The sequence below is a fragment of the Rhizobium laguerreae genome, assembly GCF_019778565.1.
Taxonomy (GTDB): Bacteria; Pseudomonadota; Alphaproteobacteria; order Rhizobiales; family Rhizobiaceae; genus Rhizobium; species Rhizobium laguerreae.
In genome coordinates, this window is sequence record NZ_JAAXQT010000011.1 from 216748 (window position 1) to 274418 (window position 57671).

At 59.4% G+C, this 57671-nt stretch carries 44 protein-coding genes and 3 pseudogenes (1 of these 47 running past the window's edge); 15 read left to right on the forward strand and 32 right to left on the reverse strand.

The window, feature by feature from the left end; all coding sequences use genetic code 11:
- Positions 1-3454, reverse strand: a 3454-nt coding sequence (locus HFO71_RS29505) for a DUF4082 domain-containing protein (protein WP_221988787.1), incomplete at its 3' end; no start/stop codon positions are given.
- Positions 3455-4118: 664 nt separating this feature from the next.
- Here HFO71_RS29505 and HFO71_RS29510 point away from each other — a divergent pair.
- Positions 4119-5432 carry a polysaccharide biosynthesis/export family protein gene (locus HFO71_RS29510; RefSeq protein WP_017957529.1) on the forward strand — a complete coding sequence of 438 codons (1314 nt, stop codon included), beginning with the start codon at positions 4119-4121 and terminating at the stop codon, positions 5430-5432.
- Positions 5433-5678: 246 nt separating this feature from the next.
- Complete coding sequence (locus HFO71_RS29515; RefSeq protein ID WP_221988788.1) at positions 5679-7187, forward strand: O-antigen translocase; 1509 nt, start codon at positions 5679-5681, stop codon at positions 7185-7187.
- Between the two features lie 73 nt (positions 7188-7260).
- Here HFO71_RS29515 and HFO71_RS29520 read toward each other — a convergent pair whose 3' ends face one another.
- From HFO71_RS29520 to HFO71_RS29545, 6 genes are read right to left on the reverse strand one after another with little or no spacing between them, the layout of a single operon-like run.
- Complete coding sequence (locus HFO71_RS29520) at positions 7261-8478, reverse strand: DegT/DnrJ/EryC1/StrS family aminotransferase (protein WP_168259925.1); 1218 nt, start codon at positions 8476-8478, stop codon at positions 7261-7263.
- Entirely contained in the window at positions 8475-9449 is a 975-nt protein-coding gene (locus HFO71_RS29525; RefSeq protein ID WP_131641732.1) for an NAD-dependent epimerase/dehydratase family protein, read from the reverse strand. Before HFO71_RS29525 ends, HFO71_RS29520 begins: the two co-directional genes overlap by 4 nt.
- A complete protein-coding gene (locus HFO71_RS29530; RefSeq protein ID WP_077979674.1) occupies positions 9446-10165 on the reverse strand; it encodes an acyltransferase in 720 nt (239 codons plus the stop codon). Before HFO71_RS29530 ends, HFO71_RS29525 begins: the two co-directional genes overlap by 4 nt.
- Positions 10155-11258 (reverse strand): DegT/DnrJ/EryC1/StrS family aminotransferase, encoded by a 1104-nt coding sequence (locus tag HFO71_RS29535; RefSeq protein ID WP_077979675.1) that lies wholly within the window; start codon positions 11256-11258, stop codon positions 10155-10157. Before HFO71_RS29535 ends, HFO71_RS29530 begins: the two co-directional genes overlap by 11 nt.
- Positions 11255-12292 (reverse strand): Gfo/Idh/MocA family protein, encoded by a 1038-nt coding sequence (locus HFO71_RS29540; protein WP_017957535.1) that lies wholly within the window; start codon positions 12290-12292, stop codon positions 11255-11257. Before HFO71_RS29540 ends, HFO71_RS29535 begins: the two co-directional genes overlap by 4 nt.
- On the reverse strand, positions 12292-12795 hold the full coding sequence (locus HFO71_RS29545) for an acyltransferase (RefSeq protein WP_025398417.1): 504 nt from the start codon (positions 12793-12795) through the stop codon (positions 12292-12294). The genes HFO71_RS29540 and HFO71_RS29545 overlap by 1 nt, the downstream gene beginning before the upstream one ends.
- 549 nt (positions 12796-13344) lie before the next feature.
- Here HFO71_RS29545 and HFO71_RS29550 point away from each other — a divergent pair.
- Positions 13345-14121: a response regulator transcription factor gene (locus HFO71_RS29550; RefSeq protein WP_025398418.1), complete on the forward strand. Its 777-nt coding sequence runs from the start codon at positions 13345-13347 to the stop codon at positions 14119-14121.
- Positions 14122-14294: 173 nt separating this feature from the next.
- Here HFO71_RS29550 and HFO71_RS29555 read toward each other — a convergent pair whose 3' ends face one another.
- The 4 genes from HFO71_RS29555 to HFO71_RS29570 are packed head-to-tail and all read right to left on the reverse strand — an operon-like array spanning position 14295 to position 19597.
- Complete coding sequence (locus HFO71_RS29555) at positions 14295-16136, reverse strand: glycosyltransferase family protein (RefSeq protein WP_221988789.1); 1842 nt, start codon at positions 16134-16136, stop codon at positions 14295-14297.
- A 4-nt stretch (positions 16137-16140) separates the two neighbouring features.
- On the reverse strand, positions 16141-17184 hold the full coding sequence (locus tag HFO71_RS29560; protein WP_221988790.1) for a UDP-glucuronic acid decarboxylase family protein: 1044 nt from the start codon (positions 17182-17184) through the stop codon (positions 16141-16143).
- Positions 17185-17229: 45 nt separating this feature from the next.
- A complete protein-coding gene (locus HFO71_RS29565) occupies positions 17230-18723 on the reverse strand; it encodes a sugar transferase (RefSeq protein WP_221988791.1) in 1494 nt (497 codons plus the stop codon).
- 7 nt (positions 18724-18730) lie between these two features.
- Complete coding sequence (locus HFO71_RS29570; protein ID WP_221988792.1) at positions 18731-19597, reverse strand: WecB/TagA/CpsF family glycosyltransferase; 867 nt, start codon at positions 19595-19597, stop codon at positions 18731-18733.
- A 226-nt stretch (positions 19598-19823) separates the two neighbouring features.
- Between HFO71_RS29570 and HFO71_RS36505 the strand changes: the two are divergent.
- Positions 19824-20020: pseudogene (locus HFO71_RS36505) on the forward strand (transposase); the annotation flags it as partial.
- 247 nt (positions 20021-20267) lie between these two features.
- On the opposite strand, the pseudogene HFO71_RS36005 reads toward HFO71_RS36505, so the two are convergent.
- Positions 20268-20425 (reverse strand): annotated as a pseudogene (locus HFO71_RS36005) (IS6 family transposase); the annotation flags it as partial.
- 429 nt (positions 20426-20854) lie between these two features.
- On the opposite strand from HFO71_RS36005, the gene HFO71_RS29580 reads away from it, so the two are divergent.
- Entirely contained in the window at positions 20855-22924 is a 2070-nt protein-coding gene (locus tag HFO71_RS29580) for a choice-of-anchor Q domain-containing protein (protein ID WP_131641735.1), read from the forward strand.
- 164 nt (positions 22925-23088) lie between these two features.
- Here HFO71_RS29580 and HFO71_RS29585 read toward each other — a convergent pair whose 3' ends face one another.
- Positions 23089-25218, reverse strand: a complete 2130-nt coding sequence (locus tag HFO71_RS29585; RefSeq protein ID WP_221988793.1) for a right-handed parallel beta-helix repeat-containing protein — start codon at positions 25216-25218, stop codon at positions 23089-23091.
- The gene (locus HFO71_RS29590) at positions 25215-26540 is read right to left on the reverse strand and encodes an O-antigen ligase family protein (RefSeq protein WP_077979681.1); all 1326 of its coding nucleotides are present in this window, start codon (positions 26538-26540) and stop codon (positions 25215-25217) included. The genes HFO71_RS29585 and HFO71_RS29590 overlap by 4 nt, the downstream gene beginning before the upstream one ends.
- A gap of 608 nt (positions 26541-27148) precedes the next feature.
- Between HFO71_RS29590 and HFO71_RS29595 the strand changes: the two genes are divergently transcribed.
- From HFO71_RS29595 to fcl, 6 genes are read left to right on the forward strand one after another with little or no spacing between them, the layout of a single operon-like run.
- Positions 27149-28099: a glycosyltransferase family 2 protein gene (locus HFO71_RS29595; RefSeq protein WP_221988794.1), complete on the forward strand. Its 951-nt coding sequence runs from the start codon at positions 27149-27151 to the stop codon at positions 28097-28099.
- Positions 28096-29196: a glycosyltransferase family 4 protein gene (locus HFO71_RS29600; protein ID WP_168336175.1), complete on the forward strand. Its 1101-nt coding sequence runs from the start codon at positions 28096-28098 to the stop codon at positions 29194-29196. The genes HFO71_RS29595 and HFO71_RS29600 overlap by 4 nt, the downstream gene beginning before the upstream one ends.
- The gene (locus HFO71_RS29605; RefSeq protein ID WP_221988795.1) at positions 29190-30335 is read left to right on the forward strand and encodes a glycosyltransferase family 4 protein; all 1146 of its coding nucleotides are present in this window, start codon (positions 29190-29192) and stop codon (positions 30333-30335) included. The genes HFO71_RS29600 and HFO71_RS29605 overlap by 7 nt, the downstream gene beginning before the upstream one ends.
- A complete protein-coding gene (locus HFO71_RS29610; RefSeq protein ID WP_131641739.1) occupies positions 30332-32539 on the forward strand; it encodes a GumC family protein in 2208 nt (735 codons plus the stop codon). Before HFO71_RS29605 ends, HFO71_RS29610 begins: the two co-directional genes overlap by 4 nt.
- Before the next feature lie 52 nt (positions 32540-32591).
- Entirely contained in the window at positions 32592-33683 is a 1092-nt protein-coding gene (gene gmd, locus HFO71_RS29615; protein ID WP_131641740.1) for a GDP-mannose 4,6-dehydratase, read from the forward strand.
- Complete coding sequence (gene fcl / locus HFO71_RS29620; RefSeq protein ID WP_131641741.1) at positions 33676-34746, forward strand: GDP-L-fucose synthase; 1071 nt, start codon at positions 33676-33678, stop codon at positions 34744-34746. Before gmd ends, fcl begins: the two co-directional genes overlap by 8 nt.
- Here fcl and HFO71_RS29625 read toward each other — a convergent pair.
- The 9 genes from HFO71_RS29625 to HFO71_RS29665 form a co-directional block, all read right to left on the reverse strand.
- Entirely contained in the window at positions 34731-34949 is a 219-nt protein-coding gene (locus HFO71_RS29625; RefSeq protein WP_165503806.1) for a hypothetical protein, read from the reverse strand. The genes fcl and HFO71_RS29625 overlap by 16 nt on opposite strands.
- A 99-nt stretch (positions 34950-35048) precedes the next feature.
- Positions 35049-35393: a YkgJ family cysteine cluster protein gene (locus HFO71_RS29630; RefSeq protein ID WP_077979688.1), complete on the reverse strand. Its 345-nt coding sequence runs from the start codon at positions 35391-35393 to the stop codon at positions 35049-35051.
- 169 nt (positions 35394-35562) lie between these two features.
- Positions 35563-36612: a class I SAM-dependent methyltransferase gene (locus HFO71_RS29635; protein WP_131641742.1), complete on the reverse strand. Its 1050-nt coding sequence runs from the start codon at positions 36610-36612 to the stop codon at positions 35563-35565.
- A gap of 174 nt (positions 36613-36786) precedes the next feature.
- On the reverse strand, positions 36787-37845 hold the full coding sequence (locus HFO71_RS29640) for an alpha/beta fold hydrolase (RefSeq protein WP_131641743.1): 1059 nt from the start codon (positions 37843-37845) through the stop codon (positions 36787-36789).
- A gap of 213 nt (positions 37846-38058) precedes the next feature.
- A complete protein-coding gene (locus HFO71_RS29645) occupies positions 38059-40824 on the reverse strand; it encodes a glycoside hydrolase family 2 protein (RefSeq protein ID WP_131641744.1) in 2766 nt (921 codons plus the stop codon).
- Between the two features lie 102 nt (positions 40825-40926).
- Positions 40927-42255, reverse strand: a complete 1329-nt coding sequence (locus HFO71_RS29650; protein ID WP_131641745.1) for an extracellular solute-binding protein — start codon at positions 42253-42255, stop codon at positions 40927-40929.
- A 62-nt stretch (positions 42256-42317) separates the two neighbouring features.
- Entirely contained in the window at positions 42318-43166 is an 849-nt protein-coding gene (locus HFO71_RS29655; protein ID WP_131641746.1) for a carbohydrate ABC transporter permease, read from the reverse strand.
- Positions 43163-44053 carry a carbohydrate ABC transporter permease gene (locus HFO71_RS29660; protein WP_077979693.1) on the reverse strand — a complete coding sequence of 297 codons (891 nt, stop codon included), beginning with the start codon at positions 44051-44053 and terminating at the stop codon, positions 43163-43165. The genes HFO71_RS29655 and HFO71_RS29660 overlap by 4 nt, the downstream gene beginning before the upstream one ends.
- Positions 44050-45147 carry an ABC transporter ATP-binding protein gene (locus HFO71_RS29665; protein WP_131641747.1) on the reverse strand — a complete coding sequence of 366 codons (1098 nt, stop codon included), beginning with the start codon at positions 45145-45147 and terminating at the stop codon, positions 44050-44052. Before HFO71_RS29665 ends, HFO71_RS29660 begins: the two co-directional genes overlap by 4 nt.
- Positions 45148-45294: 147 nt before the next feature.
- Between HFO71_RS29665 and HFO71_RS29670 the strand changes: the two genes are divergently transcribed.
- Positions 45295-46293, forward strand: coding sequence for a LacI family DNA-binding transcriptional regulator (locus HFO71_RS29670; protein ID WP_206118428.1), 999 nt, complete (start codon positions 45295-45297; stop codon positions 46291-46293).
- A gap of 291 nt (positions 46294-46584) precedes the next feature.
- The gene (locus HFO71_RS29675; protein ID WP_131641749.1) at positions 46585-47196 is read left to right on the forward strand and encodes a L,D-transpeptidase; all 612 of its coding nucleotides are present in this window, start codon (positions 46585-46587) and stop codon (positions 47194-47196) included.
- Positions 47197-47230: 34 nt separating this feature from the next.
- Here the strand turns inward: HFO71_RS29675 and HFO71_RS29680 are convergent, their stop codons facing one another.
- Together HFO71_RS29680 and HFO71_RS29685 are read right to left on the reverse strand one after the other, a co-directional pair.
- Positions 47231-48868: an FGGY-family carbohydrate kinase gene (locus tag HFO71_RS29680; RefSeq protein ID WP_131641750.1), complete on the reverse strand. Its 1638-nt coding sequence runs from the start codon at positions 48866-48868 to the stop codon at positions 47231-47233.
- 54 nt (positions 48869-48922) lie between these two features.
- A pseudogene (locus HFO71_RS29685) lies at positions 48923-49086 on the reverse strand (glucose dehydrogenase); the annotation flags it as partial.
- Positions 49087-49198: 112 nt separating this feature from the next.
- On the opposite strand from HFO71_RS29685, the gene HFO71_RS29690 reads away from it, so the two are divergent.
- Positions 49199-50431, forward strand: a complete 1233-nt coding sequence (locus HFO71_RS29690; RefSeq protein WP_131641751.1) for a protein-L-isoaspartate(D-aspartate) O-methyltransferase — start codon at positions 49199-49201, stop codon at positions 50429-50431.
- A 10-nt stretch (positions 50432-50441) separates the two neighbouring features.
- Positions 50442-50894 (forward strand): DUF421 domain-containing protein, encoded by a 453-nt coding sequence (locus HFO71_RS29695; protein WP_018484111.1) that lies wholly within the window; start codon positions 50442-50444, stop codon positions 50892-50894.
- A gap of 81 nt (positions 50895-50975) precedes the next feature.
- Here the strand turns inward: HFO71_RS29695 and HFO71_RS29700 are convergent, their stop codons facing one another.
- The 7 genes from HFO71_RS29700 to HFO71_RS29730 all read right to left on the reverse strand — a co-directional run.
- Positions 50976-51740, reverse strand: coding sequence for a FadR/GntR family transcriptional regulator (locus tag HFO71_RS29700; RefSeq protein ID WP_003549481.1), 765 nt, complete (start codon positions 51738-51740; stop codon positions 50976-50978).
- 24 nt (positions 51741-51764) lie between these two features.
- Complete coding sequence (locus HFO71_RS29705) at positions 51765-52829, reverse strand: four-carbon acid sugar kinase family protein (protein WP_131641752.1); 1065 nt, start codon at positions 52827-52829, stop codon at positions 51765-51767.
- Positions 52826-53818 (reverse strand): ABC transporter ATP-binding protein, encoded by a 993-nt coding sequence (locus HFO71_RS29710; RefSeq protein WP_131641753.1) that lies wholly within the window; start codon positions 53816-53818, stop codon positions 52826-52828. Before HFO71_RS29710 ends, HFO71_RS29705 begins: the two co-directional genes overlap by 4 nt.
- Positions 53818-54825 (reverse strand): ABC transporter ATP-binding protein, encoded by a 1008-nt coding sequence (locus HFO71_RS29715; RefSeq protein WP_077979708.1) that lies wholly within the window; start codon positions 54823-54825, stop codon positions 53818-53820. Before HFO71_RS29715 ends, HFO71_RS29710 begins: the two co-directional genes overlap by 1 nt.
- Positions 54822-55778: an ABC transporter permease gene (locus HFO71_RS29720; RefSeq protein ID WP_131641754.1), complete on the reverse strand. Its 957-nt coding sequence runs from the start codon at positions 55776-55778 to the stop codon at positions 54822-54824. Before HFO71_RS29720 ends, HFO71_RS29715 begins: the two co-directional genes overlap by 4 nt.
- Before the next feature lie 2 nt (positions 55779-55780).
- Entirely contained in the window at positions 55781-56737 is a 957-nt protein-coding gene (locus tag HFO71_RS29725; protein WP_131641755.1) for an ABC transporter permease, read from the reverse strand.
- A 129-nt stretch (positions 56738-56866) separates the two neighbouring features.
- Positions 56867-57671 carry the end of an ABC transporter substrate-binding protein gene (locus tag HFO71_RS29730; RefSeq protein ID WP_168259920.1) on the reverse strand. The gene runs 830 nt beyond the window's last position, so only the last 805 of its 1635 coding nucleotides appear in the window; its start codon lies off the right edge, out of view; the stop codon is at positions 56867-56869.

Here is a 57671-nt window from a genome sequence, read left to right on the forward strand (position 1 = left end):
CACCGGCATCCGCATCGGTGTCGTTGGTCAGCACGTTGCCGCTGGCAACCACACCGCCCGAACCATTGGCCACGCCACCCTTCTCGGTCGCATTCCCCGCATCGGCAACTGCCGTCGGCGTCGTGTTGGAGGTCGACGGATTGAACATCACATCGACCCAGTAGTTCGTCGACCGGAAGGTGCTTGTGGGGTACAGGCTGGCGCTGCCATAAGTGTACACGCCGTTGCCGGTGGCCGGCGCCGTTAGCGGCCCGCTCGTCACATTGGAGATGAAATAGTCGGCGGTTGTCGAATAGTGACCGGTATTCGTGTGGTAAGACGCAGTGTAGGTTTGTCCGGCCGTCAATGCCACCGGGCTGGTGAAATAGGCGGTCTGCCAGCCGCTGGCGGTCTCGTTGGTGAAGGTGAGGGTCGCAAGCCGTGTACCGGTGCTCGACCATAATGAACCGGTATGCGTGCCCGTATCCTGACTGCCCTTGTAGAAACGAATGCCGGTGATGGTGCCAGCCGCAGAGGTCTGGAATTTGACCCCGAGTTCAACAGCCGAGGTATCGTCGGTGTTGACGACCGCTGGCGTTGCCGAACCGAAGAGAGATGTGTAACTCGGTCCGCTCACGGTGACCGTGCGCCCGGACGAGGGCGTTTCGAGGTTGATATTATCGTCAACGGCGCGGGAGCGGATGGTGTAGCTACCGGCGACCTGCGGCGACCAGGAATAAGTCCAATTCTCATCACCCGTCGCCGGATGCCAGCTCGCCCCGTTGTCGGTGGAAACCTCGACACCGGCGACGACTCCGCCGCCCGTGTCGGCAGCGGTGCCTGTAATCGTCACGGTGGATCCAACGGCCGCCGTCGCGGGTACGGTGATGATGGAGGTCGGTGCAACATTGTCCGTGGAACCGGTTGCGGCAACGAGTCCGGATTGTAGTGTTCCCGGCTGAATGCCCATGTCGGCAAGCAGATTGACCATTGCCTGCTGCACGCGGGGATCAGTGGGGGTCGCCTGATTATCGTGATTGTCGCTCAAGCCCCATGTCCAGTAGACGGTACCGGCGCCGAACACCAATGCACCGCTCGGCGCACGATAGAGCGTCAGATTGTGGGTCGAGGTCGCATTGCCGGTCGTGTTTCCGTAGTCGAGCAAGTAGGTGCTGACCGGAAGCGTCGTCGACGATAGCTTGACAAGACCGGCTGGATCGAAGCCGTTATCGACCGCTTCGTCCCATTCGTAACCAAGATAGTTCTTGGTGAGCGTTGCCGTCTGGCCAGGCTGAAGATTGGCAACGCTGGTATTGCGCCAGAAGCGCAGGTTGGCGTCGTCATAGGGAATAGTGATCGCCTGGAGATTGCTGCCGACATCGTCGACCTTGAACAACTGTCCGGTCAGTGAGTTTTCCGGGTTTCCGCCGCCGACGGCGGGTGGGCTGAGGCGCGGATCACGGAATGTGCCTGTCCATTCGTTGGAAGGGTCGATGCTCGCGGTGGGCGAAAATGTCTCCTTGTAGGAGATCAGCGTGCGATAAGGCGTACCGTCGGCGCTATAGGCATTGCCCCAACGGGTGCGCCAATAGACCTCGTTACCGCTCCAGAACATCAGGTTGACGCCCGCATCGCGCGCGGCTTCGACGTTCGTCCTCTGCTGTCCAGACCAGTATTCGTCGTGCCCGGCATCAATATAGGTCTTGTGATTGAGCAACAGGCTGCCATAGCGGTCGGCGTCGACACCCGACAGGTAGGAGACGTCATAGCCGTTCTGTTCCAGCCAATAGATGCCCGCATATTCGGCGCCGAACAGATAATCCTGCGGACCGGCAAAAGTGCCAACCCCGCCACGGGTCGCGATCGGTCTGTTGTAGCTGACCGCATAGGCGCGACCCGCACCCTGCCCCGTCGCCGGGCCGTTGCCGCCATAGAGGTTTGCCCCACCCCAACCGTTGTAAGCTTGCCAGGTCTGGTCTGCCGTCTGGAAGACGATGTCGCTTTGGCTGTCGTCGTCGCGCACGATGAACGGGATATGATTTTGCCCGGAGGTGCCATCCTGACGCACGAGCTTGGCGATATAGACGCCCGATACGGCGTCCTCCGGTGCGGTCCATGAGGCCGACACAGCCCAGTTGCCGGCATCCACCGTGCCGGTCGAGGCGTTGCGCAACGGATTTGGCTGAGTCTGCAATCCGGTATGCTGAATGGTGTCGACCTTGCGGGCGCCCATGCCGCCATAATAGCCGAGCCGGTAGATATCGATCCGGTAGTTGGTGGAATTGGTATTGATCTTGAAGCTGATGGTCTTGCCGTTGTCGACGCTGATGTCGGTCGCAAACCCTTCGATGTTGGAGCTGCCGGCGCCGTCGATGCCCCACTCGCTCTCCGGGTTACCCTGCTTCTGGTTTTCCAGCACGATCAGGTTGTTGGCCGCAGCCGCGGCCGCCAGATTTTGCGTCGTCAACGATCGCTGCGTAGAAGGTGGCGTCGTCACCGAGCCGGAAAGAGTGCCGATACCCTTGGTGGCGGTGCCCGTTCCGATTTCTCCGCCTCCTGGCAACGATCCGTTCAAGATCGTCGAATCCGCCGTCCACGTTGCGGTCCCGCGCCAGCCCGAGAGAGGGGACAGGTTACGATCGAGAAGCGGGTCGCTGGTCGAGGCGCCGATGGCCCGCTTGATCGTCGATACAAAGTCCGGCCCCTCGGTCAGCCTGGTTCCCGGCAATTGACCGTCCTGTTGAAGCACGGCGCCGCCGTGGGCCCAATCGAGAATCCGCGTGGGGGAGGTAAAGTAACCGCATCCGCACACACCAAAGGGCATGCCAAACGCCAGTGAATCCGCGCCAGTCTGATGCGCAGTCGCCTGCGCTGACGGGCTCGATTCGAGAATGACGACATTGCCCGAGTGAGCACGCTCGCCCGTCACCGCGGCAGATCCTTCTCCCGAAACTCTCGGTGCAGGGCTTTGCGGCAAATACGGAGTCAAAGGATCGTCGCCTATGAGGCTCATTCCAGCGTAGCTGCGATAAAGGGACGATTGCGCCCCGAATGCAACGCCGTGCGCATCCCGCTCGAAACCTGCAAAACCAGGCGTGTGGGCGAACAACCGAGACGCGGCAGTGTTCCCGCTTTGAACCCCGGTCTCGCGATTTGCTGCGAAAGCGTCAGGCAGGGCAGGCAAGGACGGCGCTGGGTGGCTGATATCCACCCCACTGTCCGCGTCGCCGATCACGCCCGCACTCTGTCCAACATCATGCTCATTGAGCGCCGCGTTGTTGTGGGGATTGTCGACAAGCGTACCATCATGCTTGTTTCCATCCGCCGTTTGCACGGATGTCGCAAGTTGAGCACTATCCTCGCGCTTATCGGCAGGCTTGCGAGGCCTTCCCTTTCCGCCGACGGTCAACCATCGGGGAACCAACGAATCCAGCAGGAGTGAGCGTGATGTCCACCGGCGAGCGTTGCGATACATGGCGTGGCCTTCTCTCGCGAGATTGTCGGAATCGAATCTACGGGGATCGTTTGCTACGAAGCCCTGAATGATAGCCCAAAAATAAGCGAGTAGGTCCTACGCCTTTTGCTCTACAGGCGGCATCCTTTGGGCAAACCGCAGTGTTGGCATGGACGACGTGATGGGCGAGACACGCAAGGTGTTCGTTTGGAGGCCTTTTTCTTTGCGCCGACTGATAAGGCGACGACGCCGGTCAATATCATCGACTTGCAAAATCAACGATCCAAACACGACGGCTCTGCGGCGAGGGATCGCTGTCCTTCGCGGCTAAAGCGCGTCGCGCTTTAGAACTTTACTTTTACGCATGTCGTTAGCGCAAAACCGTTGCACACTTTTGCGCGACATGCTTTAGCGCGCCTCTTCCTGCGCGCATGACCTCGTGGTTTCTCGGGCCGATGCCACTGTACCGCGCCGAAGGTATATGTTCCTACTCGGTTTAGGCTAAGCCCCCTCCCCCACCTCATCAATAATGATAGGGCGATGCAAACAACCGCCACCTTCCTCAAGGCTTCGCCAGATTGCACACTGGCATTGCGGCTTCGGACCTGGCGCCCGATGCCCGCGTAGCGCCTAAGGCATTGAACCGGTGTCCGTTTGAGGACGCTTTTGCAGGCTGGACATGTAAATGAAGCTATCGTATCGCGTTCTTAACGTGTTCTTTCCGGCGACGCTTGTCATCAGTACACTCGTCTTTCTTGCCGGAGCTGTGCCGCCGGCTCTCGCCGATGACACTGCTTTTGCTCCGCAGACGAAAATCCGTCTGACGATTGTCCAATGGATGCAGTCCAAAGGCCAATATGAAAGATGGGATGCGCTTGGCGGTGAATATACCGTCTCGGATGAAGGCGCTGTCTTTTTGCCCTTTCTTGGATCCGTTTCCGTCGGCAATCGCGATAACACCAGCCTCACGAACGAGATTGCCAAGCGTCTGCAAGAAAAAATCGGATTGGTTCAGCCACCCGCAGTCACGATCGAAATTCTCGAATACCCGCCAATCTATGTCGTCGGAGACGTAACCACGCCTGGGCAGTACAAATTCCGCTCAGGACTTACCGTCCTGCAATCCCTGGCAATGAGCGGCGGCCCGTTCCGCGCCACAAGTCTGCAGCAATCGCAGACGATCAAACTCGCGGGCGAGCTGCGGGAAATCGACCACTCCCTGCTGCGCAGCACTGCCAAATTAGCACGGCTCCAAGCAGAGATGACAGGGGCAAAGGAGATAATTTTCGATCAGACGCTCGGCGTCAATCAGCAATACGCCGCGGGAATATACAACGAGGAACGGGTCATTTTTCAGGCTCGCGCAAATGCGCTGGACAGGCAGTCGAAGGCGCTCACGGAATTGCGTGATCTTTTGAATAGTGAAGTCGGCATGCTGGGCGAGAAGGTGCAGGGCTCGGAGGACAATATCAAATCGATCGAGGACCAGCTGACCAGCGTCAAAACACTGGTTTCGAAAGGCCTCACCGTTTCGTCGCGTCAATTGGATCTGGAACGGTTGCTCACCACCTACCGCTCCGATCGGCTCGACCTTGTCACCGCCATCATGCGGGGCCGTCAGGCGATCAGTGAGACAACGCGAAATCTTGAGGGGCTTTATGATACGCGGCGAAGCGAAGTCGCTTCCGAATTGCAGTCGGAACAGGCAAGTCTCGACCAGCTCAAATTGAAGCGCGAGATGACGCAAAAACTGCTTCTCGATGACCTCGCGGCAGGGGGAAGCTCGAATATCACCGACGAGGCGCTCCCGCTGACGTTTACGGTGAGCCGGCGAAGCGAAGGCCAAATCAGGCAGTTCCAGGCCTCGGAGACAACGGCACTGATCCCAGGTGATGTTGTGAGGGTCGTTCGACCCCCCATTGCGGATCGCGTGTCTCAGGCCGCGCCCGCCGACCTGCCGCGTGAAACTGAAACACGCGCCAGTCAGGCAAGCCAGTGACCCGCGAAAAGCATGTATTGCAAACGAACTCGCAGCGGACGATTGACCAGCGCCAAGGCGCTCCGACTACCTGCGCGAGAGAAATTGCTCTTGATACTAGCTGCCATAAACCCGACCAGGTCTTGAATTCGCTTCCTGCCTCAACAGCAATGCCTGTGCCGCGTATCTCCGAAGCGGCGTTGGGCAACATGTCGGCGACATTGCGCCGGAGATCCCGCCCCACAGCATAGCGGCCAAGGACAATTGATGACTTTGCGCATGATCCCAGCCAGTGGGCAGACTTATACCCAGATCCTCAAGTCGACGATGCTGATGGGCGGTTCCTCGCTCGTGAACGTCGCTCTAAGCGTCATTCGTAACAAGGCCCTGGCCGTTCTGCTTGGGCCAGAAGGCGTGGGGCTCATGGGCCTCTACCAGTCAATCGTCGATATCGCGCAAACGGCCGCTGGTCTGGGACTGGGCGGCAGCGGGGTGCGCCAGGCCGCCGAGGCCGCCGGTACCGGTGACGAAGCGAGGATCGCACAGTCGGCGAAAGCGCTAAGACGCATATCGATAATACTCGGCCTGCTTGGCGCGCTCCTTCTTGCAGCGCTGGCATTTCCGGTCTCGAATTTCACCTTCGGCGACTACCAGCACGCCGGTGGCATCGCGCTGCTCTCGCTCGCTGTATTTTTCCGGATAGTGTCGTCCGGGCAGACGGCGTTGATCCAGGGCTTACGTGGCATTGCAAATCTTGCCCGCATCAATGTGCTCGTAGGTTTTTTCAGCACAGTGAGCACTGTCCCGCTGATTTACCTGTTCGGCGCGCAGGCGATCGCACCGTCGGTCGTAGCGATTGCGGCCGTCACAACACTCTCCACCTGGTGGTACAGCAGACGGATAGGCGCACACTCGCCGCGAATGTCGGCTCGCCAATTTAGTCAAGAGTGGGCACCTCTGCTGAGATTCGGCGCCGTGTTCACGGCGAGCGGACTTCTGACCTTCGGCGCGGCCTATGCGATCCGCATCATCGTATTAAAGGACGGGGGCGTGATGGCCGCAGGATTGTATCAGGCGGCCTGGGGGTTGGGCGGTCTCTATGCCGGCTTCATTTTGCAGGCGATGGGAACGGACTTCTATCCGCGCCTGACCACAACTGCGGACAATCACGCCGAATGCAACCGCCTCGTCAATGAACAGATGGAAATCAGCATCCTTCTTGCCGGCCCTGGTCTGCTCGCCACGTTGACGCTGGCGCCGCTCATGATGAGCCTGTTCTATTCTTCGGAGTTTCATGGGGCGGTGGATCTCTTGCGCTGGATCTGCCTTGGCATGATGCTCAGGATCATCGCCTGGCCGATGGGTTTCATCATCTTGGCGAAGCGTGCCCAAGCCATTTTCTTCTGGACGGAGGTGGCGGCCACGCTCGTGCATGTAGGGCTGGCATGGCACTTCGTATCGAAGTTCGGTACGCCAGGAGCCGGCATGGCGTTTTTCGGCCTCTACGTCTGGCATAGCATCCTCATTTACGTGATCGTGCGGCGGCTTACCGGCTTCCGCGGATCCGCAGCCAACCGCAGGCACGTGCTGCTTTTCCTGCCTGCATCGGTGTTGGTATTCTTGGCGTTTTGGGTCTTGCCGTTATGGCCGGCGATCGGGATCGGCGCCTTGGCCGTAGCTCTGACGGGGATCTACTCGCTTCGCATGCTGATCCAGCTTCTTCCGCCCGAGGTGATGCCCGCAGTGATCAGAGGATGGATCGCGAAATTCGCCTAACAAGAAATGCGCATCGAGGCGATGCGCATTAGGCCCTGCGGCACAACGAGGATTGCATCACGCAATCAGGAAATCATACAAGCGCGATGTCCCGATCGTGCTGTACGGCGGCGGGTATGCTGGCCGCCTCAGCCAATGAGCTTCGAAGTGCTTCGACAACCCTGACGATGTCGAGATCCGTCATCTGAGCATAAAGCGGTAGGATTATCGTTTGCCGCTGCGCTGCCACGCTTCGCTTCAGACTTGTGGCAGCACGATGGGAACTTTGGCCCGAATAGGCCCCCTCCAGATGGATGTTCATCACACCGCGCCGGGTGGATATCCCCTGATCGAGCATCGCTTGCATGACCGCCCTTTGGTCGACAGCATCAGGCAATCTCACACAAAAGCTCTGCCAGTTGCTGCGAGCCCAGTCGGGCTCGATTGGCAGCGTTAGCCCAGGGATCGTGGACAGGCGCTCTATATACTGCTCGGCAAGCCGCCGGCGCTGCGCAATCAGCTCCGGCAGCCGCCGCAGTTGCACCCGTCCGACCGCCGCCTGAAGGTCGGTCATGCGGTAGTTGTAGCCTAGTTCATCATAGCCTTCAAAGATCACCTGCCTCGAGCCGTGACGGACGGCGTCGGTGACGCTCATGCCATGTTGGCGCCAGAGGCGAAATTTTCGGTCATACTCGGGATTGGCCGTAGTCAACATGCCACCATCACCAGTCGTGACGACCTTACGGGGGTGGAAGGAGAAGCAGGCAATGTCGCCATGCGACTTGCCAATTTTTTCCCAATTTCCATCCCAAAGGATTTCGCTTCCCGTTGCGCACGCCGCATCCTCGATGACCGGTATCGAGAGGCGCTTCCCGATCTCAACGACAGGGCGAAGATCGCAAGGCATGCCGAGCTGATGAACGCACAGGATTGCCTTGGTCCGGGACGTGATTGCCCTTTCAATCAGGCTAGGGTCGATGTTGTAACCGTCCGCCTCGATGTCGATAAAGACAGGCACGCCATCGCAGTATCTGATGGCGTTCGCGGTTGCGATGAACGAGTGACTGACCGTAATGACTTCATCACCGGCACCGATACCTACCGCCATCAAGGCGAGATGCAGTGCGGTCGTGCAGTTTGAAACGGCGCAGGCATGTGCAGCGCCGACAAAGGCAGCGAATTCACTCTCGAAAGCGGCAACTTCCGGCCCCTGCGTCACCCATCCTGATAGAATAACGCGACGGACAGCCTCCGCCTCCTCCTCTCCGAGAACGGGCTTGGCAACTGGAACTACAGGTAGCGACGGGCTCATGCAGCTTGGCCTCCTGCCGCATCGGTCTTCATCTTCCACCAGGCGACAAGGTCGCGAAGCCCTTGTTCCATCGATATTTCCGCTTTGAAGCCCAGGAGTTTCTCGGCCTTGCTGATATCGGCAAGACGACGGGTTACGCCGTTTACCGTGCGGGCTTCTTTGTGCTGCGGTTCGAGTGAGACCCCCATGATGCTGCTCAGCATCTGCGCGAGTTCCAGGAGGCTTATTTCCCTGCCGCTCGCGACGTTGAACACTTCATCGGTGACATCGCTCTTCGCAGCCAGCAGGTTGGCCCGGGCGATGTCACGTGCATCGACGAAGTCCATCGTCTGGCTGCCGTCTCCATAGATGAGGGGTGGCATTCCGGTCGCCAGACGCTCCATCCAGCGGATCAGCACTTCGGTATAGGCGCCGTAAACGTCCATTCGCGGCCCGTATACGTTGAAATAGCGCAGCGCCACATAGCGCAGGCCGTACATCTCCGCAAAGCTGCGAAGCAGCCCCTCGTTAAACGTCTTGGCCGCCCCGTAGATCGTCCTGTTATTATAGGGATGATGCGCTTCGGTGGTCGGAAAGCTCTCGGCCAAACCCAGCACAGAGGCAGAAGAGGCAGCGACGACTTTCGACACGCCTGCCTTTACGGCAGCTTCGAGAACATTGAACGTGCCTTCGGCCAGCACATCGAAAGCAAGGCGTGGGTCTTCCGCGCATTGCGTGATGCGGATGGCCGCCTGGTGAAAGACGATGTCCACGCCCTCGAAGGTTCTCGCCAACAAGGCTCTGTCACGGATATCTCCTTCAATGATGTTGACGGACCCGCCACCTATTGCCGTGCTGAGATTGTCCCGGCGTCCGCGCACGAAGTTGTCGAGGATGATAATCTCCCGCGGCTTCTCCAATGCGACGAGATCGGCGATATGCGACCCGATCAGGCCGGCTCCGCCGGTAATGAGTACCCGTTGATTTCTCACGATCTTCCTCCATGCGATAAATCCAGCACAGGATCGGCTTCCGTGCGCCAGCGTATGAACTTCGCCGGCACACCCGCCACGACTGAAAACGGTTCGACATCGGAGACAACGACTGCACCCGCTCCGACGATCGCCCCTTTTCCGATGCTCACGCCGGGAAGAATCGTTGCGTTCGTTCCAATATCGGCCCATGCGCCGATGCGGACCGGCTTGATTTCGAGATCGGTGCGAATGATCGGCACATCCACCGGCTGTGCTGTGTGGGTCGAGCCAAGCACCTTGGCGCCAGGGCCCCAGCCGACACAATCCTCGATAACCAGGTCGCGTGCGTCGAAATAAGCCATCGGGCCGATCCAGACATTGTCGCCGATCACGCAAGTGCCGTCGAAGCGGCCCTGGATATAGGCCTGAGCGCCGATGAACACGCCATTGCCGATTTCAAACGTTTCCGGATGTTTGAAACCGGCGCCGCCCGCAACCTGCAGTCCCGTGCCGCAGCTCCGCGCGATCGCTTGCCAAATGGCTTTCCGCATCAGAGTGTCGACGACCCCGTCGCCTGTGGCGAAACGACCATAGAGGTCTATCAGGCCAGCGCGCCCGTATGATTGTCTGAGTTCTTCGACCAACCCAGTTTGGTAGCCAGGATCTGCCGGCCTTTCATGGCGACCATGGACCGCCTGCACCAGTCGAGCCTCGCCGGCGCGGTTAACTGACATAGGCGTACTCCAGCGCGGCGACCACCAGGTCAACGTGACGTACAGGCATCTCTGGATAGATCGGCAGCGAGAGGACCTCCCGTGCCGCGGCTTCCGAGAGTGGGAAATCCCCGGCCTGGTAACCAAGGTCGGCATGGGCTTTCTGCAGATGAACAGGGATGGGATAATGGAGCCCGGACGGAATGCCTTCCGCGCTGAGCAGCCGTTGAAGCCCATCGCGATCACGGCTTCTTATGGCATAGACATGATAGACGTGACGCCGGTCGGATGCTTCGACAGGGGTCGTCAAAACCGTCGACCCGGCAAGCAGCGAAGAGTAGCGGCGCGCATGCGTGCGACGCGCCTCGGTCCAGGCTTCAAGGTGCCGGAGCTTGACACGCAGGATCGCGCCTTGAATGGCGTCCATGCGATAGTTAAAGCCCTTCAGCAGATGGTGATAGCGCTGCTCCTGACCCCAGTCTCGCAGCATGCGCATCGTCTTGGCCTGATCATCGTCATTGGTAACGACCATACCCCCCTCGCCGCAGGCGCCGAGGTTTTTGCCCGGATAGAAGCTGAAGCAGCCGGATAGGCCGATACTGCCGGCGCGGTGGCCTTTGTATTGCGCGCCATGGGCCTGGCAGGCGTCTTCGATGACGGGTATCCCGTGGCGCTCGGCAATTGCCTTGATCGCGTCCATATCGGCCATTTGACCGTAGAGATGGACGGGAACAATGGCCTTGGTCCGGGGAGTAATCTTTGCCTCGACTTCCGCCGGATCCATCGTGAGTGTCACGGGCTCAACATCGACGAACACGGGCCGTGCGCCCGTGTAGCAGATAGCCGACACGGTTGCGACGAACGTGAATGGCACGGTAATGACCTCATCGCCGGGACCAACGCCCGCCGCAAGCAGGGCAAGATGCAAGGCACTCGTTCCGGTGTTGACGGCTATCGCATGCTTGACGTTGCAATAATCTGCGAATTCCTGCTCGAAATGCGCGACCTCGTCGCCCAATACGTACTGCCCCGAGGCGAGGACGCCGAGCACGGCGGCGTCGATCTCACCCTTGATTGATTGATATTGTGCCTTAATGTCCAGGAACGGGATCATGCGATGCGCCTTGCCTCTTCGAGCTCGATGATGCGACCGCGCTGGGCCAACGACCGGCTTGCTGCCTCCAGAATCCGAACGACGCGCAGGCCGGCATGGCCGTCCGTAATGGGCCGCGAATTCTGCTCGATGCACTCGACGAACTGATCCAGTTCGCGTTTCAGTGCTTCGGTCATATCGAGCTTGGGCGCCCACATGTCGCCGCTGCGGTAGCCGACCATCATCTGATGCACCTTCTCACCGTAAGCCTGAGAATTGGGGTTCAACGTGATGCCCTTGTCGTAGACCTTGATTTTTTCGCTGGGCTCCAGATCGTCGTAAACGATCATCTTGTTGCTGCCACCGATCAGCGTGCGGCGCACCTTGACCGGCGCCAGCCAATTGACGTGGATGTGTGCGATGAGCTTGCTTTCGAAGAAGAGCGTCAGGTAGGCGATGTTTTCCGGCTCGCCGAGTACATGGCTCATGCCTGTCGCTGAAACAGCCACCGGCCTTTCCTGCACGACATGGTCCAGGATGGAGAGATCATGGACCGCGAGGTCCCAGATGACGCTGACATCATGCTGAAAGAGCCCCAGATTGACCCGAACCGAGTCATAATAATACATGTCCCCCAAGCCGTTCTCGACCAGTTCACGCATCTTGCGAACGGCGCCGGTATGGACGAAGGTGTGATCCACCGCCAGCACGAGGCGTCGACGTGTGGCCTCTTCGACCATCCGCGAAGCTTCCTCCGTCGTCGATGCCATCGGCTTTTCGACGAAGACATGCTTTCCGGCCATCATAGCCTGCATTGCAAGCTTGAAATGGGTGAAGACCGGGGTCGCGATAGCGATGGCATCCACTCTTGGATCACGCAGCACTTCCTCGAAATCATCGGTGATCGTCACGGCGGGGTAGCGGCTTTTGACAGCCGCCAACCGGTCAACATTGAGATCACAGACAGAAACGAGGTGCGCTCCGGCTGCCTCCGAGATGTTGCGAACCAGGTTCGGCCCCCAATATCCATACCCAACAACAGCGATGCCGATCATCACATTCCCTCCAACGCGTGCATGTCGACTGGCCCGTCATTGACACGGCCGATAACCCTGGCTGGAACGCCCGCGACGATGGCGCCATCCGGCACATCCTTTGTTACAACCGCTCCCGCTCCGACCTGGGCAGCCTCTCCGATCGTCACGCCGGGCAGAATTGTGGCGTTGCTGCCGATCGATGCGAGGCGCTTGACAAGCGTGGGGATGAGAATCCAGTCGGCCTCCGTCTGCAGGCTGCCATCCCGATTGACGGCGCGCGGGTAGGTGTCGTTCGTAAACATGACCCCGTGGCCTATGAACACGCCATCTTCCAGGGTCACGCCCTCACAGAGGAAGGAATGGCTGGAGATCTTACAGTCTTCTCCGACGATGACGTTCTTCTGAATCTCGACGAAGGTGCCGATGCGGGTTCCTGCTCCGATCGTGCAGCCGTAGAGATTCACAAGATCTCGATGGTGGATGACGCTGCCTTCACCCAGCTTGACGTTTGATGCAATCATCCCTGCAAACTCCCTACTCCTAACAGGCCCGATTTTCAGTCAAACAAATAGTCGTTCGATTGCGTCCAAGGCTTCACACCAACATGAGAAATACTTCTCTCCATTCCAAAGAGAATTGTTTTCTTCATCTGAGTAAAGAAACAAAACGTTTAAGCTTATCCGCCGAAAGGCGTATCTACTTAAGACGACTTACGCCCCGGTTTATGCCCCTGACCATCATTGGTGGTGGGGTTACCCCCCGCACTCGTCGGCTGCTTACGTCGGAGACAGCGATGGTTTCCATGCATTTAGGGGTTCATCGCCAAACGGCGACGCAACAACAGAGACTATCCCGCAAGCTCTCCAGTAAGACCTAGGTCTATACTCAGGCTTATCTTCAACATCTTATCCATTTATGGAATCTGTGTAGTACTTAGCCTATATTAGCTACTGTAACGCTCGGCGAATTGTGGTATTCGATTCCTACTTTAGAGTTTCCTAAACCCCCGTATTGAGAGGGGTTGGTACTCGGGTCTTAGTTGAGCGTAACGTGTTAGGGGAGGGTAAGCTGTGAATTCAGCACTTATACCGAATTTGGACCTCAGGCAGGAGAACGTAGCTCTTCCCCTCAGGATAGATAATCCGAACACATCTGCCGCGCCGGGAAGACACACGCATTCGCTTGTCATTCTCGATAATCGTGAGCTCGATCGTCAATGCCTGGCGCAATGCATGGCTGCCCAAAAAGCGGATTTGCAGATTTTGGCTTTTGGGTCAATTGAGGAGTGGAAGCAGAAGCGCGACGAATATCCTCCGCTTTCGGCAATCCTCTTGAACGTCGGCGGCAAAAAGATCGATGAACCGACGGTTTCGGAGCAAATCCGGAAGCTTTCGTCGGAATTCGCATCAACGCCACTCATCGTATTGGCCGATAGCGACGATTTCGGTCAAATCGTCAGGGCACTTGAGTACGGAGCCAAAGGGTTCATACCCGCCTCGGTCAGCGTCAGTGTCTGTATGGAGCTGATCGCGCTGTCAGTGGCAGGAGGAATTTTTGTGCCTGCAAGCGCCCTGTTCGCCATGCGTCACTTGCTGGACTCGAGCAATTCGACCGCACGCCCGCTTTCCGGCATATTCACGGATCGTCAGGTCGAAGTCGTGGAGGCGCTCCGACGCGGAAAGGCAAACAAAATTATCGCTTATGAGCTCAACCTGCGAGAAAGCACTGTAAAGGTGCATGTCCGCAATATTATGAAAAAGGTCAAAGCGACGAACAGAACGGAAGTCGTGTTCAAGCTCAACGATCTTTTTCTTTCGGGCGGCTCTGCGACAAACAGCCTGTGCTGACGGGGTCGACCGATCAGATCTTGCATCGCATCACGAGCGCATTCTCGCTCTAAACATGCTCGGTGGCTGCGCGACAAATACGCCACCGAGTCCCCGATTGCATCTTCAGCCTCACCGGAGAAGTTTGTCATGCACGCCTCTCCAGGTGAGGCTGTTTGCATGTGCGCTCACAGCTAATTGCCGGTGCCTATTGGAAGCCTGGAAAGCGCCGTTCGGATCCTGCGCAACGGGCCTCTCCGCGAATGGGGGACCAGACGCCGCGCAAGATGCCAGAAGTATCGGAACTCAGGCAGCGGCGGTACATTCGGCCTCAGGCCATTCAGGCGCAGTCTGACCATCAGGCCATCGGCGCCTGAATATAGTCGCAGACGCCAACCAGCATCACGTTTGAAGTGTAGAAATGTTACTTTCTCGCCGGCGCCGCTTCGGCCGACGGGAGCGTGACGAAGAACATTTGCAAGATCTGGCTGCTGACACCGCTCAAGAATATCGGAGAACCATGCAAGCCAATCGGAATCGCTCCGATCGGGAAGCTGATGAATGCTTTTTCGATCGCTGCCATACCGTCCCGAGACGACCCCATCGCCTGAGCGACCGAGTTGCGCGATGACGAGGCGCGCGCGCCTGAATTCGTCGTGGGATAGAGATGGATAGAAATCTTGCAGCCTCCGCGCCCGCTCAAACTGGCCTCTGCAGATCAAAGCGAGAAGGAAGTACGCCCACTCGACCGGATCCGGGTTGAGTGCCCCATATTCGGTCATGGTCACCTTGACTAGGTCCACCAGAAGGTCATAGGCGCGCTCGGCGTCGCCCTCCTGCAACGCACAAATGGCAAGGCGGAATTTAGCTTCGGGGAGGTACGATACATAATCCAGGCAGCGTGCGTAGCAGTGCTTCGCCTCCTCCACCCTGCCCTGCTCGAGAAGCAGGTCGCCCTGCTTCAGTAAAGCGCGATCGCTCGCTTCCCCCACGATATGGATGCTCTCTTGCTTGGAGATCCGCGGGACCTTTGTAAGATCGCCGAACGGGCCGGACTGGATGATCTTTTCGCCGAACTGCAGGCCCTTGTTCAGCATGAACCACTGATATATTTGCGGCCTGTGGATCAGTGTATGACGCGCATGGATCAAACTGTAACCTGCTGTCGTGATACGCCGTATTTCGTCGGGATGGGCAAAAAGGTAATCCAGTCGCTCGACGACGTTGCGCCCGTCAACAAAGACACAGTTCTCCATGTCGACAAAGCCGGCTGCCTCCACGGCTGCCGTGCGTTCCGTCACGAGACAGGCCTTTGCCCCGGGAATCTCAAAATGCTTGCGCACGACCTCGCCGCCCATAGTGCCGCATGTGGGGACGATGAGGCTCGCGTTGAGCGCGCGCGCATAAGCCTCTCCAGACAGGAGCTGGGAAGCTAGCTTGCTCTCATAGGCGTGTTGCGGCGAGACCAGGCAGGGGTAACGGTCGCGGATTATCGGAAAGACCGTCTGTCGCCAGGGATAAAGGCCGTAGGCCTGACCTGTGAGCATGGCCGGGATGACCTTTTGCTGGCCATAGTCGTGGTAGACTTCGGGATCGATGAAATTTGGCCAGACGAACAGATTCTCCTTCACCGCCGGCATATATTCCGGAGCCATCGTTGCGATCGCGAAATACGCCTCGATGCCCCACTGCTCCATATCGGAAAGGAAGCCCGCGCGTCGATCGCACCATGCGTCGGCGTTATGAAGGCCAAGCTTCGGAATAGCGATATGGGTATTGGTGTTTGTGATTTTTATCCGACGCGAGCCATGCGACCGATAACCACTTTCAAACAGCGTCAGATCCGGCTCGTACCTGACGCATATCTCTGCATAATCGCAGTCGCGGTTAATGACGACGACATCGAAATGTGTTGCGAGGCATTTGACCTGCTGCTGCATGTGCAGCAGCAGGTAACCGGCCGCGTTCGCATTGGGCTGATGGTCCCATTGAAAAAAAACGAGCCGCGGTTTTCGATCATCAACGGTGCTATTCATGTCCCTATCGAATGGCTTCAGGAGCAGTGAGTTCGACGTTCGCAGCCGCCAGATGCGGATAAGCCTCTTGCGAGGACTCGGTGCCAAGCCTGTTCCTTACACCGCCGGAAAGCTTCCACTCGAAATAAGCGATCGTTCTCTCAAGCCCCTCACGAAGGTTCACCTTCGGCTGCCAGCCGAGTTGTTGCGTTGCGCGGCTGATATCGGGCTTGCGCTGTGTCGGATCGTCAACTGGCAGATCCTTGAAGACGATGCCGGACTTCGATCCGGTCATTTCGACCACCATTTCTGCCAATTCACGGACCTGGAATTCTCCGGGGTTGCCGAGATTGATGGGGCCTGTAATCCCAGCGGGCGCCGCCATCAGACGGATAAAGCCGTCGATCAGGTCGTCCACATAGCAGAACGATCGTGTTTGCCTGCCGTTGCCAAAGATGGTGATCGGCTCGTTTCGAAGCGCCTGAACGATGAAATTGGAGACGACGCGGCCGTCATTGGTCTGCATGCGCGGACCGTAGGTATTGAAGATCCGCGCCACCCGAATTTCCACGCCATATTGACGATGATAGTCGAAGAACAGCGTCTCTGCGCACCGCTTGCCTTCGTCATAACATGCCCGCGGGCCTATGGGATTGACGCTGCCCCGATACTCCTCCGGCTGCGGGTGGACTGCCGGATCGCCATAAACTTCGCTCGTGGATGCCTGGAAGATCTTCGCCTTGGTGCGTTTGGCCAGGCCGAGCATATTGATGGCCCCGTGCACATTGGTCTTCACGGTCTGCACGGGATCGAATTGATAGTGGACCGGAGATGCCGGGCAGGCGAGGTTGTAAATCTCGTCGACCTCCACATAAAGCGGGAAGGTGATGTCGTGACGAAGAATCTCAAAGCGAGGATCGTCAAGAAGATGCAGCACATTGTCGCGCGAACCGGTGTAATAATTGTCCACGCAGAGGACGTCATTGCCCTCTCGCAAAAGCCTTTCGCACAGGAATGATCCCAGAAACCCGGTGCCGCCGGTTACCATAATTCGCTTTTGTCCGTGCATTGGTATGCTCCGTTGTTGATGGTTGCCTCGCGGAAGCGAGGATGGTCAGTAGGCTCCCCCGCGCTTGAACACCGCGGGGATTGTGCTGAGAAGAATTTGGCAGTCGAGCCACAGGGACCGGTTGTCGATGTAGAACTCGTCAAGTTGCTGCTGCAGTTCGATGTCCGCATTGCTTCGTTCGGATATCTGCCAGAGGCCCGTCAGCCCCGGTGTTACCGAACGCCGCTTGTCACGAAATTCGCTATCCATCGCTGAGAGGTGATATTCTGGAAACGGACGCGGTCCGACGATGGCCATCTGCCCCGCAATGATGTTTGCCAATTGCGGCAGCTCGTCGATGCTCGAAGAGCGCAGCATATGACCTATAACCGGAAGGACGCGCGGATCGTCCTTGAGCTTGAAGTGGCTCAACCACTCGGCGCGCATGTTAGGGTCATCTCGGAAGACTGCTTCGAGGCGCTGCTCTGCATCCTGATACATCGTCCTCAATTTGAGGACGTGCACCGGCTTGCCGGACCGCCCCTCCCTGGTGTGCCAGAAGAAGACGGGGCCTGGATCAATGGCATAGATTGCAGCCGCTGCAAACGCGATGAATGGGGCGACGACAATCGATGCAGGGATGGCGATTGCGAGATCGAGGATCCGGCGAACCAAGTCCGAGTTGATTGAACTCCCACTGTTGATAAGGCGAATACCGATCTCTCCGCCGACATCCGCAGGTCGCAATCCGCTTACCTTGAGGCTCGGCGTATCGGACAGCAAAATAACTTCGGCGAACTTCCGACGCATCGCCGCCAAATCGGATGCAAGCGCGCCTGTGGCGCCCGCAATCACGGCAATGGATGGCCCGCCATCGGGCAATGCCTCCAAACTATCGAGGGAGATGGCCTCCGGCCTGATGCCATACTGCCAGTGGCTCTTGAAATGCTCCACGAGAGCGGGAGTAAGGTCGCCTCCCCCCATGACAACCGCGCGCTCCCCCCAGATTCCAAGTTTCCAGCACAGGCTCCGTGCAAGCCAATGCCCAAATGGCTGAACAATCAGCCCGAGAGCGAGGAACCCAATGACGGCAAGCAGCAGTCGTTCCCCCTCCGGCAGGATAATTGCTCCAAACGCCGCCAGGACAGCCACCTTGACGCCAGCGACAGTGCGCCGCCGCAGATGTTCATGGTCATACAACCGATACCCAGGATAGAGGCCGGCCGATGTGTAAAGAATAATCGCGGCGAATGCTGCGATCGTGAACGTACGCTCCGCCAGCGTGCCCTCCAAACCACTGGGGAAAAAGGACAGGACAACAAAGTAGGCAACCAAATAGCTTGCAATGTCGCCGGCGACTAGGAAGGACGAGGTTGCAAGCCGAGGAAGCCGACTCCGGAGTGCGACGGGCATATACAGCCCTGCCCGGTCAAAGGGATCGGCGGTCTTAGCTGCTATGGGCGGCACGGAACCTGCCGCAATCGCCCGCGACGTCATGTCATTTGAGGTGGCTGCCTTCGGCGGCCTCGGTGTCATTGCTGGCGACGCAAATAAGGACATGATGGCTTTACACCTTTGCAGCTGCTTCTTTTGGCGCGCTTGCTCCAAAAACCGCGTCTTCGATCGGAAACTTTCGAAGCCCCAGTCTCTGGAATGCCGTCAGTGAGATGAACGTCGGCACGACGACCGCATAGCGCCGCCACAGCCGTCGCGGCTCGCATAAAAGACGAAACGCCCATTCGAAGCCGCTTCTTTGAATGATCCTTGGAGCCTGCCGCTTGAGGCCGGCGTGGAAATCGAATGCGGCTCCGACACCGATGAGCATCGATGCTTCCAGACGATCGCGCATGCGCGCCATCCAGAGTTCCTGCTTTGGACTGCTCAGCCCGACCCAGATGATATCGGCGCCCGATCGATTGAGCTGGTCAGCAATCTCCGTTTCCTCCCGCGGCGACAGTTTGCGAAAAGGTGGCGCATAGGAGCCGACGATCCGAGCTTGCGGAAATTTTGCGAGAAGGCGCGCCTGCAGCTGTTCGAGCGTTTCGGCCGTTGCGCCATAAAGGAAGTGGCGCAAGCCCTTGGAGCTGCCGGCATCGAAAACGGATAACATCAGGTCAGGTCCATAGACCCTGTCGCTTTCCGCATGACCGGCACGCTTCAATGCCCATACCAACGGCATGCCGTCGGGTGTTACGAGGAAAGCCCGGTTATGTATCGACCGGAGCTCGGGATCATCTTGACACCGGACCACGCCGTGCGCGTCGCGAACGCACACATATTCCTTCCTGCCGTCTTCGATCGCTTTTTGAATAAATCCGGTGGCACTCTTGAGATTAACTGCCGAAATGCGAACACCAAGGACATTAATACATTCCAAAGAACTCGTTTGGTTGAGAACTGAATCTTGGCTTCTGTCTGCTGATTGCTTTCTCATGACCTACGCTTTCGCGATCTAAACTGTCATCAGAATATGCTGCCAAGACGATTGCCTCCATACTTGCGTCTCTAACTATTGGACGTAGAAGAGACTTCATGTTTCTACGTCTTACGCCGAGATAGGTTACATATTCGAAGTAAGGCGATGTACCCCAGCTGCTTGCCAGGCTGCTCTTTTTGATGAGCGCTGTCCCGAAAGAGCGGTTTGACCTCGGCAAAGCCGAACGCGGCTCGCCATCGCGCCAAAGCGCAACCGAAAGTGCAGCGCGCCCGCGACGCAGACCTCTACAAGGAGCGCAAGCGCATCGAGCGCTTCTTCAGCAAGCTCAAACAGTTTCGACGCGCCGCAACCCGATACGACAAACTGCTCGTGAACGTCATGGGATTGGCCAAGCTCGCCGCCATCACCGTTGCCATCCGAGTTAAACAGTTGTCCCCTGTCCGTTTACTGCGACCGGGGCAACTCATGGTCTGCGGCAGAACCGTCGATATGCTTCTTTACAACGCGGCGAGAAAAACCAGGGACCCTGCGGGGCGGCACGCCTATGAGATGAATATGGTGCATGCATCTTGCACACCGGATCGATCCAAGCCGGGTCAGCCGACGGAGCAAGCTGGATTTCATAAAGGGGACTTCCCCGCCACCGTTCCGAGGTCTCGCACCAGCGGCCGAACTTGGTCGCCCACTCAGACACGGCCTGGAACGAGACATCGATATCACGCTCGGCAAGCAGATTGTCGACATCAGCGGAAACGGAAGGTGTAGTCACACCGCATGCCAGACGATCTCGGCGGGAAAGCGGTGGCGCTTGAAATGCTGGGCAATGGGTTGGCCGAATCGATACGGTCGACCTTCCCATTACCATCTCGATCAGCATCAATCGTAAGGCGATGCTGCCCAAAATTGCCGAATTCAGAAAAAAATGTCGATTCCGCATTTGGCGGGAGCAATCCAGCCACGCCCATCAGATTTTTCTAAAGTTTTCAATGGATGCATATCGCTCTGGTTGCAGAAAGAATAACTCCCGGCAAGCGAGATATTAATACTGCCACATTTTGGGCGACTCCAAATTCACCAAATATTTCAAAACGTAACTTTGGATCGATTCGGATATTGTGGCAGCAATAAGGCTATGCTTCTCAAGCACTTACTGTTGCGTTGCTGTTGCGCCCTCAAAAATGTCACCCTATAACCTGCCGCCGTAACGCTGGATTAACCACAAATATTAACGGGCGGGGGTTGAGGAACAAGACCATGACAACATATTACGTAGCGACAACTGGCAGCAGCGGCGGTAACGGCAGTACCTCCTCTCCCTTCCGCACGATCAGCGAGGCGATGTCGGCGAACCTTAGACCCGGCGACGAGGTCGTGGTGAAGGCGGGGACCTACAACGAAGCTATTAACATCGACACGGACGGCTCGGCGGCAGCCGACATCACGCTGCGCTCGGAAGTGCCCGGCGGAGCGCTGATCCGGCCGCCCGCGGGCTCGTGGAACGCGATCAGTGTCAACGCCAACTACGTGACAATCGACGGCTTTGACATCGGCGGCGCCAAAGGCGACGGCATCGAAGCGAACAATGCCCACCACGTCCAGATCCTCAACAACAAGGTCCACGGCAGCGGCGAGTCGGGCATCCAGTTCAACCAGTCGGACTTCATTCGCATCGAAGGCAACGAGACCTACAACAACGCGTCGACGGGCTGGTTCTCGGGCATCTCGATTTACCAGAACCGGAACATCACCGGCGATACCTCGACCGACGGCTACCGGACGATCGTGCGGGACAACATCTCGCACGATAACGTCACCAAGTCGGGTGAGCACACCGACGGCAACGGCATCATCATCGACGATTTCCAGAGCACGCAGACGAGCGGTCATCCGAACTACACGTTCAAGACCCTGGTCGACAATAACCTCGTCTACGAGAACGGCGGCAAAGGCATCCAGGTTACCTGGAGCGACTCCGTCACGGTGAAAAACAACACCGCATACCACAACAATCAGGACCCGGCGAACAGCGGCACCTGGCGCGGTGAGCTCAGCAACTCGGCGTCGAGCAACAACATCTGGGCCAACAACATCGCCGTAGCGGACCCATCGGTGAACAAGAACAACACTGCGATCGATAACACGTCGACCGACAGCTACACCAACAACAACGTCGTCTGGGCCAACAACATCACCTACAACGGCACGGCCGGCCAGGCATCGGTCAAGACCGACGGCGGCAACGCGATGCCGAGCGCGGCGAACGGCAACAAGCTCGGCGTCGACCCCAAATTTTCGGGGGCAGCGAGCGACAACTTCCACCTCGGCTCCGGCTCGGCGGCAATCGACAGCGGAACCGCCAAGTACGGCGTCGGGTCGGTCGATCTGGACGGCCACGCTCGCGTCGTTGGAACTGTCGACATGGGTGCCTACGAATCGGGCTCCAGCTCGACACCGGGAACGCCAACCACGCCAACACAACCGGGTACGCCAACCGCGCCGACGCAACCAGAAACGCCAACCACGCCAACGCAACCGGAAACGCCGACCACACCGACCACGCCGACGAAGGTATTCACCGGCACCAACGGCAATGACATCCTGCCACATACCGGTCAGTCCAACGGCGGCAACGAAACCTTCAAGGGTCTCGGCGGTAGTGACGTGTTGAAGGGCGGCGCCGGCGCGGATGTGCTCGACGGCGGTTATGGCACCGACACGGCCAGCTATGCGGGCTCCGGTGCGGTCAGCGTCAATTTGGCGACCAAGGCCGCAGCGGGCGGGCAGGCCACCGGTGACAAGATCGCCAGCATCGAAAACTTGACTGGCTCCAGCTACAGCGACGTGCTGACCGGCGGCAATGGCGGCAGCAACGTTCTCAATGGCGGGGCTGGGGCGGACAAGCTGGATGGCGGCGCCGGCGGGGACGTCATCATCGGTGGCGCCGGAAAAGACATCATGACCGGTGGCGTCAGCACCGGTGGCGTCAGCGCGGATACGTTTGTCTTCAAAGCACCGACGGAAGCCGGGTCTGGCTCGAACCGCGACATCATCACCGACTTCCAGCATGGCGTCGATAAGATCGACATCGCGGCGATAGATGCGAATGGTTCTGGGCTGGGCAATGGAACCTTCCATTTCCAGGCGCAGGAGAATGCCTTGTTCGACCATAAGGCTGGCGCGCTCGCCTGGCACTATGACGACCAGGCTGGATCCGCGAACGACGCTACCGTTATCCAGGGCGACCTGAACGGCGACGGCGTTCATGATTTCGAGGTTCAGCTGAAGGGCCTCGTCCACGTGGGCGCAGGCGATTTTCTCCTGTAACTATTACTTGTTGCGGCGGTCGTCCGATCGCCGCAACAATCGTGCTGGGCGAGTTTCCTCATCTCGATCCAGCGGTAATAGCGCCGCTTCACCGAGCGATAGTCGCCAAGCCGCTCGGGCAGATCTCGCCGGAGCGGAACATCGCTCGTCGCGTCGCCCTTTTGTTACTCGGGCGGCGCGACTACGCTTTCGGTGTCCGCCCCAACCTTCTGAAGATCCTGTAAACTGCCAAATTCTCCCGAAGGCATGATCTCCGGATGTATTCGGAAGCTCTTGTCGTTCAAATTGCCGGTGTAGCGGTTATGCGCGAACTGCACGTATCCAGGCCCATGGTCAGGAGCGTAGACATAGGCTGCAAGCCCGTTGCTACTGTCGATCGACACGATATTGCTCTCGATACGATTGGGACGTGCCCATGGCGGACGCCAACCCCTGCCCGTACCGTCATCAACGCGAAAAGCCGCGCCCGATCCATGCGTGATGACGTTTCCCGTCACCAAGTTGCTCCAGCCGCCGTTGATGCCGATCGCCGATATATTGTCCGAGAGCGTATTTCCTTCGATGCGCACACCACTGGCCTTGCCATCCGTGTAGATCGCCCAACTGATAGGCGTCGGCCATTCATTGATATTTTCATATCCGAAAGGCCAAAACGTCCCATCGGCCCTGTTCATAAGTTGACCTGTCCCGGTGACCAGATTGTAGCGGATGCTGCTGTTCAGGAGGTCTGCCTGCTCGCCCATCAGCTTGATGGCACCGCCATCTGCCGTCTGCTGATTGGCATTACGGATCTCGTTATGTTCGATGACTGCGTCGTGGACTGCGTCTTGTGCCCCCCACAATGAGCCGCCGGCGATACCGAACTGCGCAGTATTTTCGACCAGGTTATGAGCGATCCTGATACTGTCGGCCGCCTGGAACCATATGCCCGCGGTTTCAAAGTAGACCCTTCCAATGTCATGAATATGGTTCGAGAGGATTTTGGCACCGTCGGATTTGCCGAAGCTGCCATAGGTCGTGCCAACGTAAATCCCGTTGCCAGCCACATCTCCAATCACGTTGCCGGCAATCAAGACACCTTTGCTCTCGGAAACATGGATGCCGACGCCGACATTGTCGATGGAGTTGCCGAGCAGCCGAACACCATCCGAGTGATCGAGCCGTATGGCCCCAAAGCTTCTGGTGTCGGTACCGAACTTGCCGCTGCCCCGCGGATCCCCATCCCGAAACTGGAGCCCCGATACAACCATCCCGTCGGCTCCATCCAGCCTGAAGAAGGTCGGCAGGATGCCGGCTACAGCCGTAGAACCTGTTGGTAGCCCATTGGTCGGGATATAATCGAGTTGACCCTTGGTGCGGTCATACCACCACTCCCCAGGCGCATCGAGCAGCGCTGCCGCCCCGGTCAAAAAATAGCGGCTGCCTTCTGCGGTGAAGAAATAGCCGGTGCCTTGGGTATTTATCGCCCGGTTCGCGGTGTCGACTGAAACCACTGGGAGGGTATCACTGCCCCACTGGCTGCCGGGGTGAAAACCACCAACGATGTGGGCGACAAGGCCTGCTGCATTTTTTGAGATCGGAAGATCGCCGGCATGGAAGCAAAAACGCGTGTTACCATGCCATAAGTCGTCGTCCTGCGTGCACTTAGCCGCGAAAAGCCACCCTTTGCGCGGATCCCCATCGAGTGGAGCGTTGGGAAAGCGAGCCTGCGTCTGGCGCGCGCCGCCGACGAAAAGATTGCCCAGATCCCGGCCCGCAGGCAACTTCAGTGACGCCTTCCAGCGACCATCGTCCTGCGCCGTCCAATTGCGAACGATCGGGCCGCCGTGCAGAACCGGCGCCTCGTTGCATCTCGCCGCGATGATCAGGCCCGCATCGCGAGCATCGAAGACTATCGGTTCAGCGAGATAGTAATCCCCATTGCCCATTGCGATCGTATTCTGGCCGCCCTTCTGGCGCGCAGCATCCCGCGCTCTTTCAATACTGGCAAAAGGACCGTCTGTACGCCGAGAATTTGCTTTAGGAAGGTGCCCGCTCCAGGTGTCTTTGCCATCGGGAGAGACATAGAATACTGCCCGGGGCGCGGATGTTCCGGTCATTATGTTGCTCAGTGAAGTCCCCTTCAGCTTGTCCGAAAAGGTCGCCGGCGAAGCTTCCGCGCAGGTTGCCTCCCTGACCGCCGTCTGCAGCCTGTCGGGCGCATCTGCGTCCGGGCGCACCGGAGCCAGCTTGCTCGGCTGCGGAAAGAGCATCGCAAGCAAAATGCTCAAGATCGGTGCGAAGCGCAGCCTCATGAGATTTGCAGCTCCGCCGTTTTGCTGCGGGCCGGTGCTCGCAATTGCCGGCCGGGGGCCGTCGAAGCAACAACAGGCTTGTATAGAGAGAACATGATGATGGCCGTTGTGAACAGAATGAAAATCGCGTCATTCTGGATCAGGAAGATTGTCTCGGTCAGGTTCATCACCAAAATCACAACCGTGAAGACGTTCAACCAGAGCCAGCCATAACGCGGGTCCCCGCATTGGAGGGCCGCGCCTTGGCGGAGTGCCTGCAAAAGCATCAGAGCGAACAAAGTCATTCCGCTTGCTCCGAAGCTCAGCAGCGTATCGCGGAATCCATTATGGGCGTGGGGAGCCATCCATTGGATCTTTGACCAGATAATCCAGGCTTCGGGATTCGCCTCTGTCCAAAACGCTTGGTAGCCGAAGCCGAGCAGCAGATGATCGGCGATCTGACCATCGACCAGCTCCCACAAGGGCACTCGACCCGTCAGAGTGGCATCCTTGCCAAGCGCCTCAAGGAATGGGACCAAGAACTCGTGAAGCAAAAGGAGGATCCCGACGAAGATTTGAACGAAAAACAGGATGAAGACAATGCGACCGACGCCACGGATTCGCTGCAACATGGAGTAGAAGCCGATCAGGCAATATGCCGATACCGTCGCAATTGTCGCGGTCATCGATCCGGAAAGGAAGAGACAAGCCCCGCCCGCCATCAGCAAGATCAAAGCTGCTCGCCGCAAGCCTGGATTGCCGTCCATTACGATGGCGGTTGACACCAGTATCATCATGCCGGCGTACCAACCAAGGCTGTTCTTGTGGATGAATATGCCGCGCACCGCGCTGTCCGTGGGCATGCGAGCGAGCCCCGGTGACACTAGAAGAAGCAACAGGCTAAGGACGATACATGTTCCGAAGGTGGCAAATGCGATGAGAAGCAACTGCCTCGGTGTAAAGCGTATGGCCAACACATAGGCCAGAAGTACGGTGAAGAGCAGGCCGATGGCACGCCTGAAAGTCGTCGACGGGCCAACCGACCAGAAGACGGACACGAAGGGCATGGCGACCATCAGGGGGACAAACCAATTTCGCTTCAGCGCTATGATGAATTGCGGAGAATTTCGTGCCAGCATCAGCAATGTAAACCCGTATACCGGTAAACAAAGCAGACGCAGTATAGACCTGGCATGATCGCTCAGGCCTCCGTCGGCATCCGCCAGCATGAGCGGGAAAAGCGCGCCTGTCTGAAGAAAAAGGCATAGGCCGGCGCCCCAGCACTCTATTGCCCGCCAACTGACAGTCGGCCCATTCGCTATTCTAAGCGTATACGCTCTCATTACCCGTCCCGATTTGCTTGGACAGATGAGAGGCTGTTGATCGCGGCAATTTGGAAAGACATGGGTCCCCTTTCATAGCTGCGCTGCTTACCAACGAACAATCATCCCGCCATATCCCCGGTCAACCAACGCAAACGAAGGCGGGGCTAAGCCTAACGTCCATACCCACCACCCAAGGGCGTTGTTTGGATTAAGCTTGCAGTCTACCCCTCCCCCAAAAGTTGGTGCTGGGGCCTACGACATTGCCCATAAGAGGAGATGTCACCCGTGACCAATCACCGGTAGCTTGACGATGAAAGCATACCGCGAAGCACGTCGCGCCGAGCCGCAGTTCCGGTGAAGTGAGGCAATAATTCTGGCGCAGCCGGCTGTTGGCAGGTGACGCTTAGAAGGGTTGGGATTGCAATGGTTCTGCGTCATGGTCCTGGTTTTGTACGTTATATAAAGGGAGCGTCACGCGTTGCGGCGTTGTCGGCGGTGACCCTACCGGCTCAAAGCGAAATCCTGATCGAGCTGAACTCCTTCCATCAATTCGCGCTGCCAAACGCGCGAGCGTTCGCAACTCTGGCGCACCGACGTGTCGCCCAGCGACGCGCTTGAGGGGTGTCATGGAGCGGCCGACATTCAGCGTCCTTATCAACAACTACAACTACGGTCGCTTCGTCGAACGAGCGATTGACAGCGCCTTGAACCAAGAGGCGTCCAATGTTGAGATAATCGTCGTCGACGACGGCTCGAGCGATCAGTCGCGCTCTGTTCTCGACGGCTATGACAAGCGGGTGGCGGTGCTTTTCCAGGAAAACCAGGGACAGGCCGCCGCCATAAATGCTGCTGTGAAGTTAAGCAGTGGCGACATCCTCTGTTTTCTCGACGCCGATGACTGGTGGGCGCCAGGTAAGCTGTCGGCAACAGCCGCTGCTTTCCACTCCAATCCTCAGGCATCGCTTGTTTATCACCGACTTCAGCCAACGCAGACCGATGGTTCACCAGCCTTCAAGCCAATCCCTCGGACCCTGTGTTCAGGAAATTTGTCGCCACGGCTCGCCAGATCGGCTGGTTGGTGGCCCTTCCCGATGACATCAGCTATCGCTGTAAGGCGTAGCGCGTGGGATGCTGCAGGGGATATTCCCGAGCAGTTCCGCATGTCTGCAGATGCCTGGCTCACAGGCATCTACCCATTTCTGGGGGGCGTTGTCGCCTTGTCGGATCCACTCGGGTTCTATCGGATTCACAACAACAATTGGTATCGGCCAGTCGATGACGCCGCCATGCTGCGAAGGCGGATGGCCCATTGGCAGGCTACCGTTGAAGCGACGAACCGGTTTCTTTCCGCGCACGATCTGGCGGGAAGGCTGCGTCTGACCGATCACTATCCGTACCGGGTGGCCTCAGCCAGACTGCAGGGCGCCGATACACGCACCCGGTTCAGAGTTGCTATGGAAGGGCTCTTTTTCGCCGGAGAACCAAACTTGCTGAGGCGGACGCGTGATGCATTGCGCACAGCCTGCGACCTGCCTCGACTTGGTAAGGATGTCGGCGTGTCGGAGTCAGCGGGATGAAGGCGCTGCTACTGGTTTCCGAATTGGAAGACTACACCATCTCCTTCGCTAGCGGCGTTGCGCGACATGCGCACGTCGTCCTAGCGGTTCCGCGCCGGCGCTACGCACATCTTGCTCCATGGATCGATCCGGCTGTCGATCTGCACCTGATGGACTGGCCAAGGCACCGCTCGCTCTCCAATCCCTGGTTCCTGCACCAACTCACACGTCTTATCCGGCAGGAGCGGCCGAACGTCATTCACCTTCTGAGCAACTCGACGCTCTGGTTGAACTTTGCCGCGCCGTTCTGGCGCCCAATCCCGATCGTGACCACCGTCCATGACGTGGAAGTGCATCCCGGCGATTCCGACACCCGCACGCTGCCCGCCTGGGCTCCCCAATTGATGGTGCGGCAATCGGGTCATGTCGTCGTCCATGGCGAAGGGCTGAAACGAATGGTCCTCGAGCGATATTCAAAATCGCCTGATTGTGTCCATGTCCTGTCGCATCCCGCCATTCATCGCTACGCGGAACTCGCTCGGCGGCACAAGATGGCGCGGCGCGGCGCAGATGGAACTTTGCGCGTTCTGCTGTTCGGACGGATTTTTGCTTACAAGGGATTGGAGCATCTGATCCGTGCCGAGGCGATGCTCAAGGACCTGCTCCCCAATCTACGCATCACGGTCGCTGGTCGCGGCGATGATCCGTGGATCTTCCAGCCCCTTATGGGGGACGCCGGCCGCTATGATATCCGCAACCGCTTTATCGAGGATATGGAGGTCGCCCAGCTCTTTCTGGATGCCGACATCGTTGTCCTTCCCTATACGGAAGCCTCTCAAAGCGGCGTCCTCAATCTTGCCGCGGCATTTGGCAAGCCAGTTATCGTGACTGATGTCGGCGAATTGCGAGCCACCGTTCTGCCAAACGGACTGGGAATGGTGGTTCCACCGGGAGATGTGGAACAGCTCGCGCGGGCCATCTGGACATTGGCGGAAAATAACGAGCTCAGAAGCAATTTCGGGACCAGCGCGCTTGCATGGGCTACAGGTCCGAATTCGCCTCAACAGGTCGGAGCACAGGCTGCGGCCGTTTATCGTAAGGTGGTCGGGGCATGCTAATGAACGCGCTCACGGATGGGAATCAGGTAGCGACGCGCAACGCAGCAGCAACCGTCCGCCACTACGTCCCGGGTGGTTGCGAAAACGGTGGCGGAATTGGCAGGCTCGTCGGCTATATATCGAACACGGCGAAGGAGGCCGGCGAAACACACCTCGTCACCGATACCAGAGGGCCTCGGTGGTCCTCAGTTGCGTCGCCTGTGCGCCTGCTCGGCGCCGTCTTGATGATGGCGAAGGACCGGATAATTGCTCCGGCACGCATTCACCATATTCATGTCGCGGGTCGCGGCAGCACCGCAAGAAAACTGATCCTGACCGAGGCTGCCCGTCTCCTCGGATGCTCTCACATATTGCACCTGCACGACTACGACTACGCGACCGACTTTGCCGCACGCTCGCCGCGTCAACAAATGCTTGTACGCCGGATGTTCCAACATGCCGACCAAGTCGTGGCACTGGGCCAGCGCGACCGCATGACGCTCACGACGCTTCTCGGCGTGGAAGAGCGCCGCGTAGTCGTCATCGGCAATTGTGTTCCCGACCCCGGGCCGCGAAATGTTCATGTCGGCGAGATGCCGTTGATCATATTTCTCGGCCGGCTGAGCGAACGCAAAGGCGTTCAGGAGCTTCTGCTTGCCTTAAGTCATCCGATCATGAAAGAGCTCCGGTGGCGAGCCGTGCTGGCAGGCGACGGACCTGTGGAAGACTACCGGCGCCAGGCTGCCGCCATGGGACTTTCAGATCTGGTGAAAATGCCGGGCTGGCTTGGCGCCGACGAGGCGCAAGCCTTGTGTACACGGGCAGATATCCTGGTCTTGCCTTCGCATGCCGAGGGCTTGGCAATGGCTGTGGTCGAAGGGCTTGCCCATGGGCTCGCCGTCGTCACCACGCGCGTCGGCGCGCATGGCGAAGTCATCTCCGACGGTGAAACCGGCGTCTTCGTACCTGTCGGAGACAAGGATGCCCTGGCTGCGGCGCTGGCTAAGCTCGTCACCGACCCGGAAGTCCGCAACTATCTGTCGGCCAAGGCCCGCGCTCATTATCTCAACAATTTCAGTATGAAGGCTTACATGCGATCGCTGGACAAACTCTACGACGCGATCTCCGCGCAACCTCAAACGACGGCGGGTGAACGATGACTATTTCGACTGTGCCGCCAGACCGCAACACCTCGCTCTCGTCGATGCGCTACGATCCCCGGCTTCAGGTAGAGACTCGTTCGGATGACCTTGATCTGACTTCGGGCCTGCGCCTTATCCGGCGACGGGTGGTCATGATAATGGCCATCGTCATGCTCCTTATGGCGGTTGCCGCAACCGTGATTTCGGGATTGAAGCCGACTTATCATGCCGAGTCCCGGCTGATCATCCACACGCCTCTGGCGACAAAGCTCGGCACCGACGAGTCCAGCCGCAACGATCCGCTGGACGCCACATCCGAGACCGAACGGCTTCTTTCCAGAAGCATCGCAGAGCGGGTAATCCGCGACCTGCGGCTCAACGAATGGCCGGAATTCAATCCGGCGCTGCAAGAAATCTCGCCTATCGACAAGATCCGATCAATGCTACGCGGCTGGATCGACAGCGAAAAACCGTCCTTGCCGATACGGGACAGCATCGAGCCGATAATCCCAAAGTACTACAAGGCCCTCCGCGTTTGGCGCGATGGCCAGGGTGACGTCATTCAGATCGGTTTCGATGCGAGCGACCCCGAACTGGCCGCCTCGGTCCCGAACCGGCTCATCAGCATCTACCTCGAAGAGCGGAAGGACAGTCTGCGCGGTCGAGTGGACGCAGCAGAAGAATGGCTTCTGCTGCGCATCGACGAACAGATGGGGCGCGCCAAGGCAGCACGCGATGCCGCCGACGTGTACCAGAAAACGACCGACGTTGCCTCAAATGACGACGATCAGGTTGAACAGATCAAGTCGATAATGGAGTTGGGCGAGCGGCGGACAAAAATCGAACAAAGCCGCGCTGAAGCGAGAGCAACGATAACCGCACTCGAAGCGGCCGACGACCCCTCGCTCGTCCTGCAGAATATGGTCATTCCCGACAGCATTGGTGCAATGCAACGCGAGCTTCGTGCGCAGGAGCAAGATCTCGAGCGCCTTCTTGAGACATATGGCAACACCGCCGACGCCGTGGTCGACACGCGCGCCAAGATCCTTAAATCCCGCACCGATCTCAGCCTTGCGACCGACCGATATCTCCAATCGATACGCGCCAAGCTTGCGGCGCTCGATCATGAGGACGACGCAATCCGGTCGGCATTGGCGGCCGCTCATGAGAAACGCACTCGCTCTGCCCTGGCGCAAACCGAGTTGGCCCGACTCCAGCACATGGCTGACAAAGAGCAGACGGCGCTGGATAAGCTCGAGGAGCAGCGCCGTGGCCTGGCTGCGCAAGCGATGCTGCCGGGCGCGGAACTGGAAGTTTTGTCACCGGCCGCGGTGCCGCTGGCGCCGCAGGGACGCGGGCGGCTTTTCTATTTGATCGGCGCCCTTTTGGCTTCGATATCGATCGCGGTGACGGCCGCTTTCGTGGTCGAGATGTTGGACAATTCAGTCCGCAGCTTCGACCAGATGGCCGGAATGTCGCGCATCGTACCCGCCGGATTCATCCCGCACCTGAAACGGAAAGACCGGAGAGATCCGTCGATGCTCTTCGGGAGCATCCAAGACGGGATGTTTGACGAAGCAATTCGCTCCGTCATGACTTCGCTCAAACAATCTAACGGCGGAAAACTGCCAAACACGATTGTTGTGACGTCGGCTCACAGCGGAGAGGGCAAGTCGTTTGTCGCCAGATCCCTGGCAATAGATCTCGCCGCCAACGGAATTCCGGTGCTGCTTGTCGATGGCGACCTCAGACTCGGAAATCTCGACTCGTTTTTCAAATCAGAGCTAAAGCAGGGGTTGAACGAATTCCTGTGTGGACAGGCCGGAATGCGGGACATCATCCATCACCATCCAAGCGGCATCGACTTCATCCCGGCTGGCAATGCCAGTCTCCATCGGCGCGTTCGTTTGACTGATGCGGCTGACATCGTCGCGATGGCCGCCTCACAGGGCCAAATCGTCATCTTCGACAGCGCACCTGTGCTCGCCTCGGCTGATACGATGCATCTGACAGCGTTAGCAGAACGAACGCTAGTGGTCGTAAAATGGGGAAAGACGAGCCGTCGGGCCGTAGAGTTTTGCCTACATCAGCTGAAGACCGCGCGCAACGCAGAGATTGCCGTTGCCATAAATAACGTCAATCCGAACAAACACGCCATGTACAACTTCAGCGATTCAGAACTGTTTGCGAGCTCACTGAGGAAGTACCACGAGTTCACATGAGTTCGAACAGCGTGTCCACCTGATTCCGTCGAAATAAATTACGGAGACCGCAGTGAAAAACGAAAATAAAGTCGCGCTGATTACGGGTATAACGGGTCAGGACGGTGCGTATTTGGCCGAATTGCTCCTGGAGAAGGGCTATATTGTTCACGGGCTCAAGCGACGCTCATCGTCTTTCAACACCAGTCGCATCGAGCATCTATACGAGGATCCCCATGTCGAAAATCCTCGCTTTATTCTGCATTACGGGGACATGACCGATTCAACGAACCTCATCCGCGTCGTTCAGGAAACGCAGCCGGACGAGATCTATAATCTCGCCGCACAGAGCCACGTTCAAGTCTCTTTCGAGACGCCGGAATATACGGCTAACGCCGATGGAACCGGCACCCTTCGGCTACTTGAAGCAATTCGCCTCCTGGGTCTGACCAAGAAGACCCGCTTCTATCAAGCGTCCACCTCAGAGCTCTACGGCAAAGTTCAGGAAGTCCCACAGAGCGAAACGACGCCTTTCTACCCTCGATCCCCCTACGCGGCTGCCAAGCTCTACGCCTATTGGATTGTGGTCAATTATCGCGAGGCATATGGCATGCACGCCTCGAACGGCATTTTGTTCAATCATGAAAGCCCGATCCGCGGCGAAACATTCGTGACGCGCAAAATCACCCGGGCGGCGGCTGCGATCCATCTTGGGCTGCAGGAAAGGCTTTATCTCGGCAATTTGGACGCCAAGCGCGACTGGGGACATGCACGAGAATATGTCCGTGGCATGTGGCTGATGCTGCAACAGGACGAACCGGAGGACTATGTCCTTGCGACCGGCGAAACGCACTCGGTTCGTTCCTTCGTTGACAAAGCCTTTGCCCAGGTGGGCATGCCGATTGATTGGCGTGGGAACGGGGTTGAGGAAAAGGGATACGATAAGACATCCGGTCGGTGTGTGGTGGAGATCGATCCGGCTTATTTCCGTCCGACTGAAGTTGATCTTCTGATCGGCGATCCGACGAAGGCACACACGAAGCTTGGCTGGAAACATGAGACCAGTCTTGATCAGCTGGTTGCAGAGATGGTTCGCGAGGATCTGAAAGTCATGGCACGAAATGTTCCGTCGGTCGGCGCAACCAAAGGTTTTGCCTATGCCTGAGGTGATCTACAGCCTAGCCGGAAAGAGGGTCTATGTCGCGGGCCACCGCGGCATGGTGGGCTCTGCAATCGTCCGACGTCTCGCTTCCGAGGGCTGCGAGATTTTGACGGCCACCCGCGCCGAGGTCGATCTCAGACGGCAGGAGCAGGTGGAGGGGTGGATGAGTAAGCATCGTCCCGACGCTGTCTTCCTGGCTGCTGCGAGGGTCGGCGGTATTCTCGCGAACGCTACCTATCCGGCCGACTTCCTTTACGACAACTTGATTCTCCAAGCGAACGTCATCCACGCCGCCCATAGAGCTCACGTCGAAAAACTGATGTTTCTGGGCTCGTCCTGCATCTATCCGAAATTCGCCGATCAGCCGATCGTTGAGGACTCACTTCTGAGCGGATCGCTTGAACCCACGAATGAATGGTATGCGATCGCCAAAATTGCCGGATTAAAGCTCTGTCAAGCCTATCGCAAACAGCACCGTAGAGATTTCATCTCGGCCATGCCTACCAATCTTTACGGTCCAGGCGACAATTTTGACCTCGGGTCAAGCCATGTCATGCCGGCGCTCATACGCAAGACGCATGAGGCCAAGGTCAACCAGCAGCAAGAGATATGCATCTGGGGTACCGGCACGCCGCGGCGCGAATTCCTGCATGTTGACGATTGCGCCGACGCCTGCCTCCATCTCATGAAGACCTATTCCGCCGAAGGTCATGTGAACGTAGGTTGTGGCGAAGACATTACCATATTCGAATTGGCATACCTCGTCTCCAAGATCATTGGTTTCGAAGGCAAGATCACGCGCGACCTCACCAAGCCAGATGGCACGCCACGTAAACTCCTGAGCGTCGACAAGCTTCGCACTTTCGGCTGGTCTCCTAGGATAGGTCTGAAGGAGGGCATCGCAGATGCCTATCGCTCCTTCCTTGATGGCCATCATCTCAACCGCAGCGACAGAGCTACGTCCGGCGACTTGATCGGTCAAAGCGACATCAGTTTCGAGAAAGCGAAGAGTTCGGCGCCGCACGCGCCCACGGTGTCGACCGTTGCGCATCATCCCTCGCCATAGGAAATTTGCACGAGGGATAACAGGGTTTTGTCTCGGGGGGACGCATATGCTGGGATGGCGCAAATAATGCAGCCTGTAGAAATCAGGATTGCAGCGCTCATTTTCCTGATCGTCGTGTGGGTGATGATTATCGGTGCGGCAATGGATTTTTTCGCGGTCGAAATGCCGATATCGCTTGTCGCGCTATTAGGCAGATAGTCCACGTCGGATGGCTCCACCGGGCCTTACCTTCGGCTGACTGTCGGACGACAATCGCTGCAGTAAAGTCGACAGGCGAAGAGATGAGCCGGACGGAACCCGCCTCAGTTGATTGGCGGTTCCGCATCGATGTGACCGGGCGGCAAACTTGGCTGACCGAGCCCGAAGAACGCGCGCGCGGTCAAGCATGCGTCATCCCCTGGGACGCAGGCGCGGCAGACGTCAGGCCGAAGATCGTACACTTGACAGGATGTCTCTGAACCGACGCGACCGACCAATGCGGAGCAACGCGCACCGTCGCAACGCATTCCTTGCTGGTTCGCGGCTACGAAATGCGCCGGCAGCAAATCGAGAGCAGCGTCTGTTTCGGTGGAAAATCTGGGCCAGGTCGGCGAGAAGGAGCAGCAGGCTCCGCAGCCTTGGCAATCGAAATCGATCAATGATGTCATGGCCCGCTCCTACCACACAGCCCGCCAAGAGCAAAGCCTTCGCACGATTTACCGCCGCCGTTGAGGATAGGGCGGCTGGCGTTCTGCTGCAAGCCAGACGCCGCACTCGTCGACTTTCCTGACGAGGCCGGGAATGCGGCGCGGCATTTCCAACGGGAGGCGCGACCTGTCAGGTGGCCTCGAGGATCATGTTGAGGGGCGTCTGGGCTGCACGCCGGATATGGGTGAAACCGCCCGACCGGATCACTTCGGTCAATCGCCGCTCTCCCGCTTGCGCACCGAGCGCCAGCCCTGTCTCCTGCGCAAGCGAGGTCGGAACGCAGATCATCGTCGAGGCTGAGTAATAGAGCCGTCCAACCGGATTGATGTTCTCCTCCAGCGTATCTCCGGCCATTGGTTCGACCACCATCCAGACGCCACCCTTTTTTAACGCCTTCCGGATATGAGCCGCAGCGGCTTTCGGGTCGCCCATGTCGTGCAGGCAGTCGAAGCAGGTGATCAGATCGAAATCCCGACCGTCGAAATCCTGCGCACGGCCGACCTCGAAGTTCAGGTTCGTCAAACCGTGTGCCTGGGCGTGCGCAGTCGCAGCGGCAATCGAGCCCGGATGGAAGTCGTAGCCCACAAAGCGGGAATTGGGAAACGCCTGCGCCATCAGGATCGTCGATAACCCGTGCCCACACCCAACGTCCGCCACCTTCGCACCCATCTTCAACCTGTCGGTGACACCGTCGAGCGCCGGCAGCCAGTCCTGCACAAGGGCATTGACATAACCTGGGCGGAATAGCCGCGCGACGGCGCAGAACATGCAGCCGGCCTGATCGCCCCAGGCAACGCCTCGGCCGGTTTTGAAGGCGGACTGCACCTTCGGCTGGTTCTCGACCATCGCAGCAGCGGTATCGAACGCGCCGATCAGATTGACCGGGCTGTCCGGCTCGGCAAACACGAAGGCCTGCTCGGGTGTCAGCGAGAACAGTCCTCGCTCATGGTGCACATAACCCGAGGCGGCCTGTGCCGCCAGCCACTCGCGGACATAGCGAGGTGCGCATCCCGAGGCATCGGCAAGTTCGTCGGCCTTCACCGGCCCGATCTCCTTCAGTGTCCTGTACAGCCCGAGAGCATCTCCGATCCGGACCAGCGGCACGCTGACCGCTCCGCCGAGGTCGCCAAGGACGCGGCCCACGAGTTCATTGAGCGTTGTTTCGTTGATTTCCGTCATGTGAATTCCTCCCGGTGCTCGGATGGCGTCCTGCCATCCGCGATGCCAAGGATGAAGCTTGCCGTCTCGGCGAGCATGAGGCGGTTGTCCCGCGTCTGCGAAGAAATCCACTCCTTGGAGGGACACATGTCCCGTCGGCATCGGAGGAGGTGTCTATCCACCTGCAGAGCGGGACTATCGGGAGAGCGCGACGACGATCGCTTGCGAGCGGCTATGCACGCCGAGTTTGCTGAATATCACCGACAGCTGGTTTCGCACGGTCTTTGCACTCTTGCCAAGCCGTTCGGCGATCGCGCGGTTATCTAGCCCCTCCGCGACAAGGTCGAGAAGGGCGGCCTCGGCGGGTGTCAGACCGGCCTCACTGACCGCGCGCGGCCGCACCGACCGATCCTGCCCGAGAAAGGCAGCAAGTTCCGTTTGAAATACATTCCAAGCGGGCTCGTCCGGCAAGAGCACATGGTTCTTGCTCTCAAGCGGCACGAAGCTCGCGCCCGGAATCGCGGCGGCGAGCTTGCAACCCTGGTCAAACGGCACGCGCATGTCACCGCGGCAGTGTGCGATCAACGTCGGGACGCGCAACATCGCCGCAAGGTCGAGCACGTCGATCCCCTGCATCTGCCAAAGCAGTTGTGCGGCGACGTCGGCCGTTGCCGTTTGCCGCTCGAGATCGCCCCACCAGCGATGCTGTTCAGGCGTGCCGTCGGGGATAAAGAGATTGGTGAAGAACCGGCAAAACGCCGGATTATCGCGTCCCCAGCCGATGCGAACGAAATTGACAAGGGTCTCGGCTTCCAGCCGCTCCGCCTCGGTCTGAGCTCTGGCGCGGGCACCCTGACCGTAGGCGTTCAGAAGCACCAGATGCGATACTCGCTCGGGATACTTGAGGGCATATGCGATAGCGAGCGCGCCGCCCTGCGAAAGACCGAGGAGCACGAAGCGCGGCTCCTCGATCGACGCTGCCACGGCAGCAAGGTCTGCGTGCCACGCTTCGACCGAAAGATCAAAGACATGCCGGTCCGACAGACCGCAGCCGCGCGGATCGTAGCGCACAAACCGGTTGTGGGCGGATAGCGCCTGGAGCCATGGCCGCCACACCGGGCTTTCGAGATCGTAATCGACATGGCTCAGCCAGTGCGCCGCCCGCAGGATCACCTGACCCTGCCCGCAAGACGCCATGGCGATACGGGTGCCGTCCTCGGCGGTAGCGAACCGTATGGTCTGACTGAGTTTCATCGGTCGAGAATATCGCAGCCGAAGATCGCATAACAGACCTATCTCCTACGGGATGATTCTCCTGGAAGACAGTGCAGCCTGGGAGGCTCGCTACGAAGCCTTTCGATCCGTTTCGCCCGCTTCGGGCCATATACTCGACCAGCGACCCGAACCCTCCCGCTAGCGCTTGAGCCAAAGCGAAGTCGCCGCGACCTCTGTTGACTGTCACTGAGCTCACGGTCTAATGGCAAGAGCGAGGAGGCCATCGTAAAGCGCGGTGGCAAGCGGGTCGGCGTCCGGTGCCTCCTGGTGGAGGCGGAAGGTCGTCGCAACCAGCTTACCACGGCCGAGCCGCTTTTCGATGATGAAGGCAGCGGGTTTGTGAACCCAGCCGATGACGACGCCGGCGTGCACGCGACCTTGGAATTCCCAGGGACGGAGGCCGGCCATCACCTGGTGCGGCGCGACGCCGGTGAAGGACAAGTCGAACAGCGGACCGCCCGGCACATGGGCGAAGACACCATCCCGGCGCAACCAGGAAAAGTTGCCGACCCAATCCCCGCGCCAGATCGATTTGTGACGATTGAAGAGATTGTAGCCGGGAAAAGTGAAGTATGGTCCGGAAACCATGCCGCTGGCGCCCGGATCAATTTCGATCGACATCGGGCCATCGCGCGGCGGCGCGTCATCACGCAGACGGCCGGGGTCCTTGTCGACGATCTGCAGCACCCGCTGGCCGGAATGGATTGCCTCGACGCGATCGGCATCGATGTCCTTAGTGACGAAGACATCCGCCTCGTGCAGCGACACGCTGACATGGCCAAGGGCTGACAACCTCTCGGAAATCCCGTCGTCGTGCGAAGCAAAGCGAATGGGGGGCACATCGCGCTTAACGTAGACCGCGAGTGTCTCGGAATTCTGAGACAGCGCGCTTCCATCAGGCGCCACGACCTGGAACCGTGCCTTTTGGATCTCGGGCACCGGCACCGCAGCTGCTGTCGCGGCGATCGGCGCAGTATGAACCTGCATCGGCGCAATAGCCGGCAGCGGTATCTCGCCTTTTTCAGCGCCAAATTCCCAGACGAGGCGGCTGCCTTCGGGCAGTGCTGTTCCGCCGCTCGACACCTTGATGTCGAAACTGGCCGTCTGCCCCTCATAGACGGCGTGGCGGGCAGCACCCGGCGCGATGACGATGTCGGAATTGACGGCCGGTAGCGCTTTGGCGAAGACGCGCGGATTGCGTGCCATGTCCATCAGCCCGTTGCCTTCCCAATGGACATCGGTGAGTTCGGTGATGACATAACCTCCGATCGGCGCGTGCGTTCGGATAACCTCGATCTCGTATTTCAGGTTCATGTATTGATACCACTGCACCTGCTCGATGAACTGGCCGAGATCGCCAAACACTTTCTCAAGAGCGAGTTCGCGGAAACGGGCTTCGATGCCCTGCGGCAGTGCCGTGCCATCCGCCCAGGTGGCACCATAGGCCATCCACCAGGGGTCGCGGCCGTTCTTTTCGCGCAGACGGGCGGGATCGGGCAGACCCCAGACGCCGAACTCGGAGAGAACAAGCGGTTCCTTCCTCGTGCGCACGGCTTCCTTTTCGGTTGAGAAGGTCCAGTCGGCATTGCCTGCGAATTCGCGGCAGAGCGTGTCCCATTCCTCGCGTCGATCCACCGCCGTTCGGTAGAAGTGGAAGTCGTTGATGTCGGTCTTGACGTGAACGTTCGGGAAGCAGGCGGAATTGTCGACAACGAGCCGTAGCGGGTCTTCGACACGCAGCCAGTCGACCATGTCGGAAATCCATTGCCGCTGTTCGGCCGCTTCGCGCAGCCGCGTGCCCCAATCTTCATTGATCAGGGTCCAGATTACGATGGAGGGGTGATTGCCGTCACGGGCGAGAATACCTTCCATGGTCGTGCGCAGGCGCTCGGCGGAGGCCGGGGTGAAGGTCTCGATATTTGGAATTTCGCTCCAGATCAGCATGCCCAGCCGGTCGGCGACCTCGTAATAGCGCGGGTCCGGCACTTTGATGTGGCAGCGCAGACAATTCAGTCCCATTGTCTTGGCCTTGCGCAACTGGTCTTCGAGCAGGTCGAGCGAAGGCGGCGCGCCGAAACCATCGGGATAGTAATCCTGATCGAGCGCGGCGCGCAGATAAAGCGGCTTGCCGTTCAGATGCAGGAAGCCGTCCTTGGCTTCGAAGCGGCGAAAGCCGAAACTTTCCTCCCGGCTGTCGATCTCGACGCCGTCGGCGCTGAGGATCGTTGTGATCGTATAGAGGTTCGGGCTGTCCGGCGACCATGGCGCGACGGCGTCGAGCTGGATCGAATGTTCGAGGGTATTTCCCGCGGCCGGAATGTTTCCGGTAAAGACGGGCATGCCCTGCGGGCCGATGATCTCGATTTTCAGCGAGCCTGCAACCATGCTCGCAAAGCGGGCTTTAAGATCGAGCCTGGCTTCCGGCCAAATCGGGTCGAGGCGAAGCGATGAGATGTGAGCGGGATCGCGGGCCTCGATGAGGACGGACTGCCAGATCCCGCCTTGCGGGCCATACCAGCTCTGCTTGCCATGCGGGATCTCCGCAAAATCGGCGCCACCCTCGTTGCGATGGGCATCCGGCAGGCAGGCCAGGACCTCGACGGTGTTCTCCGCCTTCAACAGAGCGGGTGGAATCACGAATTCGAAAGGAAGATAACCGCCTTCATGGCGGCCGATCTCAGTGCCGTTGATGAAGACGGTGGCCAGATCGCCGACAGCACCGAAGCGGATGGCGATTTGCCGAGCCGACCATTCTGCGGGGAGCGTGAAGATCTTGCGATAGGTTGCCGATCCGAAGCTAACCGCGAGATCCTCGAAACACGCCTGCCAGTGCGCCGGCACCTTTGCATGGCGCCATGCACGATCGGTCTCGTGGCGGAACTCCCAGGTCCCATCAAGGGAAAGTGTTTGGCGGAGCGGCGTGTTCGCTGGGGCGAGCGACTGGGAATAGGCGTTCATCAGTTGTCCTTGGAAGATCGGCTTTTTCGATTGGGGTTCCGGGATACGCACGGCGTGGCGCGTATCCCGGCGGGAGACCACCCCCACGAGGGATTGGAGAAACTAGCGATTGCGACGCAGGACGCGCTCGACGCCGGCCTGCATCGCTTCAACCGTTGCCTGCGGATCGGTGCCTGTCAGCCACATCGCGTTCAAGTCGGTGATCATCGCATTGTAGACCGCACGTTGGTTCTGGATCTGCGGCAGTGACGTGGCATTTTTGGCAGTGTCGGCAAACTCGGCGCGATGCGGCAGGGCCTTGAACTCTTCGGAATTCAGAACCGACTGCCGGGTCGACAAATGGCCGGTGCGCGACCATTGGAAGTTGTTGTCGTTCAGGAACTTGAGGAAGGCGAGAGCGGCTTTCGTCTTGTCTTCGCTGCGATCGCCATCCTGCGGGATGACCCACATATGGCTGTCGGCCCAGACGGACGGCTTGGCGTAGAGTTGCGGCACATTGGCGACGCGATAGTCCTTGAGGGCAACTTTGCCGCTCTTGGCCTGGGTATCGTAGTTGTCGACGCCCCAGGTGCCGTTGATCAGAATCCCGGTTTCGCCGCTGAGGAACGCCTGTTCGGAGCCGGGATAATCCAGCGCCGGGTTGGCAAGACCTTCCGAGAAAATCGATGAGATCAGCTTGGCTGCGTTCAGCCCTTCCGCTGTATTGATGCTGGCCGTCTTGCCGTCGTCGGCGAGGACATCGACGCCCTGCTGCCAGAGAAGCGTGTCGAACAGGCGCACCATCATGCCTTCCGAACTCTGGGCTTCCGAACCGATATAGTACTTGCCGGTCGCTTCCTTGAACTTCCTGCCTTGCTCGAGCAGTTCCTCGGGCGACTTCGGCAGGATCGGCGAGCCGTCTGCGTTCACAAGGCCCGCCTTCTTCATCAGGTCCATGTTGACGTGGAAGAGCAGCGCATGAAGGTCGTATGGGAGAGCATAAATTTCATTCTTGGCGGTAGCGTTCTTCAGCGCCGCCGGTACGAAGTCGCTTGTCTGGATGCCGAGATCGGCAATAGGCTTGGTCAGCGGCGTCAGGAGATCCCGGTCGGAAAAATTCGGCATTATCGAGGCGTGCATGACGGCGACGTCAGGGATGTTGCCGGTGGAATAAGTCGCGGTCAGCAGGTCGTAATAGGCGCCCCATTCGGCCGTCTGGGTGACGACCTTGGCGCCGATGGTGTTTTCTGCGTTGAACTTGTTGGTGAGCGCGGTGATGATGCCACATTCGCCATTGGCCTTGGTCACGTCTGTCATCTCGCCGTATTCGCCTTGGCAATCGCCGAAGAAGCGGAAGAACGAGATGTCGACTGCTTGGGCTGCTCCTCCCCAGAGCGCGGTCATCAGTGTCGTGGCGAGCGCCAGACGTTGCAGCATTTTCGTCTTGTGCATCATATCCTCCTTGCGATGCCGTTGCGAAAAACCCGTCCCGGCATGGCCGGTCGGGCCGGTGCCTATTTGCCGGCGCTCATGGCAACACCTGCCACGATGAAGCGCTGGAAGATCAGAAACAGAAGAACGATGGGCAGGCTGGCAAAGACCGCCGATCCCATCACAGCGCCGATGCCCTCCGAGAAAGCGAAGTTGGTCTGGATCGAGGCAAGGCCGACCGTGACCGTGTACATGTCGGCCTTGGTCGCCGAGACGAGCGGCCAGAGAAAGTCGTTCCAGGCGAAGATGAAGGTGAACAGACCGAGCGTGGTCAGTGCAGGCACGGAGAGCGGCAGCATAATCTTCAGAAAGATCGTCAGCCGTGAGGCGTGATCAATGGCGGCCGCTTCCTCCAGTTCTTTCGGAACGCTGCGGAAGAATTGCATCATCAAAAACACACCGATCGGCACGGCGACGCGCGGCATGACCAGCGCGAAGTGGGTATTATGCAGTCCCCAGCCCGAGACCATCGTGTGCAGCGGAATGAACACTGCCTGCTCGGGCACCATCAGGCCGGCAATCACGAGCATGAACAGCGTCTTCTTGAAGGGGAACTCCAGGCGCGCGAATGCGTAGCCGGCCATAGACGAGACGACCAGAACCATAATCGTCATCGTTACCGAGACGATGAGACTGTGCATCAGCCAGCGCGGCACGGTATCGAGCTTCAGGAGGCCGATATAATTATCGAGCGTGAATGGGACCGGCAGGAAGCCTGCCGTGGAACGCATTAGCTCGGCATTCGGCTTCAGCGACATGGCGACGACCCAGACGACGGGCAGAAGCCAGAGGATCGCAAAGGCGATGGTTGCGGCGAGGATGAGACCGTCCGTGGCGCGGCGCAGGCCGCTTGTACGTGCGCTTGCCATCATTCGTCCCCCCTGCGGCCGAGCCAGAGCTGCAGCATTGTGAAGCCAAGCATCAGGATGAAGAGCCCGAAGGACATGGCCGTGGCGTAACCGACCTGCCAGTCGCGGAAGCTCGTCTCGTAAATGTACTGAACCAGCGTACGCGTCCGATTGGCAGGCCCGCCCTGTGTCATCAGGTGGGCCTGACCGAAAATCTGGAACTGACCGACGATCTGCAGGACCAGAACCAGGAGCACGGTGTGACGGATCGACGGCAGGGTGATGTTTTTCAGGACGCTGAACCGACCGGCATGATCGAGTTCGGCCGCTTCGTAAAGTTCCGGCGGTATCTGGCTTAATGCCGCCAGAAACAGCGCCATGGGGAGGCCGACACCCCACCAAAGCGTCGTCAACGCAATCGACGGCATGGCGAGCGTCGGGTGCCCGAGGAAATTGATGGGCTTGACGCCGATGAGATTGAAGAGCGGCACCAGCAGGCCGTTGTCCGCAGACAGCACCATCGACCAGATCAGCGTCACGACCGAGACCGAAAACACGCTCGACATGAAGAACACGGACCGCAGCACACCCTTGAGCCGCCCCTGCCCGAACACGGCAAGAGCCAGCACCAGGGCCAGTGCTGTCATGGTCGGCACGGTCATGGCGACGAAGGCCAGCGTATTGCCCACGGTCTTCCAGAAGATCGTGTCGAACCACATGTCCTCATAGTTGAGGAGGCCGATATATTTCCGGTAGCTGCCGGCAAGCTCCCAGTCATGGAGACTGATCCACAAGCCCTTGAAGAACGGGTAGACCAGGAACGTGGCGTAGATCACCGCGAAAGGCGCGAGGAAGATGTAAGCGGCGAGGGCATCGCGCCTGCGCGCGGCGGTCAGGCTGCTGGCGCTCATGCTCCATCCACCTCAGAATGCAGGGTGATCGAGACCTTGTTTGCATCGAAGACGTGGCGCGTGCCGGGGCCGATCGCGAACCGGGCGACCGAGCCGATCGAAGGCGCCGCGCCGCCGCGCAGTTCGGAGACGATGGCGGTGCCATCAGCAAGTGTCGCATAGACAAGTTGCAACGAGCCGAGCTGCTCAACGACATCAACGATTCCGCTGAGCGCTCCTTCATCGGCCGGCGACAGGATTTCCGGCCTCAGGCCGATCGTCACCGTGTCGCCTTTGGCGGGACTGGCACGAACCTTGGCAGTAAGGCGGGCATCTCCCGCACAGGCGAGTTCGACCGTTTCGCCGTCGACGGCTGTGACTGTTGCCGGGAGCAGATTGATGCGCGGCGCACCGAGGAAACCAGCCACGAAGGCATTGGCAGGGCGCTCGTAAAGCTCGATCGGCGCGCCGACCTGTTCGATCTGCCCGTCCCTGAGGACCACGATACGGTCTGCCATGGTCATGGCTTCCGTCTGATCGTGAGTCACGTAGATCATGGTTGCGGCGAGGCGGTGGTGGAGCTTGGCGATCTCGGTGCGCATCGAGACGCGAAGAGCGGCATCGAGATTGGAGAGCGGCTCGTCAAATAGAAAGACATCCGGTTCGCGCATGATGGCGCGGCCGATCGCAACACGCTGACGCTGGCCGCCGGAAAGCGCCTTCGGCTTGCGGTCGAGATAAGGCTCAAGCTGGAGGATGGCGGCGGCCTTATCGATGCGTGAGGCGATTTCGGCCCTCGGCGTACCAATATTGCGCAGGCCGAAGGCCATGTTCTCACGAGCTGTCATGTGGGGGTACAAGGCGTAGTTCTGGAAGACCATCGCCACTCCGCGATCGCGGGCAGCCATGTCATTGACCCGGTTGCCGCCGAGCAGGACCTCGCCGCCGGTGATGGTTTCGAAACCAGCGATCATCCGCAGAAGCGTCGATTTCCCGCAGCCGGAAGGTCCGACGAAAACCAGGAACTCGCCGTCGTTGATCGAAAGCGAAATGTCACGGATGACATTCACCGCGCCATAGCTTTTGGACACCCCAGCGAGCTTTACTCCTGCCATGCACTCCTCCCAGAGTGATTAGTTATAAATCACTGGTTATAACTAAAATTATTATCAAGCAAGCCCTCACCGCTTTTGCGTTCGTAAAACTTCGTGCTAAGCGAATAGTCAGTCTTGCAAGGGGTTCGCGTGATCAAAAAGCCGACTATGTCCGACATCGCTGCCGCCTGCGGCGTCTCGCAGGCGACCGTGTCGCTTGTGCTCAACAATGCTCCGGGAACGCGCATATCGCCGGCAACGCGTGAGGCTGTTCTAAGTGCGGCGGCGAGGATGGGTTACAGGACGCAGGCTCGGCGCATCGACCGGCGTCCGCTGATTGCCATGCTCATCAACGAGGTGACAAGTTCGCCTCATGTCGCCGGCTTGATCGACGGAGCCGCAGAGGCGGCAAACGAGCTGGGCTATCTGCTCTCGGTGATGCCGACGGACGCCGACGAGGAGGCAGAGCAGGCAGCTCTCAGCCATCTCGCGACGCTGCCCGCTGCAGGCGTCATCTATGCGCGGCTGATCACACAGCAAGTGACGCTTGATCCGCAGCTCGCGGAATGGCCGACCGTACTTTTGAACTGCTATACGGTCGACAAGCCCCTTCCGAGCGTGGTGCCCGGAGACCTGTCGGCTGTCATGAAGGCAACGCTGTCGCTGATCGATGCCGGCCATACGCGCATTGCTTATATCGGTGGCGAGGACGCGATCGAAGCTTCTCGCGAGCGCATCAAGGGTTATCGCCGCGCTTTGACGATGCGCGACATTCCTGTCGACAACCATCTCATCATCAAGGGACGCTGGACGATTCAGGGAGGTTATGCAGCCTTCAAGCGCCTGCAAGCGCTCGATGACCGGCCCACGGCAATATGCTGTTTCTGCGACCGCATTGCCATGGGTGTCTATGAAGCCGCGAAGGAAGCCGGCCTCTCTATCCCGCGCGACCTTTCGGTGATCGGTTTCGACAATGAATCCTATTCCGGCGATATGCTGCCGCCGCTCACGACGATGCAACTGCCCCATGCCGACATGGCGCGCTATGCCGTCGAGAAACTTGCCGAGATGATCGCCGCGCCGCGGATGCGGCATGACAATCATAAGGTCAAGCTGGAGTGCGAAATGATCGTGCGCCAGTCGGTCGCGCCAATAAACGCCGTATAGGCCGGATGCCAGGATAGATTCCCCATTTGTCCACGTGCGCTTCCTCGGATGACCAGTTCAAGGGCGAAACGCTGTTGAAGAGCAGACCTGACCTTCAACTGACAGATTGACAGCCATGCGCACGGTCGTGGCCACATCGAGGCTGCGGCAGTTCGATGCCGGAGCCGGCCGGCTGAGCTACCGCAGCATCATCAGCGGCGATACCTTTTCAATGTCCTGCGGCCCGGCAGTCATAGTGCCGCCACAGAATTCAGCCCAATCAAGCTGTTTCAACAAGCGGATGGCGACAAGATGAGATTGCTGGCTCTCGTGGCTGCGGCCTTTTTGCTGACGGTCTTTCAGACTCGGGCCCAGATCTATGGGCCGTATGATGGATATGACGACTTTGATGGATACGGTTACGACGATCCATACAGCCCCTATCCGCCACCACTCGATTACGATCCAGCGCCTCCCTATCAAGAGCCCCGGCATGATCGCAGGCAATCGCCGACAGGGCGTGCAAAAGGAACCATCGAAATCGTGACGAGCGAGCATACGCTCATTTACACCACCCCTTGGGGCGAGCAATTCGCTTACCCCATCGCGGTCGGCCGTGAAGGCAAGCAATGGTATGGTTCTACGCGGGTCGTGTCGAAGCGAGCGCATCCTGAATGGCGACCCACGGCCGGCATGCGGCAGAAGAATCCTCGGCTTCCACAGGTCGTGAAGCCCGGCCCCGCCAATCCGCTTGGAACCCGCGCGATCTATCTCGCCGATGGCTTGTTGCGCATCCACGGCACCAACGACCCCTCGTCTATCGGCACCAACGCGTCGAGCGGATGCTTTCGAATGTACCGTCAAGATGTCGAAGAGCTTTACGAGATCGTGCAGCCGGGAACCCAGGTCATCGTTCGGCGCTAGCTGTTAGCCGATTGGCGGATTGGCGCCGAGATATCTAACCATCGATACGCAGGTTGCGCGCCAGAGCCTGAAGCTCCTTGAACCCTTCATAGCGCTTGTCATGAATATGAGGGATCGCCCCTTCTGATGGCAGAAATGTCGTTTCGACCGCCGAGAGTGTCGTCATCGCTTCGCGTACATCCGCAAACAGCCCGCCGGCGACAGCGCCCAGGATGGCGGCCCCCAGCAGAACCGGTTCCTGTGCCTTTGTCGCAATGACCGGCTTGCCGCTCGCATCGGCAAGCAGCTGGCGAACGAAGTCGTGCTGGCCGGCGCCACCGCTGATGACGATGTTTTCGATGGTAACGCCCGCATCGGCCTGCGTCTCGATGATCTGCCTGAGGCCGTAGCCGATACCGCAAAGCCCTGCGACGTAAAGAGAGACCAGACTGCCAATATCGTCCTCCATCCCGAGACCGGCAATGATTGCGCGGGCATGCGGATCGGCAAAGGGCGCGCGGTTGCCGAGGAACTCGGGAACGACGTGCAGTCCGGCCGCAAGCGTGACGGCGTCGGAAGAACGGCCCGCCTTTCGAGCGGCCATATCTGCAAGCAAAACCGGCAACGGAACGCCCGCGTTCTTCGAAAACTCCCGCGCTTCCGCGGCAGCCGGATGGAAGGAGAGCAACTGGTCAATCGCCGCGCCGGCGGCACTCTGGCCACCCTCGTTCAGCCATAGTCCCGGCACCATGGCCGAATAATAAGGCCCCCATACGCCGGGCACGAATGACGGTTCTGCCGTCGACGTCATCGTGCAGGAGGAGGTACCAAAAACATAGGCGAGATTGGCTTTCGGATCGGTACCGATGCCGACGGTTCCGATTCCACCCGCATGGGCGTCGATCAGTCCGGCAGCGACGGGCGTTTCCGGCTTCAGGCCGAGCTCGCCGGCTGCAGCTGCGGTCAGTCCTCGACCGAGGGCCGAACCGGGCTCGACGATAGCCTGACCGATGCGGGCAAACTCTTCGTCGGCGAGAGCGCCGAGGCCGATCTGATGAAAATAATCGCCATCCCAGCGCTTTTCATGGGCGAGATAGGTCCACTTGCAGGTGACCGTGCAGGTCGAACGCGACAGATCGCCGGTCGCCCGCCAGGTCAGGAAATCTGCAAGATCGAAGAATTGCCACGCGGCATCAAAAACCTCAGGGCGATTTTCCTTCAGCCAGAGAAGCTTGGGCGTTTCCATCTCAGGCGAGATACGGCCGCCGACGTAACGCAGGACGTCATGGCCGAGCGCATTGATGCGCTCCGCCTGCGGGACGGCGCGGTGGTCCATCCATACGATGATGTCCCGGTTCGGATCTTCCGAAGGCCCGACGGGAAGCGGCTTGCCGCCTTCGCCGAGGACGACGAGCGAACAAGTGGCATCGAACCCGAGCCCCATGACGGACGCCGGATCGACCCCGGCCGAGGAAACCACTTCGCGCACTGCCGCGCAAACCGCTGCCCAGATCTCGGTGCTCGATTGCTCAACCAATGAACCCGGTTCGTGAAACAGGGTGATATTCCGCTTGGCGGACGCCAGCATCCGCCCCGTCAGGTCGAACAAGCCGGCGCGGGCACTGCCGGTGCCGACGTCGACGCCGATGACATGTTTGGCATCTGCTTCTGGCGTGTTAGATGTGTCGCTCATGGTCTCTCCTTTGAAATCGGCAGGGATCAGGCTAACTGCAGTCTGGACCGGTGTTTACAGATCCACGCTATTTGGCAGAATCACCAGATCGCGGACGGTCACATTACGCGGTCGCGACAGCATGAAAAGGACGGCGTCGACCACTTCGGCTGCATCACGCTGCCATTGGCCAGCGCCTCCTCCATTTTCGCCTTTGGCCAGTCGTCTAGCAAGCCGCTCCGTTCCGCAGCCTGGCGCATCTCAGGAACTCTCCGGGCGCCCATTTGTTTTACATTCTGCACCGCCCAGAAGTTTGCCCCCAGATGCAATCGGCGACAGTGGAGCTGATCTATGGATATGACGCGCATCCGAGATCGCATGGTGGAGCACCACGTGACGCGTCGTGGCATTCACGATCAAAACGTCATCGGGGCGATGCGCATGGTACCGCGCGAAAAATTCGTTCCTCCAGACTCCGAGGAATTCGCCTATCAGGATGCGCCGCTGTCGATCGGCGAGGGCCAGACGATTTCGCAGCCGTTCATCGTGGCGCTGATGCTCGAAAAGGCCAATCTGAATGCCGGTGACAAAGTGCTCGAGGTCGGAACGGGCTCCGGCTATGCTTCGGCCCTCATCAGCCGGATAGCAAGACATGTCTACTCCATCGAGCGCCATGAAAAGCTGGCGCTTCAGGCCAAGGAACGGTTCGAGAAGCTGGGATACTGCAACATTGAGGTTCGCGTCGCCGATGGCAGCAAGGGCTGGGCGGAGGTCGCCCCCTTCAATGCCATTATTGTTTCTGCGGGCGCGCCCGAGGTGCCAACCGCCTTGAAAGAACAGCTGCACCTCGGAGGGCGGCTCATCATCCCGGTCGGCGGCGGTGAAGGGCAACGCCTGAAACGGTTCACGCGCACTGGCGCCGCCGCATTCGAGGAAGAAGATTTCGGCGGGGTGCGCTTCGTTCCCTTGATCGGCGAAGACGCCTGGACAGCTTCACATCCGATGTACACGGCGAAGGCCCCCTCATTGCCGGGAACTATTGAGCCAAAGCCAGGTTCCCCGCGAAACGCACAGGGAGGGGGCATCGGAAGGATACACAAGTTGCCCGCGTTGCCGGAAGGTGTGCTCGATCATAGCGAATTCCAGCAACGGTTCTGGGCGGTTCAACGTATTTCCTGGATCGTGTTCACGCTTCTTTTGGTGACCTGCTTGCTGGGATTGCTGGGAAGAGGCGGTCCGTTTTCGCGGCAGACACTCCTGTTACCAGAAGGATCCGTGGATTTTCCCGTCATCTCCCGCTGGAATGCGCCCGAGGACATGACCGTGACCTTCACGCCGTCATCCGAAGACAGGGTCTTCACGATCGATGCCGCCTTTCTTCAAAGCTTTTCAGTTCAGGGCATCGATCCGCCCCAAAAGGCGACCTTCGCGCGCGACGGCCGGATAGGTTATGTGTTCCCCGCCGACCCGGCTGGGCCGACGCAGATCGTCTTCCGTCTGCAAACGCAACTCCCCGGCCCTCGTCGCGCCCTCATCGGCATGGGCGGCGAGACGCGCACCCAATCGACTTTCATCTTTCCATGAGGACGGCACGGTGGATGCGGTATTACGCGGACTGGCAATTTATTTCACGCTGCTCGTGATCATCCGTCTGTCGGGAAGACGGACATTGGCCCAGATGACGCCGTTCGATCTGGTCATCGTGCTGGTGATCTCCGAAACCACCCAGCAGGCGATGCTGGGAGATGACTTCTCGATCACCAACGCCGTCATCTTGATCCTCACCCTGTTTACGACCGACATCGGCCTGTCCTACGTGAAGAGGTGGTGGCCTCGCGCAGCTCATATCATCGATGGCGTTCCAACCGTTCTGGTGACGGATGGCGTCTATGACGAAGGCGCGCTCAAAGGCGCCCGGCTGCAGAAGGAAGATGTCATGCAAGCGGCTCGAAGCCAGGAAGGCATCGAGAGCGTGACGGAGATAAAATTTGCCATCCTCGAAGTGAGCGGCAACATCAGCATCATCAAAAAGCAGAAATCCGGCTGACAATTGACGACGAAGAAGACATCCCGAGTTAAGGGGACGAACTCTCTGGCATTTCGAGCTGCCAGCTGCTTGGGATGCGCTTCAGAAGGATAGGTCGAGCACCCTGCCCTCGAACAGACGGTCCCGGGAGCCTTCGAGATGCGCTTTCATCAGTCTCTGCGCATCGTCAGGTCGCCCGTCGGCGATCGCCTTGTAGATGGCGTTATGCTCTTCATAGACCTGTTCCAACCCTTGGCGGGGGCCGAGCAAAGAGAGGCCGTGGAGATGCATGCCGACGGCGATATGGGCCTTCAGCGCATCGATCGAGGCCGTGTAATAATGATTGTTGGCAGCCTCCGTCACCGCGCGGTGGAAGAGAAAATCAGCGTCGGTGCGGTGAAGCTGATGGCTGGTCGCCTCGCGCAGATCCGCAAGCGCGCTGGCGATCTTCTGGATCGCCTGCTCATTGCGGCGTTTGGCGGCAAAATAGGCCGCCGCCGGCTCGATCGTCAGGCGGAACTCGTAGCAGCGCTGGATATCGGCGATCGTCTTGACCGGTGAATAGGCAAGCTGCGTCGTCGGCGATCCATGCGCGCTGACGAAGGTGCCGGCGCCCTGCCGGGCATAGACCATGCCCTGATCGCGCAGGCGCGCCAGCGCATCGCGGACGATCGGCCGCGACACACCCAGCATCGAGGCAAGCTCATGCTCGCCGGGAAGGCGTGAATCCGGCGGATAGTTTCCGCCGCGGATACGCTCGAGCAACTGGTCGAAGACGCGGTCGACCAGCTTCACGGCCTTGCCGCGTTCGGGCTTGCCCGGCGGGCCGGCTTCCGCGTTCAAAGATTCGCCATTCACTTCAGCCACGTCATTCTCCCCGGCGGCATCTTACTATGCCGCCCGATTCCAAAGGACTAGTCTTAGCAAACTATCGGGTTTGCCGAAGCCCCCCGACTTCACCGCGCACCGAAAATGCCGCCCGTCGGCTGCCGTGACATCGAACCACGGCACGCCGGCTTCGATTTCACCCTGCGGCGCCAGCACTCTCACCCCGAGCGCCTGGAAAACGGCAAGGGCCGTATCGCCGCCGCCGACCATCAGCATGTCAGGCCTGGTATCGTCGATAACCGATCTGACGCCCGCCGCAAAACGGCGGGCGACCAATGCCGCATCGGTTGCCATATCGCCGGAGCAGCGCAGCAGCGCCGGCAGCGCCATACCCTCCCCGACTTCGACCTGCCCCATCGGCGCGTCCACCACCATGCGCAGGACACCCGAGGCTTGGAGCCGCTCCATCTGGATAGCGGTAATCGGGTCGCGCGAGCCAAAGGCAAACAGGGTGCGCCGGGTCGCCGCAAATTCCGGCACCGGCTGCCGCCCCATTTCGCCGAGCTGGCGGGCAAGCGCGGCCCCGAGGCCCCTTGCGCCGACCGCAAGTGTCGTCAGCCAATCATGCCCCTCTGCGATCTGGTCGAGATCGCCATCGTCCTCGGCATCGGCAATCACGACGCCTTCCGCGCTGATTTCGAACAGCTCAGCGATCGGCAGCGGCTGGTTGATGCCGCGGCCGACGACACACCCTCGGTAGGTCAACCGCTCCTGATCGGGAATGGCGGGCGCTACTAGGATGGTCTTCCGATCGAATGCCTTCGCCAGCGCAAGGCTCTCGGCCGCGACATTTCCCTTGAGCCGGGAATCGATCTTCTTCATGACGACCGCGGGCTTCTCGCCACGAAACACCGCCGCCGCCGACCGTACTCTTTCGGCGGCTTCGCGCTCATCCAGCGCGCGGGAGGCGGTGTTGATGACGACAACGTCACAGCCGGTGGCGATCGCATCCTCTGCTGCCTCGACATCGACGGCAACCGCAACCGAAAGACCGGCTTCGACGAAGGGTGTGCCGGTATCGAGCGCGCCCGTCAGATCATCGGCAATGATGGCGGCCTTCAGCGTCATGCGGTCTGTCCGGTGTTGACCGCATGACAGGCGACGAGATGGCCGGGTTTTGTTTCCTGCCACGCGGGGATGACCTTGCTGCAGACATCCATGGCGATTGGGCAGCGCGTATGGAAACGGCAGCCGGATGGCGGGTTCAGCGGGCTCGGCACATCGCCCTGCAGGATCTGGCGCTGGCGGGTGCGCTCATGCTCGGGATCGATCTCCGGAACAGCCGACAGCAGCGCCCTGGTATAGGGATGCAGCGGATTGTCGAAGAGTTCCTCGCGGGTGGCAAGCTCTGCGAGCCGCCCGAGATACATGACGCCGACACGGGTGCTGATATGGCGCACGACCGCGAGATCATGGGCGATGAACAGATAGGTCAGCCCGTATTTTTCCTGCAGATCGAGCAGCAAGTTTATGATCTGTGCCTGGATCGACACGTCGAGCGCCGAGATCGCCTCGTCGCAGACGATGAATTTCGGCTGGCAGGCAAGCGCGCGGGCGATGACGACGCGCTGGCGCTGACCGCCGGAAAGCTCGTGCGGATAACGTTGGGCAAACCGCGTCGGCAGGCCTACATCAGTCAAAAGTGTCGCGACCCTGTCCTTCAGCTCGGCCTTGGTGCAGAGCTTGTGGAAGAGGATCGGCTCACCGATCGCCTCGCCCACCGTCATGCGCGGATTGAGTGTCGAATAGGGATCCTGGAAGACGATCTGCAGGTCGCGGCGAAACGGCCGCATCTGCTTCTCGTCGAGCGCCGCGAGATCCTGGCCCTTGTAGACGACCTTGCCGCTGGTCGCCTTGTAGAGGTTGAGAATGGTGAAACCGGTCGTCGACTTGCCGCAGCCGGATTCGCCGACCAGGCTCAGCGTCTCGCCTTCCATGATGTCGAGATTGACATTGTCGAGGGCATAGACGGTTGCTGAGCGTTCGCCGAAGGCGCCGAGCTTGACGTGGAAATGCTTGACCAGATTTTCGATCTTGAGCAGTGGTTGAGCGCCCATCACGCGGCCTCCTGCATTCTCTGGACGACGAAACAGGCGGCGCGGTGGTTGGCGCTGCCGCTCAACGGTTCGAGCTGCGGCACCTTCTCGTGACAGATGTTCTCGGCAAGCGGGCAGCGCGGCGCAAATGGGCAACCCTTCGGCCGGCGGCCAGGCTCCGGCGGCGTACCGCCGATCGAGCTCAGCCGGCTTGCCGGCGGGTCCGAGAGCTTCGGGATCGATGACAGCAGTCCGCGCGTATAGGGATGGCTCGGGCGGGCATAGAGCTCGTCGACCGGCGCATCCTCGACCACCGTGCCGGCATAAAGCACGGCGACGCGATCGACGAGGCCGGCGATCAGCGCCAGATCATGGGTGATCCAGACGACCGACATGCCGAGCTTGGTCCTGAGATCCTTCACCAGATCGACGATCTGGGCCTGGATGGTGACGTCCAGCGCCGTTGTCGGCTCGTCGGCAATCAAAAGCTTCGGATTGCAGGCAAGGCCGATCGCGATCATCACGCGCTGGCGCATGCCGCCGGAAAGTTCGTGCGGATAGGCCTGCAGGCGCTCTTCCGGGCCGGGAATGCCGACAAGGCGCAGAAGCTCGACGGCACGGGCGCGGGCCGCCGACTTCTTCATTCCGCGGTGATAGATCAGCGGCTCGCAGATCTGGGCACCGACGCGCATCACCGGATTGAGCGAAGTCATCGGATCCTGGAAGACGAAGCCGATATCGCCGCCGCGCACCTTGCGCAGTTCTCTATTCGACATCGTCTGCAGGTCGCGGCCGTCGAATGTCGCCGATCCCTTGGTGACTTTAATCTTGTTCGGCAGGAGCCGCATCAGGCTGAGCATCGTCAGGCTCTTGCCGCAGCCGGATTCGCCAACCACACCAAGCGTCTCACCCTTGTTGACATGCAGATCGATGCCATCGACGACGACGGCCGGGCCGTTGCGGCCATCTATCTCGACGGTGAGATTCCTGACATCGAGCAGGCGGTCGGTGCTTTTCGTATCCATCATTTGCTGCCCCGCGGATTGAGCGCGTCGTTGAGGCCGTCGCCGAGGAAGCTGAAGGCAACCGAGGCAAGGCCGAGCACGGCCGCCGGAGCGGCGAGAAGATGCGGATAATGCTGCCAGACACGCAGGCCATCCGAGATCATGTTGCCCCAGCTGGGCGTTGGCGGATTGACCCCGACGCCAAGGAAGCTGAACGCGCTTTCCAACACCATCGCCGTACCGAGACCGGCGCTGACCGAGACGATCAGGGGGCCCAGCGCATTCGGAATGACATAACGCTTGATGATGATCCAGTTCGACAGGCCGAGCGCCTGGGCCGCGGTGATATAGGGCCGGCTGCGGATCGACAGCACCTGAGCGCGGACGAGACGGGCGTAAGGCGGCCAGGAGATCAGCGCCATCGATCCGAAGACAAGAATGAAATCCACCCACATGGTTTCGCGGTAGAAGGGATTGAGGGTCGCGAGGTAACGCGCCTCCATCCATTTGCTGATCGGCGATTTCAGCGAGGCGTTGATGACGACGACGAGCAGCAGGTTGGGAACCGACATCGTCACGTCGGTCAGCCACATGATGGCGCGATCGAACGGATTGCCGAAGAAACCGGCAACGGCACCGAGCACGAGGCCGATCAGCACCGCGAAGACGGTGACGATGACGGCGACGAGGAAAGCGGTGCGCGTGCCGAAGACCACGCGGCTGAAGACGTCGCGGCCGAGATCGTCGGTTCCGAAGAGATGGCTCATCGACGGCAGGACGTTGCGGGCGTTGAGATCTTGGCTCAGATAGTCATAGGGCGTGAGGTAAGGCCCGAAGATCGCCGTGAAGGCAAGAATCAAGACGATGACGAGGCCGAAGATGGCAAGCCGGTTGCGCTTCAGCCGATACCAGGCATCGCGCCACAGGCTGACCGGATCTTCGACGGTTTCGATGGTGGAAAGAGGGATGGCGGACATGGTCAGCGGCTCCTTCTTGAATCATTGGCGCGCGGGTCGAGCAGCGGATAGAGCACATCCACCAGGAGGTTTGAGACCATCACCAGGAACGACCCGATCAGCGTGATCGCCAGAATGACCGGATAGTCGGAATTGATCAGCGCCTGCACCGTCAACCGGCCGAGGCCCGGCAGGCCGAAGACGAGTTCGACGAAGATCGCGCCGTTGACGATGGTGATCATGATCAGGCCGAGCTGCGTGACGACGGGAGTCAGCACCGGCCGCAGGATATGGCGCAATGCCACGATGATCTCGGGCACGCCCTTGGCGCGGGCGGTGCGAACGAAATCCTCCGACAGTACCTCGATGACGGCAGCACGCGTCTGGCGCACGATCAGCGCGATCGGCTGGAAGGAAAGGACGGTGAGCGGCAGCAGGATACGGACATCGAGGATGCCGCCCCAGCCATAGGGCACGCTCGCACCCGGCAGCAGTACGATCAGGCCGACCATCAGCAGTGGACCGGCGACATAGGCCGGGATCGCCCAGAGGAAGAGTGCGGAGCCCAGAATGGCATAGTCGATGCGCGAATTCTGGTTGAGCGCGGCGATCATGCCGAGCGGGATCGCGACGACGGCGGTCAGGATGATGGAACAGAGGGCAAGCTGGAAGGAGACGGGGGCTGCGGCCGAGACCATCGCCCAGACGGAGCGGCCCGATGTCAGCGAGTTGCCGAACTGGCCGTGCAGCAGGTTCCAGATGTAAAGGCCGAACTGGGCGATGAAGGGTTTGTTGAGGCCGGCACTTTCGCGAATGGCTTCGATGCGCTGCGGATTATAGGCGACGTCGCCTGGCGCGCGCAGGAAGATCAGCTTGATCGGATCGCCGGCGCCATAGAAGGCCAGCGCGTAAACCGCCAGCATCACCACCAGAACGGACGGAATCCAGATGGCAAATCGGGTTAGCACGTAGCGCAGCAAGGCCATCTCCCACCTGTTGTTCGATGCGTTCCCGCTTTTGGCTGCGATCGAATTCGTGTTCTTGATACGTGCGCGAAGGCCTTGCGGCCTTCGCGCGGGTTATTGCCGATTGGAACGGTTTCCGCCGGATCAACCGATGGAAATGTTCCAGGGTTCGACGACCTGCCAGTCAAGGTTCTTTTCCAGGCCCTTGACCTCTTTGGTGGCCCAGCGCGACATCGCCTGAGAATACCATGGAATGAAGGCCCAATCCTCGCGGAACGCCTTCTGGGCTTCCTGGGCGAGAGCGATGCGCTGCGGATCGTCCGCAGCCTTGGTCGTGGCTTCGGCAAGGGCACTGTCGACCTTGTCGTTCTTGTATCCACCGAGCTTGTTTTGCGCGTTCGACGAGGTCGAGGCAATGCAGCCCGCCAGATAGGAGACGGCATCGGGGACGCGGGTGCCGACATCATCGCGGAAGATCTGGACCGAATTCTGATCCGGACCCGCATAGGAATCCTGCTGCGGCTTCATGTCGACGGCTGTGATGCCGAGATTCTGACGCCACTGCTCGGCGATGAACTGGGCGGCGGCCTGAATGGCCGGCGCCGAAATGCCGACGAACAGGATCTTCGGCAGGCGCTCCGGACCGCCGTAGGTCGATTCCGCAAGCAGCTTCTTGGCAGCCGCCGGATCATAGGGATAGGGCTCGAAGCCGGAATTCTCCGCACCCGGGACCGCATTGAGGATCTGGTCCGCCTTCTTATGCGGCCCGTCGGGATAGGAAGCCTTGAACAGGCCATCGCGATCGACGGCCATGATCAGTGCCTGACGAACCTTGGGATCGTCCATCGGCGCACGAGAGATGTTGAACCAGAAGTGCTGGCTGGTCGGAATCAGCGGGCCGGCGGAAAATTCCTGGCCGAGATCCTGGATGATGGTCGAGGTGATCAGC

Bases quoted from the DNA above. Each gene is read 5' to 3' on its own strand.
- HFO71_RS29510 (WP_017957529.1), top strand. From the start codon at position 4,119: ATGAAGCTATCGTATCGCGTTCTTAACGTGTTCTTTCCGGCGACGCTT.
- HFO71_RS29515 (WP_221988788.1), top strand. From the start codon at position 5,679: ATGACTTTGCGCATGATCCCAGCCAGTGGGCAGACTTATACCCAGATC.
- HFO71_RS29520 (WP_168259925.1), bottom strand. From the start codon at position 8,478: ATGAGCCCGTCGCTACCTGTAGTTCCAGTTGCCAAGCCCGTTCTCGGA.
- HFO71_RS29530 (WP_077979674.1), bottom strand. From the start codon at position 10,165: ATGTCAGTTAACCGCGCCGGCGAGGCTCGACTGGTGCAGGCGGTCCAT.
- HFO71_RS29535 (WP_077979675.1), bottom strand. From the start codon at position 11,258: ATGATCCCGTTCCTGGACATTAAGGCACAATATCAATCAATCAAGGGT.
- HFO71_RS29540 (WP_017957535.1), bottom strand. From the start codon at position 12,292: ATGATCGGCATCGCTGTTGTTGGGTATGGATATTGGGGGCCGAACCTG.
- HFO71_RS29545 (WP_025398417.1), bottom strand. From the start codon at position 12,795: ATGATTGCATCAAACGTCAAGCTGGGTGAAGGCAGCGTCATCCACCAT.
- HFO71_RS29555 (WP_221988789.1), bottom strand. From the start codon at position 16,136: ATGAATAGCACCGTTGATGATCGAAAACCGCGGCTCGTTTTTTTTCAA.
- HFO71_RS29560 (WP_221988790.1), bottom strand. From the start codon at position 17,184: ATGCACGGACAAAAGCGAATTATGGTAACCGGCGGCACCGGGTTTCTG.
- HFO71_RS29565 (WP_221988791.1), bottom strand. From the start codon at position 18,723: ATGTCCTTATTTGCGTCGCCAGCAATGACACCGAGGCCGCCGAAGGCA.
- HFO71_RS29570 (WP_221988792.1), bottom strand. From the start codon at position 19,597: ATGAGAAAGCAATCAGCAGACAGAAGCCAAGATTCAGTTCTCAACCAA.
- HFO71_RS29580 (WP_131641735.1), top strand. From the start codon at position 20,855: ATGACAACATATTACGTAGCGACAACTGGCAGCAGCGGCGGTAACGGC.
- HFO71_RS29585 (WP_221988793.1), bottom strand. From the start codon at position 25,218: ATGAGGCTGCGCTTCGCACCGATCTTGAGCATTTTGCTTGCGATGCTC.
- HFO71_RS29590 (WP_077979681.1), bottom strand. From the start codon at position 26,540: ATGAGAGCGTATACGCTTAGAATAGCGAATGGGCCGACTGTCAGTTGG.
- HFO71_RS29595 (WP_221988794.1), top strand. From the start codon at position 27,149: ATGGAGCGGCCGACATTCAGCGTCCTTATCAACAACTACAACTACGGT.
- HFO71_RS29600 (WP_168336175.1), top strand. From the start codon at position 28,096: ATGAAGGCGCTGCTACTGGTTTCCGAATTGGAAGACTACACCATCTCC.
- HFO71_RS29605 (WP_221988795.1), top strand. From the start codon at position 29,190: ATGCTAATGAACGCGCTCACGGATGGGAATCAGGTAGCGACGCGCAAC.
- HFO71_RS29610 (WP_131641739.1), top strand. From the start codon at position 30,332: ATGACTATTTCGACTGTGCCGCCAGACCGCAACACCTCGCTCTCGTCG.
- fcl (WP_131641741.1), top strand. From the start codon at position 33,676: ATGCCTGAGGTGATCTACAGCCTAGCCGGAAAGAGGGTCTATGTCGCG.
- HFO71_RS29630 (WP_077979688.1), bottom strand. From the start codon at position 35,393: ATGACATCATTGATCGATTTCGATTGCCAAGGCTGCGGAGCCTGCTGC.
- HFO71_RS29635 (WP_131641742.1), bottom strand. From the start codon at position 36,612: ATGACGGAAATCAACGAAACAACGCTCAATGAACTCGTGGGCCGCGTC.
- HFO71_RS29640 (WP_131641743.1), bottom strand. From the start codon at position 37,845: ATGAAACTCAGTCAGACCATACGGTTCGCTACCGCCGAGGACGGCACC.
- HFO71_RS29645 (WP_131641744.1), bottom strand. From the start codon at position 40,824: ATGAACGCCTATTCCCAGTCGCTCGCCCCAGCGAACACGCCGCTCCGC.
- HFO71_RS29650 (WP_131641745.1), bottom strand. From the start codon at position 42,255: ATGCACAAGACGAAAATGCTGCAACGTCTGGCGCTCGCCACGACACTG.
- HFO71_RS29655 (WP_131641746.1), bottom strand. From the start codon at position 43,166: ATGATGGCAAGCGCACGTACAAGCGGCCTGCGCCGCGCCACGGACGGT.
- HFO71_RS29660 (WP_077979693.1), bottom strand. From the start codon at position 44,053: ATGAGCGCCAGCAGCCTGACCGCCGCGCGCAGGCGCGATGCCCTCGCC.
- HFO71_RS29665 (WP_131641747.1), bottom strand. From the start codon at position 45,147: ATGGCAGGAGTAAAGCTCGCTGGGGTGTCCAAAAGCTATGGCGCGGTG.
- HFO71_RS29670 (WP_206118428.1), top strand. From the start codon at position 45,295: ATGTCCGACATCGCTGCCGCCTGCGGCGTCTCGCAGGCGACCGTGTCG.
- HFO71_RS29675 (WP_131641749.1), top strand. From the start codon at position 46,585: ATGAGATTGCTGGCTCTCGTGGCTGCGGCCTTTTTGCTGACGGTCTTT.
- HFO71_RS29680 (WP_131641750.1), bottom strand. From the start codon at position 48,868: ATGAGCGACACATCTAACACGCCAGAAGCAGATGCCAAACATGTCATC.
- HFO71_RS29690 (WP_131641751.1), top strand. From the start codon at position 49,199: ATGGATATGACGCGCATCCGAGATCGCATGGTGGAGCACCACGTGACG.
- HFO71_RS29705 (WP_131641752.1), bottom strand. From the start codon at position 52,829: ATGACGCTGAAGGCCGCCATCATTGCCGATGATCTGACGGGCGCGCTC.
- HFO71_RS29710 (WP_131641753.1), bottom strand. From the start codon at position 53,818: ATGGGCGCTCAACCACTGCTCAAGATCGAAAATCTGGTCAAGCATTTC.
- HFO71_RS29715 (WP_077979708.1), bottom strand. From the start codon at position 54,825: ATGATGGATACGAAAAGCACCGACCGCCTGCTCGATGTCAGGAATCTC.
- HFO71_RS29720 (WP_131641754.1), bottom strand. From the start codon at position 55,778: ATGTCCGCCATCCCTCTTTCCACCATCGAAACCGTCGAAGATCCGGTC.